Here is a 57,671-nt window from a genome sequence, read left to right as displayed (position 1 = left end):
TCGACACGGGGCTGGTCCATCTCGACCGGCCCTTCGAGTACCTGGTGCCCGAGGAGCTCGCCGAGGCCGCCCAACCGGGCGTGCGGGTCAAGGTGCGCTTCGCCGGTCGCGACCGTCCCGGTTACGTCGTCGAGCGGTCCGACGCCGCCGAGCACACCGGCCGTCTGGCCCCCATCCGCACGGTCGTCTCCGACGAGCCGGTGCTCACGCCCCCGGTCCTGGAGCTGGCCCGACGCCTGGCGGCCCACCAGGCGGGCACGACCGGGGACGTCCTGCGCCTGGCGATCCCGCCCCGCCACGCCCGCGCCGAGAAGGCACTGCCCCGGGAGGATCCTGCGGCCGGGGAGGAGCCACGGCCGGTGCCGGAGACCACGACGCCGCAGGTGTGGGCGGACTACCGGGCCGGCGCCGCCTGGTGGTCACGGGTGGCCGCGGGGGAGTCGCCCGGGGCCGCGTGGGTGGCCGCGCCCTCCCGGCCGGCCCCGTCGGACTGGCCGGTGGCCCTTGCCCAGGCCGCGCGTGCGGCACTGGCCTCGGGCAGGGGCGCGGTCATCGTCGTCCCCGACCAGCGGGACGTGGTCCGTGTGGACGAGGCGCTGACCGAGGCACTCGGACCGGACCGGCACGTGCGGCTGACCGCAGACCAGGGCCCGCAGGCGCGCTACACCGCGTGGCTGAAGGTCCTGCGCGGGCACGTGCGCGTCGTCGTCGGCACCCGGGCCGCCGCCTACGCACCGGTGCGCGATCTCGGGCTCGTCGCGTGGTGGGACGACGGGGACGACCTCCACGTCGAGCCGCGCGCCCCGTACGCCCACGTGCGCCAGGTGCTCCTCACGCGTGCGGACGTCGAGGACGCGGCCGTACTCGTCGCCGGCCTGACGATGTCGACCGACGTGGCCGCCCTCGTCGACACCGGCCGGGTCCACCTCGTCGGGGGCTCCACCTCGCGTCGTGACGCCCCGCGGGTGCTCGTCGCCGGGGAGGGCCTGGACGAGGAGCGGGACGGCCCGGGAGCGCGGGCGCACATCCCGTCATCGGCCCACCGCGCCGCCTCGGCGGCCCTCTCGCAGGGGCCGGTGCTCCTCCAGGTGCCTCGCCGGGGCTACCTCCCGGCGATGGCGTGCGCCTCGTGCCGTGCGCCGGCCCGGTGCCCCGAGTGTCGTGGTCCGCTGGCGCTGCCGTCGCCGGACCGACCACCGGAGTGCGGCTGGTGCGGTCGCGCGCCCCGCGGCTTCGTCTGCCCCCACTGCGACGGCGACCGGTTGCGTGCCGGCGTCATCGGGGCCCGTCGCACCGCCGAGGAGATCGGCCGGTCCTTCCCGGGGACCAGGGTCATCACCTCCGGTGGGGGCGAGGTGCACGCCGGCGTCGGGGCCGAGGCGGCGATCGTCGTCGCCACACCCGGGGCCGAGCCGGTGGCCGAAGGGGCTACGCGGCGGTCCTCCTGCTCGATGCCTGGGCGAGCCTGGACCGGCCGGACCTCCGGGCGGCCGAGGAGGCGGTGCGCCGGTGGTTCGCCGCTGCCGGGTTGTGCCGGTCGTGGGCCGACGGGGGAGTGGTCGTGCTGTGCGGCGCCCCGAGCCACGTGACCATCCCCCGGTCGAGGCGCTCGTGCGGTGGGACCCGCAGTGGTTCGCGGCCCGCGAGCTGGCCGAGCGCACGGAGCTCTCGCTGCCACCGACCACCTGGACCGCCGAGGTCGTCGCGCACCGCAAGCGGGTCGAGCCCGTGGAGCACGCGGTGCGGGCGGTGGCGCACGAGGCGCAGGTCCTCGGGCCCCTGCCGGTCGCCGGCGCCGAGGACCGACGACGGCTGGTCATCAAGGCACCCTTCGGCGACGGCCCCCTCGTCGCCGCCGCGCTGAAGGACCTCCGGGCGGGGGAGAGCGCCCACAAGGCGGAGACGCTCACGTCGGTGAAGGTCGGTCACCTCGGGGCGTTGTGACGCCCCGGGCCGCGTGACGGCGTGGGCCGCGGCCGTGCCCGGCCGTGCGGCGCCCTAGAATCGCCCCCGTGCGACTGATCTTTGCCGGGACCCCGCAGGTCGCCGTCCCCTCCCTCCGGGCCCTGTCCGACTCCGACCACGAGGTGGTCGCCGTGGTCACCCGACCCGACGCCCGGGTGGGTCGCGGGCGTCGCCTCGAGCCCTCGCCCGTGAAGACCGTGGCGCAGGAGCTGGGCCTGCCCGTCCTGACGCCCTCCAGCCCCCGGGACCCGGACTTCGTGGCCGAGCTGACCGCCCTGGCGCCGGACTGCTGCCCGGTCGTCGCCTACGGCGCACTCCTTCCCCGGGAGGTCCTGGACATCCCGACGCACGGGTGGGTCAACCTCCACTTCTCGCTGCTCCCGGCCTGGCGCGGCGCCGCCCCGGTCCAACGGGCGATCATCGCCGGCGACGAGATCACGGGCGCGAGCACCTTCCTGATCGAGGCGGGTCTGGACACCGGTCCGGTCCTCGGGACGATGACCGAGCGGATCCGTCCCGACGACACCGCCGGGTCGCTCCTCGACCGGCTCGCCGACGCCGGCGCCCCACTCCTGCTGGCGACGATGGACGGCGTGGCCACGGGCGACCTCGAGCCGCGGGCCCAGCCGACGGAGGGTGTCAGCCACGCCGCGAAGCTGACCGTCGAGGACGCGCGGGTCGACCTGGCCCACCCCGCGATGGCTGTGGACCGGCACATCCGTGGGTGCACGCCCGCACCCGGCGCGTGGACGACCTTCCGTGGCGAGCGGCTCAAGCTCGGCCCGGTGACGATCACCGACGAGAGTCTGCCGGCGGGCCGGATCGAGGCGCGCAAGCGCGAGGTGCTCGTCGGGACGGCCGACCGCGCCGTCCGGCTGGGCGAGGTCGTCCCCCTGGGCAAGAAGCCGATGCCCGCTGCGGACTGGGCACGGGGCGTGCGGGTGGCCACCGACGAACGACTGGGCGAGGAGCAGGCATGAGCACCGACGGACAGCGGAAGGGCCCCCGCCAGAAGTCGCGGACCGCGCCCGCGCAGCGCTCGCGTCGGGGAGCCCGGCCCGCAGCACCGCCCACGCCGTCCTCCGCGCCGTCGGCGACGGTGCCTACGCCAACCTCGAGCTGCCGAGGGCGCTGCGGCGCGCGCGGCTGGACGACCGGGACGCCGCCTTCGCCACCGAGCTGACGTACGGGACCCTGCGGATGCAGGGCTTCTACGACGCGATCATCGTCGAGGCCACCGGACGCCCGACGAGCCGGCTCGACGGAGGGGTCCTCGACGTGCTCCGGATGGGGGTCCACCAGGTGCTTGCCATGCGGGTGCCGGACCACGCCGCCGCGGACCAGGCCGTCGGGCTCGCCCGCTCCGTCGCCGGCCCGGGGGCAGCGGGTCTGGTCAACGCGGTCATGCGCCGCGTCTCCGAGAGCACTGCGGAGGAGTGGCGTCAGCGGGTCGTGCCCGCCGAGCCGCTCGCCGAGCGCCTGGCGATCGAGCACTCGCACCCGGTGTGGATCGTCAAGGCCCTGCGCCAGGCGCTCATCGGCCACGGTGCGGCCACCCCGCAGACGGCTGACGAGGCCGTCGCGGAGCTGCTGGCCGCGCACAACGTCCCCGCGCCCGTCTCGCTCGTCGCCCGCCCGGGTCTCGCCGAGGTCGACGACCTCCTCGCCGCGGGGGCCCACCCCGGGCGGTGGTCCCCCTTCGCCGCCGAGCTCGACGGGGGAGACCCCGGCTCCATCGAGGCGGTCCGCGACGGACGTGCCGCGGTGCAGGACGAAGGGAGCCAGCTGCTCGCCCTCGCGCTCGCGGCCGTCCCGCTCGCCGATCGCGACGGGGACGCGCCCGAGCAGTGGCTGGACCTGTGCGCCGGTCCCGGCGGCAAGGCCGGGCTGCTCGCGGCCAGGGCGCTCGAGCAGGGGGCCGACCTCGTGGCCAACGAGATCAGTGACCACCGCACCGAGCTGGTGCGCCAGACCCTGCGCCCGGCACTGGAGGCGGCCGAGGCCGCCGGTCGCCGACTCGAGGTCCGCACCGGCGACGGTCGTGAGCTCGGTGCCGACGAGCCGGAGCGGTACGACCGCGTGCTCGTCGACGCACCGTGCACCGGCCTGGGGGCCCTGCGTCGTCGTCCGGAGGCGCGCTGGCGGCGCAAGCCGAGCGATCTCGTCGGCCTCGGTCCGCTGCAGCGCGAGCTGCTCGTCTCCGCGATCGAGGCCACCCGACCTGGCGGTGTCATCGCCTACGCGACGTGCAGCCCGCACCTGTCCGAGACCACCTTCGTCGTGCGCGACGTGCTCAAGAAGCGCGACGACGTGGAGCAGATCGATGCCCGCGAGCTGCTCGACCAGGTCGCGACCGGCGACCTCACCGACCTCGGGGACGGCCCTCACGCCCAGATGTGGCCCCACATCCACGGCACGGACGGGATGTTCCTCGCCCTGCTGCGCAAGAAGCCCTGACCCCGGCCACCCTCGACCAAGGACACCCCCGTGCAGATCTCCCCGAGCATCCTGTCCGCCGACTTCGCCAACCTCGAGTCCGAGCTGGCGGCGATCAGCAACGCCGACTGGGCGCACGTGGACGTCATGGACGCCCACTTCGTGCCCAACCTCACCCTCGGCCTGCCGATCGTCGAGTCGCTGCTGCGGGTCAGCCCGATCCCCATCGACTGCCACCTGATGATCGACGACCCCGACCGGTGGGCCCCGCCCTACGCCGAGGCCGGGGCGAAGTCGGTCACCTTCCACATCGAGGCCGCGGCGGACCCGGTGACCCTGGCCCGCGACATCCGCGCGCAGGGCGCCCGGGCGTCCATGGCGCTCAAGCCGGACACCCCCTTCGCCGCCTACGAGGAGCTGCTCCCCGAGCTGGACATGGTGCTCGTCATGACGGTCGAGCCCGGCTTCGGCGGGCAGTCGTTCATGTCCGACCAGATGCCCAAGGTGGAGCAGGTGCGTCGGGCCGTGCGCAAGCACGGCGGCGACATCTGGGTGCAGGTCGACGGCGGGGTCTCGGCACGGACGATCGAGCAGTGCGCCGAGGCCGGGGCCGACGTCTTCGTCGCCGGGTCGGCCGTCTACGGGGCGGACGACGCCGCCGCCGCGGTCGAGGAGCTGCGGGAGCTCGCGCAGCGCCACGCCCACTGACGCCACGGCATGTCCGTCCTCGACTGGATCTACTCCGCGGGCGTCGACATCGCCGGCCACCGGCTCTCCCTCATGGAGGTCATCGGGATCGGCTTCGGGCTCGCCTCCGCGGTCGGTGGCATGCTGCGCAAGGTGTGGGCCTGGCCGGTCGGGATCGTCGGCAACGCGATCCTCTTCCTCGTCTACATCGGGGTGACCGTGGGTGTCGACGACAAGGCGCCCCTCTTCGGGCAGTCGGCCCGCCAGGTCTTCTTCATCGCCACCTCGCTCTACGGCTGGTGGCGCTGGCGCCGGGCCAGACGCTCGCGCCGCACTCGCGACGCGCACGCGATCACCCCGCGGTGGGCGAAGGGGGCCGAGCGCCTCGGTCTGCTCGTCACCGCGGCCCTCGGGGTCGTCGTCGTGCAGCAGGTCCTCGCGGCGCTCGGAGCGGGCTGGCCCGCGCCGCGCTGGTACTACTGGGCCGACGCCTGGATCTTCATGGGTTCGCTGCTCGCGACGTACGCGATGGCGCGTGGCTGGAACGAGTTCTGGCTGGTCTGGATCGGTGTCGACCTCGTGGGCGTGCCCCTGCTGTGGCACAGCGGGTACCTGCCGACGGCCGTGCTCTACGCCGTCTACGCGGTCTTCGTCGTCTACGGCTTCGTCGTCTGGCTGCGCGCGAGCCGCATCGAGCGTCCGGACGGTGAACCCGTGGAGTCGGCACCGGCCGGCGCCAACTAGGCTGGCCCGTTGTGAAGACCTTCGAGACCCTCTTCGCCGAGCTCACCCGGAAGGCCGCCGAGCGGCCCGAGGGCTCGGGCACCGTCGCCCAGCTCGACGCCGGCACCCACGCGATCGGCAAGAAGATCGTCGAGGAGGCCGCCGAGGTGTGGATGGCCGCGGAGTACGAGAGCAAGGAGGAGCTGGCCGAGGAGATCAGCCAGCTCCTCTACCACCTGCAGGTGCTGATGATCGACGGTGGCCTGACCCCCGACGACGTCTACACCCACCTCTGAGAGGACCGACGTGCGCATCGCCGTGCCCAACAAGGGCTCCCTGTCCGAACCCGCCGTGGAGATGCTCCGCGAGGCGGGCTACCGGGTCCGTCGCGACAGCAAGGAGCTGGTCGTCGCCGACCCCGACAACGACGTCGAGTTCTTCTACCTGCGTCCCCGTGACGTCGCCCTCTACGTCGGCAAGGGGCAGGTCGATGCCGGGATCACCGGACGGGATCTGCTCCTCGACTCCGGCTCCGCGGCGACCGAGGTCATGGGCCTGGGGTTCGCCGGGTCGACCTTCCGTTTCGCCGGCCGTCCCGGTGAGGCCAGCACCGCGGCCGACCTCGACGGTCGCCGGGTGGCCACCTCCTACGCAGGCCTCGTGCGCGACCACCTCGCGGCGAAGGGGGTCTCCACCGAGGTCGTCCGCCTCGACGGAGCGGTCGAGACCGCGATCACCCTCGGCGTCGCCGACGCCATCGCCGACGTCGTCGAGACCGGCACCACCCTGCGGCAGCAGGGACTGGAGGTCTTCGGCGAGCCGATCCTGCGCAGCGAGGCCGTGCTCATCCGGCGGTCCGACGCCAGCGAGGCCGGGATCGACGTCCTGCACCGGCGCATCAAGGGCGTCGTCACGGCACGGGAGTACGTGCTGCTCGACTACGACTGCCCGGCCGACCTCGTCTCCCGGGCGGTGGAGCTCACTCCCGGGCTGGAGTCGCCGACGGTCAGCACCCTGCACGACGAGACGTGGTGCGCCGTGCGCTCGATGGTCCCGCGCGGTCAGACCAACCGGATCATGGACGAGCTGTACGACCTCGGGGCACGGGCGATCCTCGTCACGGAGATCTCCGCGTGCCGCCTGTGACGGAGATGGACCGTTCGTCCGCGCCCACGTTCCGCCCCGTCCGGGGACGGATCGTGCCCATCGTCATCGGGGTCGCGATCCTCGTCGGGGCCGTCGTCTTCGCCGTCGTCCTGCCCGAGCGCTTCGGAGTGATGGACCGAGTCACCTGTGCGGGGATCGGTGTGGCGACCGCTGCCTTCATGCACCGCTACGCGACGATCCACGCTCGACCGGACGCGGACGGGCTGTGGGTGCGCAACCTCGGGCCCGGGGAGCACGTGCCGTGGGAGGACATCGTCGCGGTGCGCTTCTCGCAGGGCATGCCGTGGGTGCGGCTCGACCTCGCCGACGGCACGGACCTGGCCGTCATGGCCATCCAGCGGGCCGACGGTCCGCGCTCGCTCGAGGCCGCGCAGCAGCTGGCCGACCTCGTGGGGCGCTGAGCACCCCCCTTCGAGGCGCCCACGCGGAACGTGGGACCCGCTTCGTCGCACCTCAGGACGACGCCTTCGCCCGGCTACGAAGCCGTGTCGAAGAGGAGATGGGCGCGCTCGCGGGTGCGGTCCCGCCCGAAGAGTGCCGCCTCCTGCCGCGCCCACATGTCCCAGTGCCGCTCGAAGACCTCGCCGTCGCGCTCGATCGCGCGCGCCCGCCGCACGGGCGCCGGACCGTCGAGCCAGACGCGGGTGCCGACCAGTGGCGAGGCCGCGCCCACGGTGCTGCCGCAGCCCTCGACCACCAGGCGTCCACCCACGGCCAGCTCCCGACGGGGGCCGGGCGCGTGGGCGGCCCAGTCCCACGTGGGCACGACCGCACCCCGTCCCTCGGACACCGGGGCGAGGACGTGCTCCACGAGGATGCCCACCGCGTCGGCCAGGCCGTGCCAGCCCGGGTAGATCTCGTCCATCGAGACCAACGGGGCCGCCCACCGCGCGGCGACCTGCCGGCCGAGCGAGGTCTTGCCCGATCCGCTGCGCCCGTCGATGCCGATGACGCGCACGGCCCCGCAGGACGGGGGCGCGTCGGAGGCGTGGGCGAGGATCTGGGTCACGGGCTGCATCGGGGCGAAGCGTAGCCCGCGCCGACGCTGGGTAGGCTGCCAGCGTGTCCCTCGCCGTACGTGTCATCCCCTGCCTCGACGTCGACGCCGGACGGGTCGTCAAGGGCGTCAACTTCGAGAACCTCCGCGACGCCGGTGACCCGGTCGAGCTCGCCCGTCGGTACGGACGGGAGGGTGCGGACGAGCTGACCTTCCTCGACGTCACCGCCAGCAGCGGCGACCGGTCGACCACCTATGACGTCGTCACCCGCACCGCCGAGGAGGTCTTCATCCCGTTGACCGTCGGCGGCGGTGTGCGCACCGTCGAGGACGTGGACCGCCTCCTGCGCTGCGGCGCGGACAAGGTGGGCGTCAACACCGCTGCGATCGCCCGCCCCGAGCTGATCAGCGAGGTCGCCGACCGGTTCGGCGCCCAGGTGCTGGTCCTCTCCGCCGACGTGCGTCGCCGCCGTGTCGCGGACGGCTCCCTCGGGGAGGGGTTCGAGGTGACGACCCACGGTGGTCGCCGCGGCACGGGGATCGATGCGGTCGAGTGGTGTGCCCGGGCCGCCGGGCTCGGGGCCGGCGAGATCCTCCTGAACTCGATGGACGCGGACGGCACGAAGGCCGGCTTCGACCTCGAGCTGATCGCCGCGGTCCGACCCGAAGTGAGCGTCCCGGTGGTCGCCAGTGGGGGAGCCGGGGCCGCGGAGCACTTCCCGCCGGCGGTGGACGCCGGAGCCGATGCCGTGCTCGCGGCGAGCATCTTCCACTTCGGCGAGGTGACGATCGGGGCCGTCAAGGACGCCCTGGCCGCCGCCGGCCACCCCGTGCGGCGCGGTGCCGCCGGTGACGGCGAGGGCGGCTCCTAGAGGCCGTAGTCGGTCGTCCGGACCGTCTCGACGGCCTCCGGCGGGCCGATCAGCTCGACCTCGGCGACGTCGCGCCGGCCGAAGCCGAACAGCAGGATCTCGCCCGGACGCCCGTGGATCTGGACCACCGGCCCGTCACCGGAGCCGATCCGCGTGCGGCGCCTGGCGGTGACGAGCTCGACCCGGACCCCGGGCGTGCGGCGGAAGAGCATCGTGCCGATGACCGCGAGCTGGTGGCCGAGGGCCGCGACGTGCTCCGCGGTCAACGAGCGCCGGGGGGCGCCCAGGCCCGCCCGCAGGACGTCCTCGTGGTGGACGAAGAACTCCACGAGGTTGACCTTCTCGTCCACCGCGCCGATCCGCGTCGGGTGCCAGGCCGGCGGGCCCTGGCGCAGTCGCTCGACGAGAGTCCGGTGGTCGTGCCGGGTCCGCAGGCCGGCCATCGCCTTCTCGGCCCGCCCCGCCAGGGCGGGGACGTAGATGCCCGCGGAGGCGTCGGGGCGGCCCTCACGCACGAGGAGGTGGGCGAGCAGGTCTCCGCTGGTCCAGTCACCGCAGAGTGTGGGCGCATCGGGCCCGACCTCGAGGAAGGTGTCGCACAGGGCGGCTCGCTCGATGCTGGCATGGCGGATCATCGGTACTCCGGGGTCGGGAGACGGGTCGTATGACGTCGAAGGGTAGCCCCGCCGTCTGGGCGGCCGGCGCCGGCACGGCGCCCGTGGCCGATTCGAGACCCGGCGAGCATCGCGTGGGCGGCTCGGCGGCGGCCGGCGCCGGAGTGCAGAATGGCAGGCGTGTCCACCCCTCCCTCGCCCCTGCCCGCAGAGGTCGCGGCGCGCCTGGCCCGTGACCCCGCCGGACTCGTCGCGGCCATCATCCAGCAGCACGACACCGGAGAGGTGCTGATGCTCGGATGGATGGACGACGAGGCGCTGCACCGCACCCTGACGTCCGGCCGGGTGACCTTCTGGTCCCGCAGCCGCCGGGAGTACTGGCGCAAGGGCGACACCTCGGGCCACACCCAGCACGTCCGGTCGGTCGCCCTCGACTGCGACGGTGACGCTCTCCTCGTCCGCGTCGACCAGGTCGGCGCTGCCTGTCACACGGGCCGGCGCACCTGCTTCGACGCCGGCGACCTCGGGGCGGTCCCGGGGGAGCAGCCGTGAGCGCGCCCCGCACCGAGATCCCCGACCTCGCCCCGGGCCGGACCTGGCCCGACCTCGACGCCTTCACCGTCCTCGCCCGTGACCGACGGGTGGTGCCGGTCGTGCGCCGCCTCATCGCCGACGGCGAGACACCGGTCGGCGTCTACCGCAAGCTCGGTGGCGGCGCGCCGGGGACCTTCCTGCTCGAGTCGGCCGAGCACGGTGGGGTGTGGTCCCGCTGGTCGATCGTCGGTGCGCAGAGCCGCGCGACGCTCACCGAGCAGGACGGTCGGGCCCACTGGATCGGTGAGCCGCCCGTCGGGGTCCCGACCGACGGGGACCCGACCGCTGCCCTCCGCGCCACCCTCGAGGCCCTCTCCACCGAGCCCGTCGACGGCCTGCCCCCCTTCACCAGCGGGATGGTCGGCGCGGTCTCCTACGACGCGGTCCGCCGGTGGGAGAAGGTCCCCAGCAAGCTGCCCGACGTCCTCGGGGTCCCGGAGCTCGGTCTGGTGCTGGCCACGGACGTGGCCGTGCTCGACCACAGCGACGGCTCGCTGCTGCTCGTGGCCAACGCGATCAACTACGACGACACCGACGAGCGCGTCGAGGAGGCCTGGCAGGACGCTGTCGCCCGCATCGACGCGATGGCCGAGCGCCTCGCGGAGCCGGCGGAGAGCACCGTCGCGACGGTCGACCACGAGGTGGCGGCGCGTGCCCGCACCGAGGTCGAGAGCGATGTCAGCGTCGAGCGCTTCGAGGAGATCGTCGAGGAGGCCAAGGAGGACATCCGGGCCGGTGAGGTCTTCCAGGTGGTCCTCTCGCAGCGCTTCTCCACCCCGTGCCCCGTCGACGGGCTCGAGGTCTACCGGGCGCTGCGGCGCTCCAACCCGAGCCCGTACATGTACTTCGTGCGGCTGCCGCACCCGGACGGGTCCACCTATGACGTCGTCGGCTCATCGCCGGAGGCGCTGGTGAAGGTGACCGGACGACGGGCGATCACCCATCCGATCGCCGGGACCCGCCCCCGTGGGAAGACCCCCGAGCAGGACCTCCAGCTCGAGGAGGACCTCATCGGCGACCCCAAGGAGCGCTCCGAGCACGTCATGCTCGTCGACCTGGGTCGCAACGACCTGCAGAAGGTGTGCGCCGCGGGCACCGTCGACTGCGTCGAGTTCATGAACCTGCGCCGCTACAGCCACGTGATCCACCTCGAGTCCACCCTCGTCGGCGAGATGGCGAAGGGGGTGGGGGCCTTCGACGTCCTCGTCGCCACCTTCCCCGCCGGGACCCTGTCCGGGGCGCCGAAGCCCCGGGCGCTCCAGCTGATCGAGAAGTACGAGCGCAGTCGACGGGGCGTCTACGGCGGAGTCGTCGGCTACCTCGACTTCCACGGTGACATGGACATGGCGATCGCCATCCGCACCGCCCTGGTCAAGGACGGCGTCGCGCACGTGCAGGCCGGTGCCGGGATCGTCGCGGACTCCGTCCCGGCGCTGGAGCAGGAGGAGACGGTGCACAAGGCCGGCTCGGCCCTGGCGGCGGTCGCCGGTGCCCGTGCGATGCGTCCGGTCCGCAGGTCGACCCGATGAGCACGCTGACGCGCAAGCCGGTCGTGGTGCTGCTCGCGATCGCCGCCGGGATCATCATGCTGGCGGCCGGGCGGGCCGTCTGGATCACCGGGACCGTCGACGGCATCGCCGGCCCCGCGCAGGCCACGGCGGTCGGGACCGCCGCCGCTCCGGGGCTGGCCGGGCTGGCGCTGGTCGCGATGGCGGCTGCCGTCGCCGCGGCGACCTCCGGTCGGATCGCCCGGTGGGTCAGCGTCCTCGCCATGGTCGGGGTCGGGGCCGGGGTCATCGCCCTGTCGGTGCGTGCCGTGCTCAGCGCGCCCGACGTGCTCGGGACCGTCGCGGCCGAGGGCTCGGGCACCACGGGCACCCTCGAGGCGACCGGGTCGGCCAACGCCTGGCCGTGGGTCGCCGTCGCCGGCGCGGTGCTGCTCCTCGTCGCGGCGGGCGGCACCGTCGCCGGCGGTCGCCGGTGGGGCGCACTCGGCGGGCGGTACGAGCGCTCGACCGGTGACGGCGCCACGGAGGTCGGCGGCGCACGCGGCGAGCGCGTCGACTCCGACTGGGACCGGGTCACGCGCGGGGACGACCCGAGCGTCGACTAGCCTTGGGGCATGCCCACTGTCCTCGACCAGATCATCGACGGTGTCCGTGAGGACCTGGCCGGGCGCGAGGCCCGAGTCCCTCTCGAGCAGCTCCGGCGACAGTGCGACGGCATGCCGGCGCCACGTGACGCGGCAGCCCTGCTGCGTCGCCCGGGGCTGTGCGTGATCGCCGAGGTGAAGCGCAAGAGCCCGAGCAAGGGCGACCTGTCGCAGATCACCGACCCGGCAGCCCTCGCGCGTGCCTACACCGAGGGCGGTGCCGCCGCCATCTCCGTGCTCACCGAGGAGCGTCGTTTCTCCGGCTCCCTCGACGACCTCACCGCTGTCCGCGAGGCGGTCGACGTACCCGTGCTGCGCAAGGACTTCATGGTCGGCGAGTACCAGATCTGGGAGGCCCGGGCCCGGGGCGCCGACATCGTCCTGCTCATCGTCGCGGCCCTGGACGACGAGCAGCTGGCCTCGTTGATGGCCCTGGCCGGGCGGCTCGGCATGACCTGCCTGGTCGAGGTCCACGACGAGGCGGAGGCGACTCGGGCGGTCGACCTCGGGGCCACCGTGATCGGGATCAACAACCGCAACCTCAAGACCCTCGAGGTCGACACCGACACCTTCGCCCGACTGGCGCCGCTCGTCCCCGAGTCGTGCGTGCGCGTCGCCGAGTCCGGAGTGCAGGGCCCCGAGGAGGCGCGGCTCTTCGCTCGCGCCGGAGCCGATGCCATCCTCGTCGGCGAGGCACTCGTCATCGGGGGAGACCCGGCGGCCGGGGTGCGCGCCATGATCGATGCGGGAGCGACGCGATGACCGACGAGCAGCAGCCCACCACCGACGGCCCGGGGCCGAGCGCGCAGGAGGTGCCGGGGCGCTTCGGTGCCTTCGGGGGCCGCTACGTGCCGGAGGCACTCATCCCGGCACTCGAGGAGCTGGACGAGGCGCGCCGGAAGGCCATGGTCGATCCCGACTTCGTCGACGAGCTCGCCCGGCTGCACCGCACGTACACCGGCCGACCGAGCATCATCACCGAGGTGCCCCGGTTCGCGGAGCACGCCGGGGGTGCACGGGTCATCCTCAAGCGCGAGGACCTCAACCACACCGGCAGCCACAAGATCAACAACGTCCTCGGCCAGGCCCTGCTGACCAGGCGCATGGGCAAGCGGCGGGTCATCGCCGAGACGGGTGCCGGTCAGCACGGTGTCGCGACCGCGACGGCCGCGGCGCTGATGGGTCTGGAGTGCACGGTCTACATGGGTCGTGTCGACACCGAGCGCCAGGCGCTCAACGTCGCCCGCATGCGTGTCCTCGGGGCCACCGTCGTGCCGGTCGAGCACGGCAGGGCGACGCTCAAGGACGCGATCAACGAGGCCATGCGCGACTGGGTGACCAATGTCGAGCACACCCACTACGTCTTGGGTACGGTCACCGGGCCCCACCCCTTCCCGGAGATGGTCCGTGACTTCCACAAGATCATCGGCGAGGAGGCCCGTGAGCAGGTCCTCGAGCTGGCCGGGCGTCTCCCGGACGCCGTCATCGCGTGCGTCGGCGGTGGGTCCAACGCCATGGGCATCTTCCACCGCTTCGTCAGCGACGAGGCGGTGCGCCTCATCGGGGTCGAGGCCGGCGGCGAGGGCATCGAGTCCCGCCGGCACGCTGCGCGCTTCGCGACCGCCGAGCCCGGCGTGCTCCACGGGGCGATGAGCTACCTCATGCAGGACGAGGAGGGGCAGACCCTGGAGACGCACTCGGTCTCCGCCGGTCTGGACTACCCCAGCGTCGGTCCGGAGCACTCCTACCTGCGCGACTCCGGCCGGGCGGAGTACCGCCATGCCACGGACGAGCAGGTGATGCACGCCTTCGAGCTGCTCTGTCGCACCGAGGGCATCATCCCGGCGCTCGAGTCGGCGCACGCCCTGTCGGCGACGCTGGAGGTCGGCCGCGAGCTCGGTCCCGACGCCCTGCTGCTCGTCAACCTCTCCGGCCGTGGGGACAAGGACATGCACACCGTCGCCGAGTGGTTCGGTCTCGTCGACGGCGACGCAGGAGGGGAGGCATGAGCGCGCCCGCAGGTCTGGCCGACGTCTTCACCCGGTGCCGGGAGGAGGGCCGAGCCGCCCTCATCGGCTATCTGCCGGTGGGCTACCCGAGCGTCGAGGGGTCGATCGACGCGGTGCGCACCCTGGCCGAGGCCGGCGCCGACATCATCGAGGTCGGCATGCCCTACAGCGACCCCGTCATGGACGGTCCCGTCATCCAGCGTGCCGCCACCGAGGCCCTGGCGAAGGGGGTCCACGTCGACGACGTCTTCCGGGCCGTCTCGGCGGCCCGGGAGGCCGGAGCCGTGCCGGTGGTCATGTCCTACTGGAACCTCGTGCTGCGTCGGGGGGTCGACCGCTATGCCGCCGACCTCGCGGCCGCCGGGGGTGCGGGCATCATCACCCCGGACCTCATCCCGGAGGAGGCGGGGGAGTGGCGCGCGGCCAGCGAGCGGCACGGGCTCGACCGCATCTTCCTCGTCGCACCGAGCTCGACCACCGAGCGCATCGCCGTGGTCACCGAGGCCACGAGCGGGTTCGTCTACACCGCCTCCACGATGGGCGTCACCGGCGCCCGGGGCAGCGTCGGGGGGACGGCGGCCGAGCTCGTCGCGCGCGTGCGCTCGACCACGGACCTGCCGCTGTGCGTCGGCCTCGGGGTCAGCACCGGCGCCCAGGCCGCGGAGGTGGCCGCCTTCGCCGACGGGGTCATCGTCGGGTCCGCCCTCGTGAGCACCATGCTCGACCGCGAGCCCGAGGAGGGGCTGGCCGCTCTGCGCGACCTCACCCGAGAGCTGGCGGAAGGCGTGCGGGGACGGGTATGACCCGAGCGCACGTCCTGGACCTCGTGGGGCTGGTGGTCCGACTCCTCCTCGGCGGCGTCCTCCTCGTCGCCGGTGCACTGAAGGTCGGCAACCCCCTCGGGTCCGCCCGCGCGGTGCAGGGATACGACGTCATGCCGTTCGAGGTGGCCGAGTACATCGGGTACGCGCTGCCCTGGGTCGAGGTCGTCATCGGGCTGCTCCTCGTCCTCGGCCTCTTCACCCGGACCAGTGCCCTCCTGGGGGCGCTGCTCATGGCGGCCTTCGTCATCGGCATCACCCAGGCCTGGGTCCGTGGCCTGACCATCGACTGCGGTTGCTTTGGCGGCGGTGGCCAGGTGGACGCCAGCGAGACGAAGTACGGGCAGGAGATCGCCCGCGACCTCGGTCTCGCCCTCTGCGGTGTGTGGCTGCTCGTCCGAGCCCGCACCGCCTACAGTCTCGACCGATTCCTCTTCGGGGACGCGAAGGAGCGCACGTGAGCAACCAGGACCGCAAGGCCAAGGCGCAGGCCGCCGCCGGGAGCACGGGCAGGGGTGCCAGTGCCGTGATCATCGGCGGCGTCGTCGTCATCGTGGCGATCGTCCTCGTCGTCGGCGCCGTCGTCGTGGGCGCCGTCCGCGACGGCGGTGGTGTGAGCGAGCTGCCGCAGGGTGTCGCCGCGGGTGAGCCCCTCGAGCCCTACGCCGACGCGAACCCACCGGAGGACGCCCCTGTCGTCGACGTCTACGAGGACTTCCGCTGCCCGGCGTGCAAGGTCTACGAGGAGTACCTCGGTGGGACCGTGACCGAGCTGGCCCAGGACGGCAGGATCCGGCTGCGCATCCACCTCAAGACGGTCATCGACAGCATGACGGGTGGCGAGTCGTCGGCCGTCGCGGGCTCGAGTGCCGTGTGCGCCCTGGACCAGGGCGCGTGGACCGAGTACCACGAGGCACTCTTCGCACTGCAGCCCCAGAGCGAGGACCGCAGCGGCTTCGCGGAGGAGACCTACACGCAGGCCGCCGAGCAGGCCGGGCTCAGCGGAGAGGCCCTCGACGAGTGGCAGCAGTGCACCGACGACGGGACCTACGTGGACTACGTCCAGAGTGTCGACGACGCGACCACCGAGGAGGGCATCCGGGCGACACCGACCGTCGTGGTCGACGGGACGCAGTTCAACTGGGGCAGCGTGATCGACCAGCAGAGCGGTGAGGTCGACACCGAGACCCTCAGGGAGGTCCTCACCAGCGGCGACGTGCCCGAGGGCATGGTGGCGACCCAGTGACGCGGCCGGGTGCGCTCCCTTCGCCCACCACGGCCGCGCTCGAGCTCGGCCCGCTGACCATCCACGCGTACGCCCTGTGCATCCTCGCCGGAATCGCGGTGGCGATCTGGATGGGGGACCGGCGCCTGCGCGACCGCGGTGCGGAGCAGGGGGTCGTTCTCGACGTGGCCGTGTGGGCCGTCCCCTTCGGCATCATCGGTGGTCGGCTCTACCACGTCATCACCACGCCCCAGCCGTACTTCGGGGAGGGCGGCACCCCGCTCGACGCGCTGAAGATCTGGCAGGGCGGGCTCGGCATCTGGGGCGCGGTCGCCCTCGGCGCCGTCGGCGCCTGGATCGGGCTGCGCTCGACCGGCGTCCGCTTCCTCGACTTCACCGACGCCGTCGCTCCGGGCGTGCTCATCGCCCAGGGGATCGGCCGCTGGGGCAACTGGTTCAACAACGAGATCTACGGCGAGCCGACCGACCTGCCGTGGGGCCTGGAGGTCCACCGTTTCGACGCGGCCGCGGGTCGAGCGGTGGTCGACGCCGCGGGGGACCCGATCGTGCTCGGCACCTTCCATCCGACCTTCCTCTACGAGTCGCTCTTCCTCTTCGCGCTGGCGATCGTCCTGCTCGTCGTCGACCGTCGTGCCGTCCTCGCTCGCGGGCAGGTCTTCGCCCTCTACGTCGCCGGGTACCCCGCAGGTCGGCTCTTCATCGAGATGATGCGCACCGACGAGGCGAACACCATCCTCGGACTCCGTGTGAATATCTGGGTCAGTGTGATCGTCTTCACGCTCGGGGTGGCGATGTTCCGGATTTTCGGGAAGCGTGAGCGCCCTCGCGTGTGAAATCTCACTAGGTGGGATTCTCCCTCTCAAAGAGCAAGACAAGACGCTGGTACTCTTCTCCGCACCGCGGCCACTGCTGTCTGCGGATCCCATCAGCAGGCATCCGCACCCTCGTTCCAGAGCGACGGAGCCTGCCCGCCCCGACTTCACCCGAGGACGGTGACCCGACGTGACCTCTGTGTCCTTCTCCCCCTACGAGCGCTGGTCGGCCCTGCCGCCCGACGCGGGTCTCTACCGTCGCGACACCGAGCGCGACGCCTGCGGCGTCGCCATGGTGGCCACCATGCGCGGCAGCGCCGGCCACGACATCGTCGACCACGCACTGCTGGCCCTGACCAACCTCGAGCACCGCGGCGCGACCGGTGCCGACCCGCTCGTCGGTGACGGCGCGGGCATCCTCACCCAGGTCCCGGACCGGTTCCTGCGCGAGGTCGTCGACTTCGACCTGCCCGAGCCCGGGCACTACGCGGTCGGCACGGCGTACGTGCCCACGGATGCCGCCGAGCGCGAGGCGCTGGTCCGCCGGATCGAGGCCGTCGTCACCGAGGAGGGCCTGCAGGTCCTCGGCTGGCGGCAGGTCCCGGTCAACCGGGAGATCGTCGGCCAGATGGCCCGCGACTGCATGCCGGACTTCCACCAGCTCTTCGTCGCCGCACCCGGCGGTGAGGTCTCCGGGCTCACCCTGGAGCGACTCGCCTTCGTCGCCCGCAAGCGTGCCGAGCGGGAGACGGGTGTCTACTTCGCCTCGCTGTCCGCACGGACGCTGGTCTACAAGGGGATGCTGACGACCGCGCAGCTCGAGCCCTTCTACCCGGACCTGTCGGACGAGCGGTTCGAGAGCGAGCTGGGCCTGGTCCACTCGCGCTTCTCGACCAACACCTTCCCGAGCTGGCCGCTCAGCCACCCCTTCCGCTTCATCGCCCACAACGGTGAGATCAACACCGTCAAGGGAAACCGCAACTGGATGCGGGCCCGCGAGTCCCTCCTGAGCAGCGACATCATCCCCGGCGACCTGCAGCGGATCATGCCGACCTGTGCGCCGGAGGCGTCCGACTCGGCCTCCTTCGACGAGGTCCTGGAGCTGCTCCACCTCGGTGGCCGCTCGCTCCCGCACGCGGTCCTGATGATGATCCCGGAGGCGTGGGAGAACCACGCGACCATGGACCCCGCGCTGCGGGACTTCTACGAGTTCCACTCCATGTTCATGGAGCCCTGGGACGGTCCTGCCTGCGTGACCTTCACCGACGGCCGCTTGGTCGGGGCGGTCCTGGACCGCAACGGTCTGCGGCCCGGGCGGTACGAGGTCACCGACGACGGTCTCGTCGTCCTCGCCTCCGAGGTCGGCGTCCTCGACCTCGACCCGGAGCACGTGGTCGCCAAGGGCCGCCTGCAGCCCGGCCGGATGTTCCTCGTGGACACCGCGGAAGGTCGCATCGTCGAGGACGAGGAGATCAAGGGTCAGCTCGCGGCCGAGCACCCGTACGGCGAGTGGCTCGACGACGGCCGCATCATGCTCGGCGACCTGCCCCCGCGGGAGCACATCACCCACACCCCGGCGTCCGTGGCGCGACGCCAGCAGACCTTCGGGTACACCCAGGAGGAGCTGCAGATCCTGCTGACGCCGATGGCGGCCAAAGGCGTGGAGGCGCTCGGGTCCATGGGGACCGACACCCCCGTCGCGGTCCTGTCGGAGAAGCCGCGCCTGCTCTTCGACTACTTCACCCAGATGTTCGCCCAGGTGACCAATCCGCCGCTGGACTCGATCCGGGAGGAGCTGGTCACCGCGCTCGGGACCGCCATCGGGCCGGAGGGCAACGTCCTGGGGGCCGACCCGCAGCACGCCCGCCAGGTCGTGCTCCCCTTCCCGGTCATCGACAACGACGAGCTGGCGAAGATCGTGCACTTCGACCACGAGGGTGCGGGAACGGCAACCCACGTCGTGCGTGGCCTCTACGACGTCACCGGGGGCGAGCAGGCACTGCGGGCCCGGCTCGACACGATCTGCGCCGAGGTCTCCGAGGCCATCGCCGAGGGCGCGCGCTTCATCGTGCTCTCCGACCGCGACTCCGGCCGTGACCGGGCGCCGATCCCCTCGCTGCTGCTCACCTCGGCCGTGCACCACCACCTGATCCGGGAGCGCACCCGCACCCAGGTCGGCCTCATCCTCGAGGCCGGCGACGTCCGTGAGGTCCACCACGTCGCGCTGCTCATCGGGTACGGCGCCGCCGCGGTCAACCCGTACCTGGCCATGGAGTCGGTCGAGGACATGGTCCGCCGGGGGATCATCACCGAGGTCGACGAGGAGACCGCGGTCGCCAACCTCATCAGGGCGCTGGGCAAGGGTGTGCTGAAGGTGATGTCCAAGATGGGCATCTCCACGGTGGCCTCGTACCGCGGCGCACAGGTCTTCGAGGCCCTCGGTCTGGGGCAGGAGCTCGTCGACGAGTACTTCACCGGGACGGTCAGCCAGCTCGGGGGTGTCGGGCTCGGCGTCCTCGCCGAGGAGGTCGCCGCTCGACACGCGACCGCGTACCCGACGGAGGGCGTACGGCTGCCGCACCGCAAGCTCGAGGTGGGCGGCGAGTACAAGTGGCGCCGCGAGGGCGAGCCGCACCTGTTTGACCCGGACACCGTCTTCCGTCTCCAGCACTCCACGCGGGCGCGTCGCTACGACATCTTCAAGCAGTACACCTCCCGGGTGAACGAGCAGTCCGAACGGCTGATGACGCTGCGTGGGCTCTTCTCGCTCGCCGACGGCCAGGAGCGGGCCCCGATCAGCATCGACGAGGTCGAGCCGGCCAGCGCGATCATCAAGCGCTTCTCCACCGGCGCCATGAGCTACGGCTCGATCAGCAAGGAGGCGCACGAGACGCTCGCCGTCGCGATGAACCGGATCGGCGGGCGCTCCAACACGGGGGAGGGCGGCGAGGATCTCGACCGGCTGATGGACCCCGAGCGCCGCAGCTCGATCAAGCAGGTGGCCTCCGGCCGGTTCGGGGTCACCTCGACCTACCTCACCCACAGCGACGACATCCAGATCAAGATGGCCCAGGGCGCCAAGCCGGGCGAAGGGGGTCAGCTGCCCGGGTCGAAGGTGTACCCGTGGGTGGCGCGCACGAGGCACTCGACGGCCGGAGTCGGCCTGATCAGCCCGCCCCCGCACCACGACATCTACTCGATCGAGGACCTGGCCCAGCTGATCCACGACCTGAAGAACGCGAACCCGCAGGCGCGGGTGCACGTGAAGCTCGTCAGCGAGATCGGCGTGGGCACGGTGGCCGCCGGTGTCAGCAAGGCGCACGCGGACGTCGTGCTCATCTCCGGGCACGACGGCGGAACCGGGGCCTCTCCGCTGACCTCGCTCAAGCACGCCGGCGGACCGTGGGAGCTCGGGCTGGCCGCCACGCAGCAGACGCTGGTGCTCAACGGTCTCCGCGACCGCATCTCCGTCCAGGTGGACGGCCAGATCAAGACCGGTCGGGATGTCCTCATCGGCGCCCTGCTGGGTGCGGAGGAGTTCGGCTTCGCCACCGCACCCCTCGTGGTCAGCGGGTGCGTCCTCATGCGGGTGTGCCACCTGGACACCTGTCCGGTGGGGATCGCCACGCAGAACCCGGAGCTGCGCTCGCGCTACTCGGGTCAGCCCGAGTTCGTCGAGACCTTCTTCGAGTACATCGCGGAGGAGGTGCGGGAGCTGCTCGCCGAGCTCGGTTTCCGCACCCTGGACGAGGCCGTCGGTCGGGTCGACCTGCTCGACACGCGCAGGGCCGTGGACCACTGGAAGGCCTCGGGGCTCGACCTGGCGCCGATCTTCGCCCAGGTCAGCTCCTTCGACGGGTCCGGGGTGCGGGTGACGCGTGCCCAGGAGCATGGTCTCGAGGACGCCCTGGACCACCGGCTCATCGAGCTGGCCGCTCCGGCGCTCGACGAGGGGACCCCGGTGAGGGCCGACGTGCCGGTCCGCAACGTCAACCGCACGCTGGGCACCATGCTCGGTCACGAGGTGACCAAGCGGAACCCCGAGGGCCTGCCCGACGGGACGATCGACCTGACCCTCACCGGGTCGGCCGGTCAGAGCCTGGGCGCCTTCCTGCCGGCCGGCATCACCCTGCGGATGGTCGGCGACGCCAACGACTACGTCGGCAAGGGCCTCTCGGGTGGCCGCATCGTCGTCCGGCCCCCGGAGGGCGCGCGGTTCGTGGCCGAGGAGAACGTCATCGCCGGCAACGTCATCGGCTACGGGGCGACGTCCGGTCAGCTCTTCCTGCGAGGCATCGTCGGCGAGCGCTTCTGCGTGCGCAACTCCGGTGCCGTCGCGGTCGTCGAGGGCGTCGGCGACCACGGCTGCGAGTACATGACCGGTGGCACCGTCCTCGTGCTGGGGCCCACCGGGCGCAACTTCGCGGCCGGCATGTCCGGGGGCAATGCCTTCGTCCTCGACCTCGACGAGTCGCTCGTCAACCGGGAGCTCGTCGACGTCACCCCCCTTCGTCCCTCGGACCGGGAGGTGGTCCTCGAGCTGCTCACCCAGCACCTCGAGCACACCGGGTCGGCCGTGGCGGAGGCCCTGCTGGACGACCCGGAGGCCGGTCTCGACCGGATCTCGCTCGTCCTGCCCCGCAACTACCAGCGCGTCCTCGACGTGCGGGCCGACGCCGAGGCGGAGGGCCTCGACGCCGACGGCGCGCTCGTCTGGGACCGGATCATGGAGGTTTCCCGTGGCTGACCCGCACGGCTTTCTCACCACGCGCGAGCGCGAGCTGCCGGCTCGGCGACCCGTCGACGTCCGCATCAAGGACTGGAAGGAGGTCTACGAGGAGCAGCAGGCCGGCGAGCTGCAGCGCCAGGCCGGGCGCTGCATGGACTGCGGCATCCCGTTCTGCCACTCGGGCTGCCCGCTGGGCAACCTCATCCCGGAGTGGAACGACCTCGCGTGGCGGGGTCACTGGCACGACGCCATCGAGCGTCTGCACGCGACGAACAACTTCCCGGAGTTCACCGGCCGGCTGTGCCCGGCGCCGTGCGAGACCGCCTGCGTGCTCGGCATCAACCAGCCGGCCGTGACGATCAAGCAGGTCGAGGTGACGACCATCGAGGAGGCCTTCGGCCGCGGTGACGTCCCGCCGCAGATCCCGGACCGCCTCACCGGCAAGACCGTGGCCGTGGTCGGCTCCGGTCCGGCCGGTCTGGCCGCCGCGCAGCAGCTCACCCGCGCCGGTCACACGGTCGCCGTGTACGAGCGGGCGGACGCCCCCGGAGGGCTCCTGCGCTACGGGATCCCGGAGTTCAAGATGGAGAAGCGGATCGTCGACCGCCGGATCCAGCAGATGAAGGCCGAGGGCACCCGCTTCCGCTCCGGTATCGATGTGGGCGGCGAGCTGACCGGTCAGCAGCTGCGTGACCGCTACGACGCCGTCGTGCTCGCCACCGGCTCGACCGTCCCGAGGGACCTGCCCGTCCCCGGTCGTGATCTCGACGGGGTCGTCCAGGCGATGGACTTCCTGCCCCCGGCCAACCGGGTGGCCCTCGGCGAGGAGGTCGAGGGGCAGGTCACGGCGGAGGACAAGGACGTCATCATCATCGGCGGTGGCGACACCGGCGCCGACTGCCTCGGTACCTCGATCCGGCAGGGTGCCCGTTCGGTCACCAGCCTGGAGATCATGCCCCAGCCGGGTCCGGAGCGGCCGGCCGACCAGCCCTGGCCGACCTACCCGATGATCTTCCGGGTCGCCTCGGCCCACGAGGAAGGAGGCGATCGGGTCTACGCGGTGTCGACGACGGAGATCCTCGACGACGGCGAGGGCCGGGTCGACGGCCTGCGCCTGACCGAGGTCACGCGCACCGCGGCCGGCTTCGAGCCGGTGCCCGGGACCGAGCGGGTCCTGCCCGCGCAGCTGGTGCTCCTCGCCATGGGCTTCGTCGGCCCGGAGCCGGACGGCATCGTCGCCCAGCTGGGCCTGTCGACCGACGAGCGCTCGAACATCGTGCGGGGTCGCGACTACCAGACCGATGTCCCGGGTGTCTTCGTCGCCGGGGACGCCGGCCGGGGGCAGTCGCTCATCGTCTGGGCCATCGCCGAGGGTCGTGCCGCGGCACACGGCGTGGACACCTTCCTCATGGGCAGCTCCCAGCTGCCCCGCCCGGTCAACCCGACGGATCGGCCGCTCACGGCCTGACCCGGTCCCGGGACGAAGGGGGTGCGCCGCCGGGCGCGCCCCCTTCGTCCATCCACGGGTTGCCCGGCGTCGACATAGGGTGGAGACATGCGACGCGCCAAGATCGTCTCCACCCTCGGCCCTTCGACCTCCACCCCCGAGAGCATCCACGAGCTCGTGGCTGCCGGCGTCGACGTGGCGCGGTTCAACCTCTCCCACGGTGACTACCCCGTCCACGAGGCCAACTACCGCAGCGTGCGCGCCGCGAGTGACGCCGTCGGTCGCGCCGTCGGAGTGCTCGTCGACCTGCAGGGCCCCAAGATCCGCATCGGCAGGTTCGCCGACGGGCCGATCCGGCTCGACGAGGGGGACCACTTCACGATCACCACCCGTGACGTCGAGGGTGACCAGGAGGTCGTCGGCACGACCCACTCGGGCCTGGCCGACGACGTCAGCGTCGGCGACCGGATCCTCGTCGACGACGGCAAGATCATGCTGACCGTCGAGGAGGTCGACGCGACCGACGTGCGCTGCGTCGTCGTGTACGGCGGACCGCTCTCGGACAACAAGGGCATCAACCTCCCCGGCGCCGCCGTCAGCGCACCCGCCCTGTCCGAGAAGGACGAGCAGGACCTGCGCTGGGCGCTGGGCCTGCGCGCCGACTACATCGCCCTCAGCTTCGTGCGCTCGCCGCGGGACATCGACCGCGTGCACGAGATCATGGACGAGGTCGGGGTGCGGCTGCCGGTCATCGCCAAGATCGAGAAGCCCCAGGCCGTGGAGGCCCTCGAGGAGATCATCGATGCCTTCGACGGCATCATGGTCGCCCGCGGCGACCTCGGTGTGGAGATGCCCCTCGAGCAGGTGCCGCTCGTCCAGAAGCGGGCCGTCGAGCTGTGCCGCCAGCGGGCCAAGCCGGTGATCGTGGCCACGCAGGTGCTGGAGTCGATGATCGACAACTCCCGCCCGACCCGGGCCGAGGCCTCGGACGCGGCCAATGCCGTCCTCGACGGCGCCGACGCGCTGATGCTGTCGGGGGAGACGGCCGTCGGCAAGTTCCCCGTCGAGGTGGTCCGGACGATGTCCCGGATCATCGCCGCCACCGAGGAGGAGGGGCACGGCCGCATGCGTGACCTGATGGCCCCGCCCATCTCCCAGGGTGGTGTCGTCACGGCTGCGGCGGCGGAGGTGGGGCAGGCCCTCGGGGTGAAGTACCTCATCGCCTTCACCCAGCTCGGCGGGAGTGCCCGTCGTCTCGCCCAGGTGCGCTCCGGCCTGCCGATGCTCGCCTTCTCGCCGGTGCAGGACACCCGGTCCCAGCTGTCCCTGGTCTGGGGGATCCAGACCTTCCTCACCACGCCGGTGACGCACACCGACCAGTACGCCCTCCAGGTCGACGAGCACCTCCTCGGTCTGGGCTGGTGCGACGAGGGCGACCTCGTCGTCATCGTCGCCGGATCGCCCCCCGGCGTGCCCGGCTCGACCAATGCCCTGCGGGTGCACCGCATCGGCGACGCGCGGAACAAGACCGCGGTCGCCTACGAGGAGGAGGCCACCTCCGTGGAGGGTGCACTGCCCGGTGGCATGGGCTGACACCAGTACCGCCGCGTCGGGTCGGTATGCTGGCGGCGCACTCCGGCCGGGGTGGTGGAATGGCAGACACGGAGCACTCAAAATGCTCTGCCCGCAAGGGCGTGCGGGTTCGAGTCCCGCCCCCGGCACCCAGGACTCTCCCCGACGACGAAGGATGGACCATGACGGCTGAGACGGAGGCCCAGCAGGGCCAGCGGGTGCTGCTCGCCGAGGACGAGGCGCTGATCCGCCTCGACCTGGCCGAGATGCTCACCGAGGCCGGGTACGAGGTCGTCGGGCAGGCGAGCAACGGTGAGGAGGCCGTCTCCCTGGCCGAGTCGCTGCAGCCCGACCTGATCATCATGGACATCAAGATGCCGGTCATGGACGGGCTCACCGCGGCCGAGACGATCGGGGAGCAGCGGATCTGCCCGGTGATCATGCTCACGGCCTTCTCGCAGAAGGAGCTCGTCGAGCGTGCCCGGGACGCGGGTGTCATGGCCTACATCGTCAAGCCCTTCACCGTCTCCGACGTCACCCCGGCCGTCGAGGTGGCGCTCTCGCGCTGGGCCGAGCTGAAGGCCCTCGAGTCGGAGGTCGCGGACCTCGGTGAGCGCCTCGAGACCCGCAAGGCCGTGGAGAAGGCCAAGGGCGTGCTGATGAAGAAGCTGAAGATCACCGAGGCCGAGGCCTTCCGGTGGATCCAGAAGACGGCGATGGACCGGCGACTGGGCATGCGCGAGGTCGCCGACGCCGTGGTCGCCGGCATGGACAAGTCCTGACCCGGTCGTTGCGCGGCGTCCTCAGCCGAGCACGATGACGAGGTGCGTCAGCAGCGGCGCCACGACCAGCGCCGGGAGCATGTCTCCCACCGGGATCTGACGGATCCGCAGCAGCCGCAGGGCGATCCCGACGAGGATCAGTCCTCCCGTCGCCGTGAGGGCCGCGATGTGTGCCTCCGGCAGGACTGCGCCGAGCGCGACACCGGCCAGGGTGAGCGACCCCTGGACCACGGCCACGCTCACCGCCGACATGAGCACGCCCAGACCGAAGGTCGAGGCGAAGGCCAGGGCGGCGAAACCGTCCAGCGCTGACTTCAGCGCCAGCTTGTCGATCCCCCGACCGAGGCCGTCGTCGAGGCTGCCGAGGATCGTCAGGGGCCCGACGCAGAAGAGCAGGCTCGCGGTCAACCACCCCTCGATGAAGCGCTCACGTGCGCCGTGGTCGGTGCGTCCTCGGCCCAGGTAGCCCTGGACCCGACCGGCGAGCGTCTCCAGACGACGCTCGATGCCCACGAGGGACCCGAGGATGCTGCCGATGAGCAGCGAGCCGAGGACGACGAGCACCGGTGCGCTCGAGCCGACCGCTGCGCTCAGGGTCGGGGAGAGGACCTCCATGACCGACAGCGCGGCCATGAGGAGGGTCACCAGCCCGAGGCAGTCGGTGACCACGTCCCGGGTCGCCTGCGGGAGCCGTCCCCCGACGGCCATGCCCGCCAGGGCGCCGATGACGACCGTGATGACGTTCAGGACGGTGCCCGCACCGATGAAGTCCACTCAGCCGCCCTTCGTCGTGGTCACTGGCCCGGCCCGGCGGCCGACCCGGGCTCACGGTAGACCGAGATGGCCCCGTCGCGGTGCGCCAGGTCGACCGTGGAGATCCTCCGCGCCGTCCCGGGGATGCTCTCGTGGAACTCGGGCTCGGTGCTGTCGATGACGAAGAGCTCCTCCGAGCCCTCGGGGGCCGTCCCGGTCCAGAGGTACTCGGCGTCCTCCTCGAACGGCCAGGAGCTGAGGTAGTGCGGCTCCCACCCCGCCCGGTGCGCCTCCCAGGCGATCGCCGGGGCCGCGCCGAGCGTCGGGACGAACCCGTAGCCCCTGATGCGTACGGCACGTCCCTCGCCGGGGCCCAGCGCGGACACGGTCCCGCGGGCGACCGTGCTCATCGAGCGGGACTCGGACCAGTCGGGCTGCACGGTGAGCACGGCCGCCGCCAGACCACCGACGACGAGCCCGCCGGCCAGGGGCATCGCGATCCTCCCCGGCAGTCGGGGAGTCGCGCCCTCGAGGTAGGCCAGGCCCCGCCAGACCAGAGCGGCCCAGGTGAAGGCCGCGACCGGCAGCCAAGTGATGACCCAGTAGGGGGCGGCCGGCCACTCCGGCAACCGGGAGGCGGTCGCGATCATGCCGAGGTTGGCCGCGAGGGCGACACGCGCGGGCCATGCGCTGCTCGCCCGGCCCCGGGGGACACGCCACCCGGTGCTGATCGCCGCGAGCAGGAGCAGGACCACGATCCCGAGCGCCGTGCCCGTCGGGGTGCCGGTGGTCAGCAGGTCCTGCGAGTAGTGCCGGAATCCTCCGGGGACCGGCGCCAGCAGGCTCAGGTGCTCGATCCCGGCGACCACACCGATCGGGTCCCCGGACCCGGAGGTGGCCCAGCGCACGAGCTGGCGCAGGTTGTTCGGCTGGTGGACGAGCAGCTCGAGCAGGCTCGGCAGCCACACGAGCAGGCCCAGACCGATGGCCCACCCCCGGGACCGGCGGTGGGCGCGCGTGGCCCGGGCCCGAGGTCGCCCCCGGGCCGCACGTGCCGCGGGCCGGGGCTGGTCCCGGGGCGGCCGCACGGCCACGACGACCGCGGTCAGGGTGAGCACGCCGGCCAGCGGCAGGAAGGCGAGGTTGCTCTGCGCCAGGAGCGAGACCGCGACGACGAAGGGGGGCAGCGCCCGGTGGTCGCCACGGATGAGGGCCCACAGGAGCAGGAGTGCGAGGTAGGTCGGCAGGAGTGGCGCATACGGGTTGAGCGGCCGGAACATCGCCTCCGCCCCGATGGCCCACTGCGCCAGGAGCAGGCCGCCGGTGAACACCGCGACCCCGAGGGTGCCCCCGAGGCGGCGGGCCCACACCACGGTGAGCACCGACGCCACGGCGGCGATGAGCGCGCCGCCGATCGCGATACCGGCCGCGGCGCCGCCGGTCAGGGCGAGGGGGAGCGCGAGCAGGTAGAACTGCAGCGGCCCGAGGTGGTGCGTCGAGAGGCTGACGTCCACGCCGTTGCCGGCGGTGCTGCGCATCCCGGTCAGCGGGAGGTGACCGTCGAGCACCCCGGCGCTGCGCAGGGCGATGGTCGCGTCGTCGCCGTTGGGTGCCCAGTCGTGGGAGATCGCCGTGGCCACCGCGACGAGCGGCGCGAGCACCACCGCGAGGACGGCGGCGGCGACGAAGCGGTCGGCGGGGCTCCAGTCGCGGGGGTCGAGGGCGTGCGGGAGGGCTCCGCGTGGCACTCAGGTGCCGGGCGGCTGCTCGCGCAGCAGGCACGTGAGCCTGCAGGTGCACGTGCGGCGACCGCTGTCGTCGGTGATCGTGATCTCGTAGCAGGTGAGCGTGCCGCCGAGCGTGACCGGGACGGCCGTGGCCGTCACCCAGCCGGACCGAGCGGCGCGGTGGTGGCTGGCATTGATGTCGAGACCGACCGCGATCTTGCCGGTGAGTGCCCCGTGCATCGCCGATCCGATCGACCCGACCGTCTCCGCGAGGACGACGCTCGCACCTCCGTGGAGCAGTCCGTACGGCTGGGTGTTCCCCTCGACGGGCATGCGGGCCACCACGCGCTCCGGAGCCGCCTCGAGGATCTCGATGCCCATGCGCTCGCCGAGGCTGCCCCGGCGGGCGTTGAGCGCCTCGAGGGAGTAGGTCGCCCCGGTGGGTCCGGTGGTCTCGGTCATCGATGTCTCCTACATCTGTTGTGGTCTGGGGCCAGCCTGCCATGACGCCCGGGGGCCGGGCGACCGGGCCACCGCCACCCGGGGCGCGGCAGCGGCCGTCGTCCCCGTCGTAGGCTGGCGAGCGTGAGTCGACTACTGCTGCTGGATGGACACTCCCTCGCCTACCGCGCCTTCTTCGCCCTGCCTGCGGAGAACTTCTCGACGAGCACGGGCCAGCACACCAACGGCGTGTACGGCTTCGTCGCGATGCTGATCAACGTGCTGCGGGACGAGAACCCCACGCACGTCGCGGTGGCCTTCGACGTCTCGCGCGCGACCTTCCGCAGCGACGAGTACTCGGAGTACAAGGCCGGGCGCAACGCCACCCCGGATGCCTTCGCCGGTCAGATCCCGCTGCTGCGGGAGGTCCTCGACGCGTTGAACATCAGCCACGTGCAGCTCGAGGGCTACGAGGCGGACGACATCATCGCCACCCTCGCCACGCAGGGCCGCGAGGCCGGGATGGACGTGCTCATCTGCTCCGGTGACCGCGACACCCTGCAGCTCATCGACGAGCACACCACCGTCCTCTACCCGAGGAAGGGCGTCTCCGACCTCGCCCGGATGACGCCGGCCGCCGTGACGGAGAAGTACGGCGTCGGGCCCGAGCGGTACAGCGACCTCGCCGCGCTCGTCGGCGAGTCGAGCGACAACCTCCCGGGCGTCCCCGGGGTGGGTCCCAAGACCGCCGCGAAGTGGCTGGGTGCCCACGGCGACCTGCAGGGCATCGTCGCTGCCGTCGACCAGATCGGCGGCAAGGCCGGGCAGTCGCTGCGCGACAACCTCGACCAGGTCCTGCGCAACCGGCGACTCAACGCGCTGGTGCGCGACACCCCGATCCCCATCGGCATCGCCGACGTCGAGCGGAGGGAGTGGGACCGGGAGAAGGTCCACACCCTCTTCGACAGCCTCGAGTTCCGCGTCCTGCGCGACCGGCTCTTCTCCACCTTCGACACGGCCGAGACCGAGGTCAGCGGAGGCATCGAGGTCGACGGCACGGTGCTCGCCGAGGGTGAGGTGGCCGGGTGGCTCGCCGAGCACGGCTCGAACCGGCTGGGGGTCGAGGTCGTCGGCGAGTGGGGCCGGGGTAGCGGCGAGGTCACCGGTCTCGGGCTCGCGACGGTCGACGGGACCGCGGCATTCGTCAGCGTCCCGGGCCTCGACGCGGCCGACGAGAAGGCACTGCGGGACTGGATCACCGACGTCGAGCGACCCAAGGTCCTGCACGACGCGAAGGGCCCGATGCTCGCCCTCGCGGCCACCGGCCTGCCACTGTCCGGACTCGTCGTCGACACGGCCATCGCGGCCTACCTCGTGCGACCCGACCAGCGCTCCTACGACCTGGCCGACCTCGCGGTCCGCCACCTCGGTCGGGATCTCTCCGGCGGCGAGGAGGAGCCGCAGGACCAGGGGATGCTCGACTTCTCGGCCGACGACACGGAGGCCGGCCGGGGCGCGATGGTCCGCGCGGCGGCCGCCGTGGAGCTCGCCGAGGTGCTCGAGGTGCAGGTCGAGGAGACGGGCGGCACGCGGCTCATGCGCGACGTCGAGCTGCCCGTCGTGGGGGTCCTCGCCCGGATGGAGGCGGCAGGGATCGCCGTCGACCGCGCGGCCCTGGACGGGCTCGAGTTGGACTTCGCCGGCAAGGTCGCTGCGGCCCAGGCCGACGCATGGGCGGCCATCGGGGACGAGCAGATCAACCTCGGCTCGCCGAAGCAGCTGCAGGCGGTGCTCTTCGACACCCTGGGTCTGCCGAAGACCCGGAAGACCAAGACGGGGTACACCACGGACGCGGACGCGCTGGCGGACCTCTACGCGAAGACGGAGCACCCCTTCCTGGAGGCCCTGCTGCGCCACCGCGACGCCACCCGTCTGCGCGTCACCGTCGAGGGACTGATCAAGTCCATCGCCGACGACGGGCGGATCCACACGACCTACCAGCAGACGATCGCCGCCACGGGACGACTGTCCTCGACCGACCCCAACCTGCAGAACATCCCGATCCGCACCGAGGAGGGGCGACGCATCCGCGAGGTCTTCGTCGTCGGGCCCGGCTACGAGACCCTGATGTCGGCCGACTACAGCCAGATCGAGATGCGCGTGATGGCGCACCTGTCCGGCGACGAGGGCCTCATCGAGGCCTTCCGCACGGGCGAGGACCTGCACCGCTTCGTCGGCGCGCGCGTCTTCTCCGTCGCGCCGGAGGAGGTGACACCGCAGATGCGCAGCAAGGTCAAGGCGATGTCCTACGGGCTGGCCTACGGCCTGAGTGCCTTCGGGTTGTCGAAGCAGCTGGGCATCTCCACGGGGGAGGCGTCCGGGCTCATGGAGGAGTACTTCGAGCGCTTCGGCGGGGTGCGTGACTACCTCGAGGAGATCGTCGACCGTGCCCGCGCCACCGGGTGGACCGAGACGATGCTCGGCCGCCGTCGGTACCTGCCCGACCTGGGCAGCGACAACCGGCAGCGCCGTCAGATGGCGGAGCGGATGGCGCTCAACGCCCCCATCCAGGGCTCCGCGGCCGACATCATGAAGGTGGCGATGCTGCGGGTCGACGAGGGTCTGAGCCGCTCGGCACTCGACTCCCGGGTGCTGCTGCAGGTGCACGACGAGCTCGTCATCGAGGTGGCGCCGGGCGAGGCCGAGCAGGTCGAGGCGTTGGTCCGCGCCGAGATGGGCGCTGCTGTCGAGATGGACGTCCCGCTCGACGTGTCCATCGGGCTCGGCGACACCTGGCACAGCGCCGCCCACTGAGCGGAGGCCGACCCGGATCAGGCGCAGGGGCGGACCGTGTCGGTGAGGTGCGTGTGCGGGGCCACCTGCTGGCCGCTGCCGAGGGCGGTGTCCACGACCCGGGAGCCGGCGCCGACGCGGGCGTGGCGTCCGACCACCGAGCGGACCACCTCGGCGCCCTCGTCGACCCGCGCACCCGCGAGCACGACGGCCGACTCCAACCGTGCTCCCGGGCCGATGCGCGCGCCCGGGTGGACGACGGTCCCTGTCGAGAGCCGGGCGTCCGGTGCGACGTCGGCCCCCGGCAGGGCGAGGAACTCACCGCGGGGCGTCGGTGCCGCGCCGGGCCACGGGGCGAGCAGGAGGTCGCGCGTGGCCTCGACGAGCGCGGCGGGCGAGCCGACGTCGAGGAAGTAGGCGTCCTCGCGGTGGGCGAGCAGGGCGCCCCGCTCGGCGAGCCCGGGGAAGACGTCCCGTTCGAGTGAGGCGACACCGGTGCCGGGGACGGCGTCGAGCAGCAGCCCGGGGCGCACGACGTAGGTACCGGCGTTGACCGTGAGCGAAGGGGGAGTGGCCGACTTCTCGACGAAGGCGGTGATGCGCCCGTCGTCGGCCACGAGGACGCTGCCGTACGACCGGGCGTCGGGGACCGTGCGCACGTGGACCGAGGCGACCACGGTGGGGGGAGCCGTCCGCAGGAGGTCCACCTGCGCGGCCAGGTCGTGCCCGGTGAGCAGGTCCCCGTTGAGGACGATGACCGCATCGGCACCGGGCAGCGCCCGGAGTGCCTTACGCAGACCTCCTCCGGTGCCCAGAGGGCTGTCCTCGACGACCGTGGTGAGGTCCACCCCCTTCGCCCGGAGTGCGGTGACGAGCTCCTCGAAGTCGGCGTGGCGGTACCCGGTGGACAGGACGATCCGCTGGGCACCGGCGCGGGTGAGGGCCGCGACCTGGTGCTCCACGAGCGTCCAGGGACCGACGGGCAGCAGCGGCTTGGGGCAGTCCTGCGTGAGCGGGTGCATCCGTCGGCCCAGGCCGCCGGCGAGGACCACGGCGTCGGTGCGGCTCACGGGAGATCCTGCCCCCGGGAGATCCGCTGCAGGCGCGGGGCGAGCCACCTCCAGAACACCGGGCCCGACTCGCCCGTGAAGTGGATCGCGTCCTGGTACAGCGCCACGTCGTTGATCGTCCCGTGGTACTCGTCGCCCGGGCACAGGAGGGAGTACTGGTCCAGGACGGGCACGTCGTGCTCCTCCGCCCAGGCCGAGACCGTCGCGTTGAGGGTCGTGACGTACTCGGTGTCGTTGACGCGGCGGATCTCCTCGCTGTGGAACGTCGGCATCTCGTGGCAGGCCAGGTTCATCAGCGCGAACTCGCTGTCGCCGGCGGCCGATCGGGCACGAGCCAGGCCCTGCTCGATGAGGCGCACCCACGCCGGTGAGCCGAACTCGATGACCCGGCCCTCGACGACGCGGTCGGTGACCATCGTCTGGGGGACGAAGTAGAGGACGACATCAGGCTGGTCCGCGGCCAGCTCAGTGGCCCAGCTGTCCCGCCACTCCTGGCATCCCTGTGCCTCCGACAGGATCTGGCCATCGGCGAAACGGCTGGCCTCGAGGGGGTCGCAGCCGGTGTGGGCGAGGCTGTTCAGGCGCAGGTCCGGGTGCTTCGAGGCCCGAAAGCTGTTGATGAGGCTCAACGGCACCGAGTTGCCGATGAAGGTGACCGCGGTCATCTCGCCGCCGGGACGGTAGACCGGCTGGGGGATGGTCAGCTCGCCGGCTGGCGCGGTCGTCGTCGCGACCGTGCGCGCGGCCGCCGGCATCGTGACCGCACCGACGACCAGGGCGGGGACCGCCGCCCAGGCCACGACCGCGCTCGCGCGGGGCAGTCGGGGGACCAGGGCCCTGATGCCACCCCGACGGACCGGACGCTCGACGTACCGGTAGGACACCCAGGTCAGGAGTGCGGTGAGTCCCGCCTGCAGCGCGACCCGGGGGGCGGCCGGTGTGGGCAGGACCTGGTCGTTGAGGAAGATGATGATGGGCCAGTGCCACAGGTACAGGCCGTAGGAGACCATGCCGATCCGGCGCAGCGGCTCCCACGAGAGCACTCTCTGGGCCAGCGAGGGCGTGGGGCTCGTCGCGGCGACGAGGACCACGCAGACGGTCAGGGAGAGCGGCACGGCCACGCCCTCGAAGATGGCGTCCTGGGCGGGACCGGCCCACCAGAAGGTCGACAGCACCACGAGCAGCGCCGGGAGGGCGAGTCGACGGCACCACGTGTCGAGGGTGCGCACCTTCTCGCGGTCGACCGCTCCGGGGCCCCCGCTGATCAGGGCGGCGACGGCGGCGCCCACGAGCAGCTGGTGGGCGCGGGTGTCCGTGCCGTAGTAGACGCGGCTGGGGTCCAGCCCCGGATGGTGCAGGTGCGCCATGAGCACCGCGGAGGCCGCGCTGGCGACCACGAGGGCCGCGACGAGGGTGGCCCGCCGGCGGATGAGCGCGAGCAGTCCGATGAGGACCACGGGGTAGGCGAGGTAGAACTGCTCCTCGACCGCCAGCGACCAGGCGTGCCGCAGCGGCGAGGGCGAGGCCACCTGGCCGAAGTACGCCTCGTCGCCGAGGACGAATCGCCAGTTCGCGACGTACCCGAGGGTGGCCAGGACGTCGCCCGCGACGTTGCCGGTGCGTCCGGCGACGGTGAGGAAGGTCGCCCCGACGAGGACGGCCGCGAGCACGAGGAAGAGGGCGGGGAGGAGCCGTCGGGCGCGGGCGAACCAGAAGCCGAGGAGGTCGATGCGGCCCCGCTCCCGCCGGTGCTCGGCCAGGAGCAGCGCCGTGATGAGGAAACCGGAGATGACGAAGAACACGTCCACGCCGAACCAGCCCCCGGGCATGCTCGCCGGGAGGAGGTGGAAGCAGATGACGGAGACGACGGCGAACGCCCGCAGACCGTCGATGGCGGGGCGGTAGGGCAGGGACGTGTGCTGGCGGGCTGAGACTGTCGCGGTCATGACCTGATTCCGAAGGGGGCGCCCCATTATTACCCGACCGGCGGGTAATGTTCGCGGCATGACCGACCACACCGAGGCGACGTCCACCACACGCCAGATCGCCCCCCTCGCGATCATCCTCGGGATCCCGTTGATCTTCGCCGCGGTGTTCTTCTACACCACTCCCGTCGTCCTGGAGACCGGGGGACAGCAGGGCATCTTCAAGTGCGGGTCCCCGAGCTCACCGAACACCGACGCGAAGAACGTCTGCAACGACCCCGAGACGATCGCCCGCAACAAGGCGATCTACTCCGGTCTCTCCGGGGCCTCCCTCGTCGGGCTGGGCGCGGTGTGGCTGCTGCGTGGCCAGCGCGATGACGACGACTGGGACGATGACGACGACGACCGCCCGCGCCGCCGGCGCCACGACGAGATCGACCTGCGCGCCGACGCGCGCGAGCGTGACACCGACCTGCGGAACCGCGACGACGACCTCGCCCCCGAGGACAGCCGCTCGGCCCGTCGGCGGGCGGGCGGGCGCCGCTCCGTGCTGCGGGACGACGACTTCGCCGATCCGGGGCCCCGGCGCCGTGCGGACGACGACTGGTCCTCGGACGGCTGGCGCTGATGCGGGTCGAGGAGTTCCTCGCGGAGGTCGAGCGGGCGTTCGACGGCGACCCGAGGACGGGCTCGCCGCGGGACCCGCGCTTCGCGGGGATCGCGGACTCGGTGGCCGGCTACACCTCGGCCAACGAGCTCGCGGTGCTCAATGCCGCCGCCCGGGTGATGCCCTCCGACGAGTGCTACCTGGAGGTCGGCAGCTACAAGGGCCGCTCCATGTGCGCCGCGGTGCAGGACGTGGACGACAAGGCGTTCTACGTCGTGGAGAACTACCTCGAGTTCGGGATGCAGGGCCGTCAGGCCCGTGCCGAGCTCGAGCGCAACCTGGCCACCTACGCCGACCACGCAGACGTGCGGCTGATCGAGGGCAACTGCTTCTCGCTGTTGCGTCGCCCCGGCATCATCGACCGGCCGGTCGGGGTCTACTTCTACGACGGGGAGCACACCGGGCTCTCGCACTACCTCGCGCTGGGGATCATCGAGCCGTGGCTGGCGGACGAGGCGATCGTCCTCGTCGACGACGCGAGCTACCCGATGGTCAGCGGGGCCCACGAGGAGTTCATCGCCCGGCACCCGCAGTGGCGCGTCGAGCGTCGCTGGGACGCCGAGATCAATGGTGACCCCCGGTGGGCCAACGGTCTGCACGCCCTCAGCTTCCACCGTGACGAGGCGACGGCCCGGGGGCGCGACGAGCCCTGGGACGTGCGGTGGCGACGACTGGCCTATCTCGCCTCCCTCGGCCCCGCGCAGAAGGCGGCGTGGAAGGCGATCCACCACTTCCCGGAGCTCATCCCGCTGGCCAAGAGGCTCTACCCCTCGAAGAAGGCCAGCTCCATCGACCGCGCCTGAACGTCGTTGTCGCGGGTCACTCCCGCGTCATGCCGAGGGCCTCGGCGGTCTCCGCCGAGTCCGGGGCGGGCGTCATCCCTCCCCTGGGCACCCGCAGGAGCCCGATGACGGCGACCACGCCGGCGGTGCCACCCACGGTCGCGAAGACCTCGTAGGGCGAGTCGTTGAACGCGAGGAGCACGAGGACGGTCTGGACGCCGGCGGCAAGCCAGACCACGACCGTCATGACGTGGTCGCCGCGGCTCATCCCGGCGAAGAGCCACACCTGGACGATGGCCCAGAGGGTGCCGGTGACGGCTGCCCACACCAGGAGGGGCTCGGCGTCGACGAAGGCCGGCCCGCCCGAGAGCGCGACGAGCGGCCCCGGCGCGAGGGTGCATCCGAGGGAGACCACGGACCCGATCAGCAGCACACCCAGGGCGGAACGGTGCAGGGTCGCGCGCACGTGGCCGCCTGTCCCGGCCTCGGCGAGGCGGGGCACGATCGCCAGGGCGACGAACTGCGTCCCCCAGAAGACCACCTTGCCGAAGAGGGCGGCGAGGGCGTAGGAGCCGCTGTCGTGGTCGGACAGGACCGTCCGGGCGAGCACCACGTCGAGGCTCGACAGGGCCATGAGCCCGGCGAGGGCGATGTTGCTGCGGACGAGGTCGGCGAGCAGCTCGAGGAGTCGGGGTGCGTCGGCCCCCGTGCCCAGGTCCCTGCGGACGAGCGCGAGGGCGACCCCGACCGTGAGCACGGCGGCGACGAGCGTCGCCGCGAAGACCTCGACGACGTCGTAGCTCCAGCCGACGGCGACGCCGGCGGCGGCGAGCCGGGTCCCGGCCGTCACGAGGTAGACGACCGACAGCCGCCCGTAGGCCTCCCGTCCGAGCAGCACCCCCTGCAGGGCGCCTGTGACGGTCATCGGCGGGAGCATCAGCGCTAGCCAGACGACCGACCAAGCGGTCTCGAGCCGGAGAACGTCGCGCAGCACGGGAGCGAGGGCGATCGTGCCCGCCGCGAGGACGAGGCCGACGACGAGCGAGCTCCCCAGACCGGTGACGTGCCGCTGCTGCTCGCGGTGCGTCCGGGTCTGCCGTCGGGCCACGATCACCTGGAAGGCGCCGGCCGGCATCGCGAGCAGCACGCCGTAGGTGTTCAGCGCCGAGTAGCCCCCGAAGTCCGCGGGGCCCAGGGTCGCCGAGACGAGGGCGACGAAGACGTAGCCCATGACATTGGCCAGCCCCATCGCGACGCCGAGCAACAGCCCGGCAGTCGGCAGCACCTGGCGAGTGCGCGACGTCAATGGCACTCCTGATGCGGTTCGCGACGAGGGGACGGATCTGATGTTACGCCCCGGTAGCGGTATCGGTCCCGTCGGTTAGGATCGCTCGACCGGCGCGCTGCAGGTGCGTCACACTCCAGAACCGGACGAGAGGAGACGTCAGCGTGCGCAGCCGGCTCCGGCTACCCCGCGCGGTCTCCGTGCGGGCGGTCTCCGTCATCCTCCTCGTGCTCCTGGCGGTCATCGTCTTCGCCAACAGCTGGGGTGTCTTCCAGACCGACATCAAACCAGAGGTCTACCTCAATCCCGGTGGGACGCTCCCGCGGTACCTCTCGGCCTGGACCTCCTCGCCCTATCTCGGGTCGCCGAACTTCAACGTCGGGCTGGTCCCGGTCCTCGCCACGACGGCGCTCCTGCGCGGCGTCGGTCTCGACCCCGAGATGGCCTTCAAGGTCTACCACCTCGTCCTCTGGGCGCTGGCCGCCTGGGGGGCCAACCGCCTCCTGCGCACCCTGGTGCCCGGGGCGGGCGTGTGGGCGGGCCTGCTCGCCGGTGTGGCCTACATCGCCAACCCCTACGCCGTTGCCGCCGGAAGCACGCTGGCGGTCGCCCTGCCGATGGCCCTGCTGCCGTGGTTGCTCCTCGCGGTGACGAAGTCGTTGCGCGACCCCTCGGGCTGGGTCTGGCCGGCGGCGGTGGGGCTGGTCTTCTTCGGCATGAGCGGGATGAACGTGGGCGTCGTCCCCGTCTACCAGCTCCTGCTGATCATCCCGGTGGCCCTCTACGTGCGCGCCGAGCAGGGCCTGGCATGGTCCCGGGTAGCGGTATCCCTCGGCAAGAGCGCCCTCTTCGTCATCGTCGTCTCCCTCTACTGGCTCATCCCGGGGGCTGCAGCCAGCGAGACGGGCAGCCGGATCGCGGCCGGGTCCGAGTCCCTCGACGGGATCGCCCGGACGAGCTCCTTCGTGGAGGTGCTTCGCGGCCTGGGGCTGTGGTCGTACTACGGCTCGGGGGACGCCGGACCCTGGCTACCGCAGTTCGCCCCGTACTTCGCGAGCGCCGTGATCATCCTGCTCACCATGCTCTGGCCGGCCCTGGCGCTGCTCTCGCTCAGGGTGGTGCCCACCCGGCTGGCGCGGTTGTCGGCGGTGGCCACCGGCATGGTCGCGGTGATCATGGTGGGGATCTACCCCGGGGGCAACGGCGGGTCCCCCTTCGCCGCGGTCCTGCGCTGGGCCCTCGAGGACGTCGGGCCGCTCGTCGCCTTCCGGACCACCAACAAGATCGGTGCCGGCCTCGCGCTGGCCTTCGCCCTGGTGATCGGGTGGGCCCTCACCCGCCTCGTGCCCGGCATGGTCCGCCGGCCCGGCGGTGCACCGATCCTCGGCACACTCGGTACGGCGACCGTGCTCGCCCTCGTCGCCCCCGCCGTGAGCGGCAATCTCTACGTCTCCGAGCTGGACGTGCCCGACTACTGGCAGGAGGCCGCTGACGCCGTCGACACGGGCGACCCCAACCACCGGGCGCTCCTGCTGCCCGGCCAGACGCGGTCCGACTACCGCTGGAGCCCCGAGCGGCCGGACGACCTGCCCAACTCCCTGCTCGAGCGTGACGCCGTCATCCCCGAGACGGTCCCGAACACCTCGCAGTGGGGAGGGAACTACCTCGCCGCGCTGAGCTCCACCCTGCAGTCGGGGACGTCCGGGAGCACGGACGTGTCCCCCTTCGCCCGCTACCTGGGGGTCGACCACGTCCTGCTGCGCCACGACGTGGAGTGGGAGGACTCCGGAGGTGCCCGCCCGGCCCACACCGCGCAGGCGCTGAGTGAGGACGAGGGCCTGCAGGGGCTGCGCAACTTCGGCCGGTCCGGGCAGAACATGTTCACCCGGTCGGTGCCGCCGCAGTCCCAGTCCGAGGCCCTCCTGCCGCCCCTGCAGCTGTACGGGGTCAAGGACTCCCGGGGGATGGTGCGGGCGACGCCCGCGACCGGCAGCGTCGTCGTCGCCGGTGACGCGTGGGCGATCCCACCGATGGCCCAGCAGGGGATCCTCGAGGGTTCGCCGGCGATGCGGTACGCGCAGGACCTCTCGACGAAGGAGCTCCGTCGTCTCCTCGAGCAGGATTCCCGGATGGTCCTCACGGACACCAACCAGCGTCGTGAGGCCATCACCAACCGGTTGACGGCGAACCAGGGAGCCGTGCTGCCACCGGAGGAGGAGCCGGTGATCACCCGGGCCCTCGGTGGGGCCGAGGACCAGAGCACGCTCGCCGCGAGTGGCGTGCTCGTCGAGGCGACCAGCGAGGGTGGTGCCTTCTTCGACCTCCCCCATGGCATGGCGGAGAACGCCGTCGACGGGGACCCGTCGACCTCGTGGCTCTTCGGCGACTTCCGACGCGCCGAGGGCGAGTCGCTCACCCTCCGGCTGCCGCAGGAGCGAACCCTGGACACGGTGACCATCGACACCACGGCGTTGGGTGACGCCTCGATCTCCGCCTTCGACGTCCGCGCCGGGGACGTCGCCCGGACCGTCGAGGTGGACGAGGAGGGCACCGCGACGGTCGACCTGGGAGGTGTGCGCACCGACGAGGTGGAGCTGACCGTCGCGGACCTCCAGGGCGAGGGCGTCAGCCTGGTGGGCGTGGCCGAGATCGACCTCGGCGACGACGACCTCGTCGCCGAGCGCGCGATCGAGACGCCGGACACCTTCTCGCGCCTCTACGGCGACCTGTCCGCCGACGAGCGACAGGCCTTCGGCGAGCTGCCGCTGGACGTGCTCTTCACCCGGGTCGACAACACCTCCGACCCCGGCGACGACACGGAGACGCAGCTGAGCCGCAACTTCACGCTGCCGGACGACCGGACCTTCGACGTCGCCGCCCGGGTGCGCGTCCGCGGTGACCTGGAGCTGGTGGCCGACCGCCTCTCCGGGAAGGACGACACCTACCGGGCCCGGTCCAGCAGGACCTACTTCGACTCGCTGGCCCGCCGTGCCTCCCAGGCTGCCGACCGGTCGACGGAGACCGCCTGGGTCCCGGGTGGGGACCTCACCGAGGCGTGGTGGCAGGTCACGGGGCCCCGGCGCGACATCTCCCGGGTGACCGTCACGCAGGAGCCCGGCCCCGGCGACGAGGACGACACCGCATGGGCGACCACCGCGACCGTGCTCGTCGACGGCGAGGAGGTCGCGACCGGGGATCTCGGCCCCGGCACGGACACGATCGAGCTGCCCCCCGGCACGAACGGCGAGAGCGTGCGCCTGCGGATCGACGAGGTGGACGAGTCGCGGGGAGACCGCCCGGCGAGCTTCGTGACCATCGACACCGGTGCCACGGTCACGGGAAGCGGGACCGAGCGACCGTGCGTCGCGGTCGCCACGCTCGACGGCGAGCCGGTACGCATGCGACCCGAGGACCCGGAGCAGATCGGTGGGACCGGGGGCTACGGCACGCCCTGGGTCGGGTGCGGCGAGCAGTCGCTCGTCTGGGGAGAGCACCGGTTGCGTCCCGTCGAGGACTTCCAGCTCGACGAGCTCAGCCTGCGCGACGTCGGAGGGAGCGAGGTCGCCGAGGAGGTGTCCTCGCCGGTCGTCGAGGTGGAGCGCGAGACCTTCACCTCGGCCATGACCGTCGACGTGGGCCGGGCGCAGGAGCCCTATTTCCTGTCCATCGGCCAGGGCTTCGACCCCCGGTGGAACGCCACCCTCGAGGACGGCACGGACCTGGGTGAGCCGGTCGTCGTCGACGGGTACGCCGTCGGCTGGTACGTCGACGACCTCGACGAGCACACCGTGCACATCGGGTACGGACCGCAGCGCCGGGCGAATGTCGCCCTGGTGCTCTCCGGCGTCGGCCTGCTCGTCGCCCTCGCGATAGTCTTCGCCCCGTTGGTGCGCCGCCGGGTGTCCAGCGTGCGCGCGGAGCGCGAGAGCGAGTGGAGCCGGGAGCCGGCCGCGCAGCCCGCGCCCTCGCGGGAGGACGACGCGTTCCTCACCGGCGACGTCCCCGGGGACGACCCGTTCTCACGTCCGGGGACGCCTCGCGCGGCGACGACCGGGGCGGAGTCGGGGCCCGACGTGCCGCGCCGTCCCGTCACCCGGGGCCTCGCCGAGGTGCTGAGGCGACGGCGCGGTGGTCGCCGCCTCGCGGCCGAGGTGGTGCTCGTGCTCGGGACGGCAGCGGTCACCGGTATCGGTGGTGGCCTGGCGGCGCTGGCGGTCGTGCTCCTCGCGCGGCGCACGGATCCGCGGCCCGGACTCCTCATCACGGTCGGCTCCGGGCTCGTCCTGCTCTCGGCCGTGGTCTTCGTCCTGTACGCCGCCGTCGTCACCGACACCTTGGGTACCGTCGATGCCGATGCGGTCAAGTCGGCACTCGTGCCCCACCACATCGCCGGTGCCGGACTCGTGCTCGCGGTCCTCGGTACCTTCATGCGCCACGACGAACCAGAGGAGCCCGACCCGTGACCGGACCAGTGGAGCAGCATCGCGCGGACTCCGTGACCGTCGTCGTGCCGACCCGCAACAACCTGCGGACCATCGAGGCGTGCCTGCGCTCGGTCACCGACCAGACGCACCCGCACGTCGAGCTGATCGTCGTGGACAACCACAGCAGCGACGGCACCCGCCCGGTCGCCGAGGGCATCGCCGACCGGGTCATCATCGCCGGTCCGGAACGATCGGCCCAGCGCAACACGGGGGTGCGGGCGGCGACGTCCGAATGGGTGCTGTGGCTCGACAGCGACATGATCCTGCCGCCGCGGACGATCGCCCTGGCGCTGGAGACGGCACACGCGACGGGCGCGACGGGGATCGCCCTGCCCGAGCGCACGATCGGCGACGGCTTCTGGACGGCCTGCCGTGCCCTGGAGCGTGAGTGCTACCTCGACGACCCGTGGCTGCACAACCCGAGGCTGGTCCGGCGTGACTACCTCCTCGGGGAGGGCGCCTTCCACCCGGACATGTCCGGGCCGGAGGACGCCGACCTGCGGATGAAGATGCGCGCGACCGGCGCCGGCATCGAGCTGGCGCCGATCATCATCGACCACGACGAGGGCCGGCTCACGATCGCCGACGTCATGCGCAAGCGGTACTACTACGGCCGCAGCATTCCCGCCTTCGCCCAGGAGCACGACGGTGCGGTGACGGCGCAGGGCCGGGCCGTCCTGAGGTCGTACGTGCGCAACCACCGCCGCCTGCTCAGGCGCCCCGGGCACGCCGCGGGGATGGTCCTGCTGCGGGCACTGGAGGCCGGCGGCTACGCCCTCGGTGCCCGCCGGGGCCGGCGTGACCGGGTCGCGCGGGCGGCACGATGAGCGTCGGGGACGACGAGCTCCGGCGCATGCTCTGGGTCTCGCTGCCCGACCAGCGGGCCCGGCGTGAGCTGTACTGGATGTCGCGCATGTCCGGCACGCAGGTGAGGGCCATGGCCCGCCAGGAGCCAGTGGGGGACGTCGACTGGATCCCCAGCACCTACCGGCGACCGATCAAGCGCTTCGTCGAGGCGGGGGCGCTCGCCTGGGTCAGGGGCCTGGACGAGCAGGACCCGGGGGACTACGACTGGGTGGCCTCGCTCGAGCTCTGCTCGCTCGTCACCGGCCAGGCGTCGGCATGGCGCCGCGCGGCACGCACCGCCGGCTCGCCCCGTCCGCTGCAGGCCGTGATCACGTGGGAGAACCTCCCCGACCAGCCCCTGTACCGGATCCCGCCCTACCGGCAGGCGCTGAACTCCTGCCGTGACGCCGACCTGCTCCTGTGCATGGTCGACGCGGCCAGGGACCACCTGCTGGCCAACGGCTTCGACGAGGAGCTGATCCGGGTCGTCAAACCCGGTGTCGACACGCAGCTGTTCCACCCGGCGCGGACGCCGACGGAGGAGCCGGTCGTCGTCTTCGCCTCGCCCCTGGCGGAGAACAAGGGCATCGACCGCGTCCTGGAGGCCATGAGGATCGTGCGTCGCTCGATCCCTGAGGCGCGGTTGCGGGTCGCCGGCAGGGGTCCGCTGGAGCACCTCGTGCGGGCCGAGGCGGACGACCCGCGCAGCGGGGTCGAGCTCATGGGGTCGCTCGACACCGGTTGTGTCGCCGAGCTGATGCGCTCCGCGGCCGTCTTCACGACGGCGCCACGTCCGACCTGGAAGTGGACCGAGCAGCTGGGCCTGGCCTACCTCGAGGCCCTCGCCAGCGGGCTGCCGATCGTCACGACCCGGTGCGGCACGAACGACGAGGCGGTCCACCCGCCGAACCATCTCGTGGAGGACTCGGCGGAGGCCCTGGCCGAGGGGCTCCTCCACCACCTGTCCGACCCGGCGCGCCGGGTCGCGGTCGGAGCGGCCAACCGACGCCACGCCGTGGCGCACCACGACCTGGCGACCCAGTGCGTGGCCATGGGGGAGGCCTTCAGCGAGGTCGAGGCACTGCACCGGTCCCGCTGATGGACACCGCGCGCGCCCGGGTGCGCCCGGGGACCATCGGGGGAGTGGTCGGCCTCGTGCTCGGCCTCCTCGTCCTCGGGCCCGCCCTCGCGCCGGGCTACACGCTGCACTACGACCTCGTCCTCGTCCCCGACCCACCGCTGTCGGCGCGCACCCTGGGCACCGACGGGAGCGTCCCCCGCGCGGTGCCGAACGACCTGCTCGTCGCGCTCGCCTCCGTGGCCCTGCCGGGATGGTTGGTGCAGAAGATCGTCCTCCTGGGCAGCTTCGTCCTCGGCGGTGCCGGGGCCGGCCGGCTGGCCACCACCGGCGCGGGGGCCGTCGCCGCGGCGACCTGGTGGTCGTGGAACCCCTGGGTGGGTGAACGCCTCGGCATCGGTCACTGGGGCTACCTCGTCGGCTTCGCCCTGCTCCCGTGGGTCCTGCTGGCCGCGGCCCGTCTGCGGTCCTCGGGGAAGGGGGTCGCTGCCCTCGTCGCGACCCTCACCGCATCCGCCCTCGCCGGCTCGACCCCGGGGATCCTCGCGACCCTCCTCGCGGCGGTCGTCGTGCTCACCCCGGGGGGACCCGGGCGGCCACGCCCGCGGCACCTCGCCATCGTCGTCGGCACGGCCCTGCTGGCCAATGCCTCCTGGTGGTACCCCTTCCTGCGGTCCGCCTCCCATGCGGCCGACCCCGACGGGGCGAGCGCCTTCGCCGCGGCGGCGGACACCCCCTTCGGCGCCCTCGGCTCCCTGGTCCTCGGCGGCGGCCTCTGGCACGAACGGACGTGGTTCGTCGAGCGCACGACCTGGCCGGTGGCCACGGGCGCGCTCCTCGCGGTCCTCGCCCTGCTCCTGCTCTGCCTCCGGGGCAGGCAGTGGTGGGCAGACCCCCTGTCCCGGGGGGCCACGGCTGCGGGTGCGCTGGGGTTGGTGCTGGCGGGGCTGGCGGTCCTGCCCGGCGGTGCCACCCTCATGGAGGCGGTGGTGACCTCCGTCCCCGGCGGGGGGATCCTGCGTGACGCACAGAAGTTCGCCGCGCTGTGGGTGCTCCTCGTCGCCGTCGCCTCCGCGCAGGTCGTCGACCGCATCCGGCTGCGCCGGCTGCCGGTGGTCCTGCTCGCCGTCGCCGTGGTCTGGCCGGTGGCCACCCTCCCGACGCTGGCGTGGGGCCACTCGGGGACCTGGGGCAGCGTCGGCTGGCCGCAGGAGGTCGAGACCGTCACCGCCGAGCTGTCGACCTCGGGCGAGGCGGTGGCGGTCTTCCCGTGGTCGACGTACCGGCGCTACGACTGGAACGAGGACCGGGTCGTCCTCGACCCCTGGAACCGGCTGCTGCCGCAGCGCGTCGTCTCCGACGACCGACTCGCCCTCCGCGGGGCGCCGACGGTCGCGGGGGAGGATCCGGCAGCGGCCGCAGTGACCGAGTCGCTGGCCACGGGAGGCGAGGTGACCGAGGTCCTGGAGCAGGAGGGCGTGCGGTGGGTCGTCATCCAGACGGACCAGCCGACCCCGCCCGGGTCGGTGCCGGACCTGCCCGGTCGACCGGTGCTCGTGGCCGGGGACCTCGAGGTCCACGACCTCGGGCCGGCCCCGGTCACGACGGCGCCCACCGACCCGGCGGCGGCCGCCGGCCTGGCCGGTACGCTGCTGGCCGTCCTCGTGTCCATCGCTCTGGGGGTGCGGTCCCGCCGCGTCGGGACGTGACACAGGACGCAACTGTCGCGCCGTAGTGACTCGTGGGTTTACCATGGGCAAAAGACATCCACTCCTGGAGGGCTCTGCAGTGAACACCGGCTCGAAGAAGATCGCCTACAACGTCGGCGGAACCGTTCTGGGCGCGCTCGTCGCGGCCCTGGCCATCTTTGGCATCGTCCAGTCCCAGAACAACGCATCCATCCCGCAGGAGAACCAGCAGGTCATCAACTACAACAGCTGACCCGCACGACGAAGGGGGCCGTCCGCCGGAGCGGACGGCCCCCTTCGCGTCGTCCTGACGGGGAGCGGGGGCTCCCACGTCAGGACGCGATGGCCTCCAGCTCCTCCTCGAGGGCGCCGTCGGCGGCCGCCTCTGGTGGACGGGTGGCGATGAGGGCGTCGAGGTCGATGACGTCGTCGCGGTACCGGTCGGCGTGGCCGATGACGGACGCGATCACCGACTCCAGACGTCGTCCGGTGCGGCCCCAGTCGAAGGAGCTGGCGTAGAGGCGGGCCGTGCGGCCCAGGGTGCGCCGGAGCACGGGGTCGTCGATGAGGTCGATCACGTGCTCCTCGAACTGCTCGACCGAGTCCGCCAGCAGACCGGTGCGGCCGTGCACGATCGACTCGCTCGGACCGCCGGCGAAGGAGTAGGCGACGGCCGGGGTGCCGTGCAGGCCGGCCTCGACGATCGTCAGGCCCCACCCCTCCTTGTGCGAGGGCATGACGACGGCCCACGCGCGCGCCAGCAGTTCGTGCTTGACCGGCTCGTCGACGAAACCGTGGAGGTGGACGCGGTCGGCCACACCACGCTCCTGGGCGTGCTTGGCGATCTCCGCCTCCCAGTAGCCGCCGCCGACGACGTGCAGCTCGAGGTCGGGATGGGTCGCCGCGCGCGAGGCGAGGATGTCGACGGCCTGCTCGACGTGCTTGTGCGGCACGAGGCGACCCAGGAAGAGGATCGAGGGGCTCTCGGTGCGCTCGAGGGCCGCGAAGCGGTCCAGGTCCTCCGGTCGGTCGTTGCCGGAGTAGACGAGGTCGACCCGGCCGGGGTCGACACCCAGGCCCGCGAGCTCGTCGCGGGTGGACTTCGAGACCGTGACGTACCGGTTCCTGCGGTAGACCCAGGGCGCGACCTTCGACTCCAGGAGCCACCCCAGGCGTGCCACGGACTCGTTGAACACGGCACCCCACTGCTCGCGGTGGACGTGGTGGACGATGTTGATGACCGGGGTCCTCGACACCAACGGCGACCAGAAGGGCACGCCGTTCTGCACGTCGAGCACGATGTCGTAGTCGCGGCCGTGGCGCAGCAGGTGCCACATCCCGTGCAGGTAGACGCTGAACTTGGAGCCGCGGCGGACGACCTGCACGTCGCCGTGCCGTGTGCGGGGGCTGGCACCGGGGTAGGACGCGGTGAAGATCGTCACCTGGTGGCCCTGCCGGGTGAGGACCTCGGAGGTCCGCTCGGTGAAGGTCTCGGCCCCGCCCGCTTCCGGGTTCTCGCGGTCGCGCCAGGACAGGTACAGCACCCGAAGGGGGGTCTTCGGCGAGGTCCTGCTCGTCGTCATCGTCTCTCCTTGCCGACGCCGGGAGATCCGGCGCCGACAGTAGGCTACTGCCGTGAGTTACCCAACGGTAGGCCAAACGTCCCGATCGCAGTGTGAGATGTGCGGCTCTGTCGTCCTCGGCGAGGCCTTCAGGGGTGGGTGCGTCCTCGACCGGTGCACCCGGTGCGGCCACCTCGCGCGCGATCTCCGGCGCTGTCCGGCCGACCACCGTGACCTCGCCTACGGGGGCGAGCCCACCCTCGACCGGATCCGTCTGGACCTGACCCACCGGGAGCTGGTGCGTGACGGCCTTCCCGCCCGTGTCCTCGAGATCGGGTACGGGTCGGGCGCCCTCCTGCGCCGCTTCCTCGACGACGGCGCCGAGGTCTCCGGCGTCGACCCGGACCAGCTGCTCGTCGACGTGGACCCGGTGGTGCGGGCCCGTGGCGACCTGCGCGTGGGCGGGATCGAGGACGCGTCGGCGCTGCCGGGCGAGCAGGACCTCGTCTACGGTGTCCACGTGCTCGAGCACGTGGAAAACCCCCACCGGGCCCTCGCGGTCTCCCACGACCTGCTGCGTGCGGGCGGGCGGGTGAGCTTCCTCACCCCAGCCGGTGACAGCACGGCCCTCGATCGCTACGGGGCGGCCTGGTGGATGCTCGAGGACCCGACGCACGTGCGGTTCTTCACGGCCGACTCGCTGGCGCGGGCGGCCGAGGCCGCGGGCTTCGTCGACATCGAGGTCCGTCGCCTCCTGCTCGACAGCCTCAGCGTCGACGCCGCGAGCGTGGCCCGGGCTCTGCGACCGCGCCCGCGACCCCATGGCGTGCTCGGCTCGAGGGCCGTGGTGGCCGCCGCGGTCGCGAGCCTGCCCCTCGTCCTCGCCCAGCGCCTCGTGCGGCCACGGACGCGGCCCACGCTGCAGCTGCTCGCCCGTCGGCCAGGGTGGTGAGGTGCCGATGACCAGCCCGCCTGCCGCGCACCGTGGGATCCGGCGTTCGGTGCGCCTCTTCGCGGCCTTCCTCGTCGAGCAGACGGACCCGCACCGCTTCTACTCGGAGCTGGCCGCGGACTCGATCGACCTCCTGCGGGAGCACACCGACCTGCGCGGGCGGACGGTGCTGGACGTCGGCGCGGGGCCGAGCGAGTTCGCGCAGGCCTTCCACGACGAGGGGGCGCGCTACCTCCCCCTCGACCACGACGCGACGGTCGCCTCCGTGAGGGAGCAGGGTGTGGTTGGGGACGCCCGGCAGCTGCCGCTGGCCGACGGCTCGGTCGACGTCGTCTTCTCGAGCAACATGTGGGAGCACGTCCCGGACCCCGAGGCCGTGGCCGACGAGCTGTTGCGCGTCACCCGGCCCGGCGGGATCGTCTTCCTCTCCTACACCAACTGGCTCTCGCCCTGGGGTGGGCACGAGACCTCGCCCTGGCACTGGCTCGGGGGCCAGCGAGCCATGCGCCGCTACGAGCGCAAGCACGGGCACCCGCCGAAGAACCGGGTCGGTGAGACCCTCCACCGAGTGTCGGTGCGCCAGGGCCTGGAGTGGTCACGGTCGGCGGACGCCGACGTCCTCGCGGCCCGCCCGCGCTACCTGCCCGACTGGTGCGCGCCGATCGTGCGGTTGCCCGGCATCCGCGAGGTCGTCACGTGGAACCTCCTGCTCGTCCTCCGGCGGCGATGACCGCGGCAGGGGACACCGGGTCGACGACGGACGACGCGGGACCGGTCGAGGAGGTCCGGCGGCGGGTGCAGCGACTCGCGGCGACGGTGCTCGTGGGCGTCCTGCCGTGGCTCATCGCCCCCGGCCGCCTCCAGCCCGACACCAAGACCGACCTCGTGCTCGCGCCCGCCCGGTACCTCCGGCGCGCCCTGTGGGCGTGGAACGACCACACCGGCATCGGCGAGCTGCAGAACCAGGCCTACGGCTACCTCTGGCCGATGGGCACCGTCTTCCTCGCCGGCGACGCGGTCGGGCTGTCGGGCTGGGTCACCCAGAGGCTCTGGTGGACCCTGCTCCTCGTCGTCGCCTTCGTGGGTGCGGAGAGGCTCGCCCGCCGCGTGGTCGGTCTGCCGACGGTGCCCGCACTGGTCACCGGCGCCGTCTTCGCCCTGTCGCCGCGGGTGCTCACGGTCCTGGCCGAGATCTCCGTCGAGGTGTGGCCGTACGCGCTGGCGCCCTGGCTGGTGCTCGCCGCCGACCGGATGGTCGGCCCCGGCAGCGGACCGGCGGCCCGCCGTGGCGGCGCCGCGGCCACCGGGCTCCTCACGGCCTGCCTCGGTGGGGTCAACGCCACGGTCTCCCTCGTCGCCCTCGTGCCGGCTGCGGCATGGATCGTCCTCGCGCCGGCCGGCCGCCAGCGGGGGCGGGCCCTGTCGTGGTGGCTGGTCGCGGCCGCCTTGGGCGCCCTGTGGTGGCTCGGGCCGCTCGTCGTCCTCGGGCGCTACTCCTATCCCTTCCTCGACCACATCGAGGTCGCCGCCACGACGACGGCCGTGGCCTCGGTGACCAACGTGCTGCGGGGGACCGAGCACTGGATCGCCTTCATCCTCACCGCCGGGGACCACCCGACGTGGCAGAGCGGGTGGGTCCTGGCGCAGTCGGTCACCGCGATCATCGCGACGACGGTGCTCGCGGGGCTCGGGCTCGCCGGCCTCCTGCGGCGGCGGTCCGAGCCGCTCACGACCGAGGACGAAGGGGGGTCCGCCCACCACACGCGGTGGGCCGTCGTGCTGGTCCTCCTGGGCGCGGTCACCATGACGATGGGCCGGACGGGCGCCGCCTCGGGGATCCTCGCCGAGCCGGTCCAGGACCTGCTGGACGGGACGCTCGCCCCCTTCCGCAACGTCCACAAGGCCGACCTGCTCGTGCGGCTGCCGGTCGCCGTCGGCGTCGGTCTGCTGAGCCACTGGGCGACCCGGGTCGACCGGGGTGCGGGACCCGTCGTCCGCCGGGTCGTCGTGGTCACCACGGTCCTCGCACTCGTCGGGGCGCTGTCGCCGGTGTGGCAGGGGCGGGTCGGCGACGCCTGGGCGCCGGACACCATCCCCGCGGCCTGGTCGCAGACGGCCGCGCGGGTCGATGCCCTGGCCGAGGAGGACGGTGGAACGACCCTGGTCCTGCCCGGCGCGCGGACGGCCGACTTCACCTGGGGTCGCGTCACCGACGAGCCGCTGCGGGCCCTTGCGTCCTCGCCGGTCCTCGTCCGGGCCGCCGCACCGCTGGGGCATCCGGGGGCCACCCGCGTGCTCGACCATGTGGACGCGCTCACGGCCACCGGGCGCAGCCAGCCGCAGCTGGCCGCGGGCCTGCGCCGGATGGGGATCTCGCGCGTCGTCGTTCGCGGTGGGCTGCGGTCGGACCTCGCGACCGTGGACCCGCGACAGGTCGCCGCCACCCTCGAGGCGTCCCCGGGGCTGAGGCGGACCTGGTCCCACGGGGAGGGCAGTGAGGAGATCAGCATCTGGCGTCTCGAGGAGCCGGCGTCCCCGGCGACCGCCGTCCCGACCGACGCCGTGGTCACTGCGGCGGCATCGCCCGAGGGGTGGTTCTCCCTCGTCGCGGCGGGGCTCCTCGACCCCGAGTCGGTGATGCGCCGGCCCACCGCGGACCGGCCGGCCGAGGTGCGCACCGACACCCTTCGGTGGCAGGCGCTCAACTCCGGCCGCCCGCCGGCCAGTGGCAGCGGCCCGACCCTGGCCGCCGGGGACGCCCGGCCCGCGCTCGTGGGCAGCCGGGCACTCACCGGCCCGGCGACGGACGAGGAGGACGCGACCCGGGGGTGGACGACCCGTTTCTGGACCGGCCTGTCCGGGATCGTCACCAGCTCCAGTGCGGCGTCCCCCTTCGCCCCTGCCCGGCGGAGCGCGGGGGAGGGCGCACCTGCGCTCGTCGACGGGGACCCGGAGACCGCATGGGTCAGCGGTGACGGCGCCGCGACGCAGCAGATCACCCTCCACCTCGACGAGTCCGCCTCCCCGGACGAGGTGCTCGTCCACGAGGCGTGGGGCGGCGACCTCGCACGTCTCGTCGCGGTGTCCGTCGACGGCGAGGAGGGGACCCGCCCGGAGGGCTCGATGACCTGGCGCGTCCCCCTCGACGGCACCGAGCGCGACGAGGTGACGATCGACCTGCGCACGCAGCCGGAGGGTGACGGTGACGACGCCCGCCCGGTGGGCGTCCGCGAGGTCGAGCTCGGCGGAGGGCCGGACCTCGGCACGGGTCTCGAGCTGCCCCCGGGCACCGGTCCGGTCCTGCTCACCCGGGACCCGAGGGCCGGTGCCGACCTCACCGCTGGGGAGGACCCGAGCACCCTCGTGCGTCGCGTCGGGGACCTCCCGAGGGCGCGGATCTCGGCCACCGTGCGCATCCGACCCGGTCCGGCCGGGCAGGACCTGGTCGCCGCGCCGTGGCGGTTGCACGGCAGCACCCTCCCGGACGGCTTCGCCTCGTCGTCGGACCTCGAGCACTGGCCCGTCGCCGCCCTCGACGGCGACCCGGACACCCGGTGGACCCCCGCGTCCGGGGTGACCGACCCCGTCCTGGCCATCGATCTCGGGTCCGAGCAGGAGGTCGGGACCATCCGCCTCGACCGGGACGTCGGTCGGGTCACCGTGGCGACCGACTCCGAGCGCCACGTACTGCCGGGCGGGACCACCCTGACGATCCCGCGGCAGCGGACACGGCACCTCGCCCTGACCTTCTCCCGACCACCCGGGCTGGCCGCGTGGTCGGCACCGGAGGTGAGCGTGCCGGGGACCGACGGGCCGCAGGAACAGGTCCGGCTGGACTGCTCCCTGGCGGGCGCCGTCGGTCGCGAGGACGGTCGCATCGGTCTCTCCCTGAGCGCACCACGGCAGTCCCTCATCGCCGGCGAGGCCGTCCCCGCCACGGCGTGCGGTGACCTGCCGGCCGGCGACGGGACGGTCACGGCCGTCGCCGTCCCCGGACTCGTGGCCGAGAGGGTCGCGCTGGTCCCCCGGGACTGGACGACCCCCGAGGTGACCGGGGCGCGGACCGTTGACAGTGACCGCGGGCACGCCGGCAGTTGGACCCTCGACGTCGGGCCGGGGGAGCGCTCTCTGCTCGTGCTCAGCCAGGGCGCGAACGAGGGCTGGCGGGCCACCGCGGACGGCGAGCGCCTGCGGGCGACCACCGTCGACGGGTGGCGCCAGGCGTTCGTCCTGCCCGAGGGGTCCGCGACGACGGTCGACGTCGAGTTCACGCCGAACGGCACCCACCGGCTCGCGCTGGCCCTCGGTGCCCTCGCGGCCGTGCTCCTCCTGCTGTGGGGAGTCGTGGAGCTGGTCCTGCACCGGCGCAGGCGGTCCGTCCCCGCCCTCCCGCAGGCCACCCTGACGACCCCGACCGCGCGACCGGCGGTCGCCGGACGTGGTCCGATCGTGGTCGGTCTCCTGGCCGCGGCGGCCGTCGGGATCGTCGTGGCCGGTCCGCTCGGTCTGCTCACGGCCGTGCTGGGGGCGCTCGTACCCGTGCGCTTCCGGGCGGTCGCGGTGGCGCTGGTGCTCGCCGGGGCCGGGGTGGGCCTGTCCGTCCTCGGTGTCGCAGAGCGTCAGTCGACCGGGGCCTGGGTGGCGCAGGCCCTGGGGGCCTTCACCCTCGGGGTGCTGGCTGCGGCGCTGGTGCGTGCCGGCGTCGGTGGGCCCGGGCCAGCACCGGGCGCTCCAGCAGGCTCCACGAGAGGTGCGCCAGACCCAGACTGACCACGGTGGTCAGCACCAGGGTGAGGACGAAGGGGGCGGCGAAGAGCTGCAGGTCGAGGACCGCGAAGCTGACCTGGAGCACGAGGACGTGCCAGAGGAAGACGGCGTAGGAGGTGTCGCCCAGCCACCGGGCCGGTCCGGCGAGCGGTGAGTCGGTGAGCAGCTCCGTCAGTCCGCGGGTGGTCGCGACGAGGAGCAGGCACCCGGCGACGAGCCCGTAGAGGGCCTCGGCCGCGACCGACTCGGCGCCACTCGCCGGCTCGAGGCCCCGGGGTCCGGCCACGTCCGTCGACGCGACCAGCCAGAGCACGCCGGCGAGGACGAGCAGGGTCCCGGGACTCGTTCGCAGGAACTCCACGGAGGGGCGCCGGGTGACCGGGTGGCCCGCCTGCTCGGCCTCGATGACGACCGTGACGGCGGTCCCGAGGGCGAACCACGCGGCGTGCCCGGCCGCCGAGGTGCCGAGGACGCCTGCGGGGTCGGGGTTCGGCAGCAGGCCGGTGAGGCCCTGGCCGAGCAGTCCGACGACGGCGACGACCCCGCAGGCCGCGAGCAGCCGGCGGGCGGTCGCCGTGGGGGTGGCCGCCCTCGTCGGCCGGGCCAGCAGGAGGGCGGCGAGGGGGAGGAGGAGGTAGAACGTGACCTCGGTCGTCAGGCTCCACGTCTGGGTGAAGGACTGGAAGGTGCGACCCGTCCAGCCCTGCCCGATGACGAGGTGGACGAGCACCGTCGGGACGTCGAGCACGTCCGCCGCCGCCCCACCGAGCACGGCGGCCGCGGCGACGACACCGGCGAGCGCGAGCAGGTAGGCCGGCATGATCCGCGCCGCTCGACGGACGAGGTAGGTGCCGAGCGACCACCGGGCCGGTCGGCCGAGCGCCCGCCGGACGAAGGGGGCGGACAGCAGGAAGGCCGACAGCGCGAAGAAGACCGCGACCCCGAGCTCACCGCGGGCGGCGAGCCCACCGACGACGCCCTCGCTGCTCTTCCCGGTCCAGAAGGCGACGTGGGACAGCAGCACGAGCCAGGCCGCGACCGCGCGGAGCAGGTCGAGGCCGAGCATGCGTGGCCGGGCGTGCGGATGCGTGTCGATGTCGTCACCTACTATTCGGTATCACTCGATTGTGCTCCATGAGAGGGAGATCCATGACCGTGCGCCCGGTACTGCGTGCCCGTGCGCCCCTTCGGGTCAGCTTCGCCGGAGGTGGCTCCGACGTGGCGCCGTTCCCGGAGCGCGAAGGGGGAGCGGTCCTCAGCGCCACGATCGGCAGCTACGCCTACGCGACGCTGCGGCCGCGCGACGACGGGCACATCACCGTCGAGTCGCACGACTACGGCACCTCCATCGGCTACGACGTGGGCGCGCCGCTCGAGCTCGACGGCGAGCTGGACCTGCCCAAGGCGGCGATCGCGAGGATCATGGCGCTCGAGGGGGCGATGGCCTCGGACGGCTTCGACCTCTTCCTGCACACCAACGCCCCGCCCGGGTCGGGTCTGGGCAGCTCGAGTGCCGTGATGGTGGCCGTCATCGACCTCGTCGGCCGTCACTGCGGACTCGACCTGGGACCGTACGAGATCGCCGAGCTCGCCTACCGCCTCGAGCGCGAGGACCTCGCGATCCCCGGTGGCTCCCAGGACCAGTACGCCGCCGCCTTCGGCGGCTTCAACTTCATGGAGTTCCGCACCGACGGCCAGGTCGTCGTCAACCCCCTGCGCGTGCGTCCCGACACCGTGCACGAGCTGGAGCACAACATGCTCCTCGCGTACACCGGACGCACCCGGGTCAGCGACCACATCATCGAGGACCAGGTCGCGCGCTACGAGACCGGGAACGTCGACGCCGTGGCCGGTCTGCGGGCCCAGCGCGACCTCGCCGACGCCATGCGCGTCGCCCTGCTGAGGGGACGGGTCGACGAGGTCGGTCACCTGCTCGGCGAGGCGTGGCGCGAGAAGCAGCGCATGTCCTCGCGCATCACCACCCCGCTCATCACGCAGGCCGTCGACCGGGCCATGCACAGCGGTGCGCTCGGGGGCAAGGTCACGGGAGCCGGGGGCGGTGGCCACCTGATCTTCATCTGCGAGTTCGAGCGGCGCCACGTCGTCGCCGACGCCCTGATCGACCTGGGCCTGTCGGTCTCGGAGTTCACCTTCACCAAGCACGGCGTCACCACGTGGAAGGGCAGGCAATGACCACCGACGACACCACGGCGAGCGACGACGTCCCGGCGCGACTGGACGCCGGGATCGCGGCGTGGGGTGAGCTGGCGACCCGGGTCGCCGCCCCCGAGCTGCGCGAGCCCGCGCTCGAGGCCGGCCGTGCGGTGCTGGCGGCCCTGCGCTCCGGGCGGACGCTCCTCGTCGCCGGCAACGGCGGCAGTGCCGCGATCTCCAGCCACGTCGCCGCGGAGTTCCTCGGCAAGTGCGTCGCCGACCGTCACCCGCTGCCGGCCATCAGCCTGGCCGAGTCACACTCCTCGCTGACCGCGATCGGCAACGACTACGGTTTCGACCAAGTCTTCTTGCGGGGGGTGCAGGCCTTCGGCCGACCCGGGGACGTCCTCCTCGCGATGTCCACCTCGGGCAGCAGTCCCAACATCGTCGCCGCGCTCGCGGAGGCGCGCTCACGCGGTCTCGTCACGATCCTCATGACCGGGGCGAAGGGGGCCGGCCTGGCCGAGCACGCCGACCACCTCCTCGTCGTGCCTTCGCAGGAGACACCGCGGATCCAAGAGGTCCACCTGCTCTGGGCGCACTCCTGGTGCGAGGCGGTCGACCACGCGATGCAGGAGCCGGGCTGATCCCGCAGCCGTGGTGGTTCGGTCCCGCGGTGATCGACCCGGCCGCGCCGGGAGCCCCCTTCGACCTCGTCCTGCTCGACCGGGACGGGACGCTCAACGTGCGCATCGAGGACGGGTACGTCACCCACCCGGACGAGCTGGTCCTGCTGCCGGGCGCCGCCCGTGCCGTCGGCCGGATCACGGCGTCCGGGTGCCGCACCGTCCTCGTGACCAACCAGCGGGGTGTCGCGCGCGGCCGGATGACCGCCGACGACCTCGAGTCCGTGCACGGGTCCCTCGCTGAGGGACTGGCCCGTGGGGGCGGCCGTCTCGACGCGATCGCGGTGTGCCCGCACGAGGAGGGGACGTGTGGCTGCCGCAAGCCGCGGGACGGCCTCTTCCGGGCGGCGCTCGCCCGAGCGCCCTGGGCGCGGGCGGACCGTTGCCTGATGATCGGTGACATGCCGACCGATCTCGCCCCGGCCGCAGGTCTCGGGATGCGGACGACCCGGGTCGGCGAGGACGCGGGGATCGCCGTTGTGGTCGACCGACTTCTGGGCTCGACGACGCCCGGTGACGAGCGCCCCGATGTCAACGGTGGCGAAGGACACGTCTTCTAGGGTGCGTCCCGCGTGAAGCGAGGCCGGAGAGGTGCTACCGTCCGGTAAGTTGTTCAGGCCAAGGAGGGTTACTCTCGTGCGCAAGTATCTGCTGCCGGCGATCATCATGGGCGTCGGCGCGTTCATCCTCACCATGGGACTGCTCTTCCGGTTCTATGCCTACCCGAACCTCGCGGTGGTCCCGACCAACCAGAACTCGACCTCGGTCGTCCAGGACCCCGACGCGACCTACTTCGACGCCGACAACGTCGAGCCGGGCTCGGGCGAGCTGACCACCACCGTGCGCATCATCGGTGACCCGGAGGCCTCCGAGGCCGCGTCCGAGGAGACCGGTCGCGACGTCGCGGTGTGGAACATGGGCCAGGTCAGCGACAACAACGGTGACAACATGCCGATGGCCGGCAGCACGTCCGTCGCCGTCTTCGACCGCCACACCGGCGAGGCGATCAACTGCTGCGGCGAGTCCGAGAACGGCGAGGAGGTCGAGCGCGAGGGACAGGTCGTGAAGTTCCCGTTCGACACCAAGCCCGTCGACACCTACCAGTGGTGGGACGCGACCGTGGGCAAGGCCTACCCCGTCACCTACGAGGGCGAGGACACGATCCAGGGGATGGACCTGTACAGGTTCACCAGCGAGGTCCCGCTCACCAAGTACACGACGATGGAGCTGCCGGGATCGCTGTTCGGCAAGGGCGCCTCCTCCCCGGCCGTCGAGGCCGACCGCTTCTACTCCAACGAGCGCACCTTCTGGGTGGACCCGGTGACGGGCGTCATCATCGACCGTGTCGAGGACCAGCACCAGGAGTTCCGCCACGATGGGGAGAGCGTCAACGCCCTGACGACCACCTCGAGCTTCACGCAGGAGACCGTCGACACCAACGTCGAGGACTACAAGTCCAGCTCCACGTTGCTGGCGCTGGTCCACACCACCCTGCCGATCGCCTTCACCGCCATCGGCCTGCTCCTGCTGCTCGGCGGCCTGGTCCTGTCGGTCATCATCGGCCGTGGCAAGCGCCGTGACACCGTGCCGGCCTACGCGGACGACCGTGGCGACCCGGTCTTCGGCGACGACGACACCACGCGTCTGCGCCGCGGCTGACGCACGACCGGCGGTGTCCCGCCGGGCGGCCTCATCCGCGCGGACGCGTGGCCACGAAGATGGCCGTCCCCGGGAAGCGCTGCCCGCGCAACGGCGACCAGCCGCCCCACACCGCGGTGTTGTCCGCCGGCCACTCCGGCTCCAGCACCGCGCGCAGCACCAGCCCGGCCTCGAGGATTTCGGCGATCCGGTGGCCCATCGTGCGGTGGTGCTCGACGTAGCCGGCCCGACCCCCTTCGTCCTCGACGTAGGGGGTCTCGTCGAAGTACGAGGCGGTGGCCGTCAGGCCCTCCGGCCCGGGCACGTCGGGGAAGGCCCAGCGGATCGGGTGCGAGGTGGAGAAGGCGAGCGTGCCACCGGGCCGCAGGACCCGGGCCAGCTCCACCATGAGCCCCGCGCTGTCCGCGACGAAGGGGGTCGCGCCGTAGGCGGAGAAGACGATGTCGAAGCTCGAGTCGGCCAGGCCCAGCCGGGTGGCGTCGGACTGCAGCAGCGTCGGCGCGGGCCCGGGGGAGCGGGCGTCGATGTGTCGTGCGGTGCGCAGCATCCCGCTCGACAGGTCGCTGGAGACCACGCGTGCGCCCTGCGCGGCGCACCAGCGGCCACCCTGGGCCGCGCCGCCACCGAACTCCAGGACGTCGGCGCCACGGAGGGCCTCGGGCGGACCGAGCACGCGCAGCTGCGACTCCGTCCACCCCTCGGGCCCCCACACCAGCTCCGCGTCGCC

General features: G+C 72.7%; 49 protein-coding genes and 1 tRNA gene (2 of these 50 running past the window's edge). 39 read left to right on the top strand and 11 right to left on the bottom strand.

Annotated features, from left to right (window positions below):
- The 9 genes from PVE36_RS08840 to PVE36_RS08800 all read left to right on the top strand — a co-directional run.
- On the top strand, positions 1-1,589 hold the 3' portion of the coding sequence (locus PVE36_RS08840; RefSeq protein WP_277451687.1) for a primosome assembly protein PriA. 34 nt of this gene lie to the left of the window's left edge; 1,589 of the gene's 1,623 nt are visible here — the last part of the coding sequence; its start codon lies beyond the left edge, outside the window; it ends in the stop codon at positions 1,587-1,589.
- Positions 1,567-1,944: a hypothetical protein gene (locus tag PVE36_RS08835; RefSeq protein ID WP_277451686.1), complete on the top strand. Its 378-nt coding sequence runs from the start codon at positions 1,567-1,569 to the stop codon at positions 1,942-1,944. Before PVE36_RS08840 ends, PVE36_RS08835 begins: the two co-directional genes overlap by 23 nt.
- Positions 1,945-2,012: 68 nt before the next feature.
- On the top strand, positions 2,013-2,945 hold the full coding sequence (fmt, locus tag PVE36_RS08830) for a methionyl-tRNA formyltransferase (protein ID WP_277451685.1): 933 nt from the start codon (positions 2,013-2,015) through the stop codon (positions 2,943-2,945).
- Positions 2,881-4,422: a transcription antitermination factor NusB gene (locus tag PVE36_RS08825; protein ID WP_346780644.1), complete on the top strand. Its 1,542-nt coding sequence runs from the start codon at positions 2,881-2,883 to the stop codon at positions 4,420-4,422. Before fmt ends, PVE36_RS08825 begins: the two co-directional genes overlap by 65 nt.
- A 30-nt stretch (positions 4,423-4,452) precedes the next feature.
- Positions 4,453-5,109 carry a ribulose-phosphate 3-epimerase gene (gene rpe / locus PVE36_RS08820; RefSeq protein WP_277451684.1) on the top strand — a complete coding sequence of 219 codons (657 nt, stop codon included), beginning with the start codon at positions 4,453-4,455 and terminating at the stop codon, positions 5,107-5,109.
- 9 nt (positions 5,110-5,118) lie between these two features.
- Positions 5,119-5,832, top strand: a complete 714-nt coding sequence (gene pnuC, locus PVE36_RS08815) for a nicotinamide riboside transporter PnuC (RefSeq protein WP_277451682.1) — start codon at positions 5,119-5,121, stop codon at positions 5,830-5,832.
- 11 nt (positions 5,833-5,843) lie between these two features.
- Complete coding sequence (locus PVE36_RS08810; RefSeq protein ID WP_277451680.1) at positions 5,844-6,107, top strand: phosphoribosyl-ATP diphosphatase; 264 nt, start codon at positions 5,844-5,846, stop codon at positions 6,105-6,107.
- A gap of 10 nt (positions 6,108-6,117) precedes the next feature.
- Complete coding sequence (hisG, locus tag PVE36_RS08805; RefSeq protein WP_277451679.1) at positions 6,118-6,957, top strand: ATP phosphoribosyltransferase; 840 nt, start codon at positions 6,118-6,120, stop codon at positions 6,955-6,957.
- A gap of 53 nt (positions 6,958-7,010) precedes the next feature.
- Positions 7,011-7,379, top strand: a complete 369-nt coding sequence (locus PVE36_RS08800) for a PH domain-containing protein (protein ID WP_277451677.1) — start codon at positions 7,011-7,013, stop codon at positions 7,377-7,379.
- Between the two features lie 74 nt (positions 7,380-7,453).
- Here the strand turns inward: PVE36_RS08800 and PVE36_RS08795 are convergent, their stop codons facing one another.
- Positions 7,454-7,996, bottom strand: coding sequence for a hypothetical protein (locus PVE36_RS08795; RefSeq protein WP_277451675.1), 543 nt, complete (start codon positions 7,994-7,996; stop codon positions 7,454-7,456).
- A gap of 44 nt (positions 7,997-8,040) precedes the next feature.
- Between PVE36_RS08795 and hisF the strand changes: the two genes are divergently transcribed.
- On the top strand, positions 8,041-8,847 hold the full coding sequence (hisF, locus tag PVE36_RS08790) for an imidazole glycerol phosphate synthase subunit HisF (RefSeq protein WP_277451674.1): 807 nt from the start codon (positions 8,041-8,043) through the stop codon (positions 8,845-8,847).
- Here hisF and PVE36_RS08785 read toward each other — a convergent pair.
- Positions 8,844-9,482 (bottom strand): TIGR03085 family metal-binding protein, encoded by a 639-nt coding sequence (locus PVE36_RS08785; RefSeq protein WP_277451672.1) that lies wholly within the window; start codon positions 9,480-9,482, stop codon positions 8,844-8,846. The genes hisF and PVE36_RS08785 overlap by 4 nt on opposite strands.
- Positions 9,483-9,641: 159 nt before the next feature.
- Here PVE36_RS08785 and hisI point away from each other — a divergent pair, with 159 nt between their 5' ends.
- From hisI to PVE36_RS08715, 14 genes are all read left to right on the top strand, one after another.
- Positions 9,642-10,013, top strand: coding sequence for a phosphoribosyl-AMP cyclohydrolase (gene hisI, locus PVE36_RS08780; RefSeq protein WP_346780574.1), 372 nt, complete (start codon positions 9,642-9,644; stop codon positions 10,011-10,013).
- Positions 10,010-11,584: an anthranilate synthase component I gene (locus PVE36_RS08775; RefSeq protein ID WP_277451669.1), complete on the top strand. Its 1,575-nt coding sequence runs from the start codon at positions 10,010-10,012 to the stop codon at positions 11,582-11,584. The genes hisI and PVE36_RS08775 overlap by 4 nt, the downstream gene beginning before the upstream one ends.
- On the top strand, positions 11,581-12,168 hold the full coding sequence (locus PVE36_RS08770) for a Trp biosynthesis-associated membrane protein (RefSeq protein WP_277451667.1): 588 nt from the start codon (positions 11,581-11,583) through the stop codon (positions 12,166-12,168). Before PVE36_RS08775 ends, PVE36_RS08770 begins: the two co-directional genes overlap by 4 nt.
- Before the next feature lie 9 nt (positions 12,169-12,177).
- Positions 12,178-12,969, top strand: a complete 792-nt coding sequence (gene trpC / locus PVE36_RS08765; RefSeq protein WP_277451665.1) for an indole-3-glycerol phosphate synthase TrpC — start codon at positions 12,178-12,180, stop codon at positions 12,967-12,969.
- A complete protein-coding gene (gene trpB / locus PVE36_RS08760; RefSeq protein ID WP_277451664.1) occupies positions 12,966-14,216 on the top strand; it encodes a tryptophan synthase subunit beta in 1,251 nt (416 codons plus the stop codon). Before trpC ends, trpB begins: the two co-directional genes overlap by 4 nt.
- Positions 14,213-15,019: a tryptophan synthase subunit alpha gene (gene trpA / locus PVE36_RS08755; protein WP_277451662.1), complete on the top strand. Its 807-nt coding sequence runs from the start codon at positions 14,213-14,215 to the stop codon at positions 15,017-15,019. The genes trpB and trpA overlap by 4 nt, the downstream gene beginning before the upstream one ends.
- Complete coding sequence (locus PVE36_RS08750) at positions 15,016-15,498, top strand: MauE/DoxX family redox-associated membrane protein (protein ID WP_277451661.1); 483 nt, start codon at positions 15,016-15,018, stop codon at positions 15,496-15,498. The genes trpA and PVE36_RS08750 overlap by 4 nt, the downstream gene beginning before the upstream one ends.
- Entirely contained in the window at positions 15,495-16,283 is a 789-nt protein-coding gene (locus PVE36_RS08745) for a thioredoxin domain-containing protein (RefSeq protein ID WP_277451660.1), read from the top strand. Before PVE36_RS08750 ends, PVE36_RS08745 begins: the two co-directional genes overlap by 4 nt.
- Positions 16,280-17,116, top strand: a complete 837-nt coding sequence (gene lgt, locus PVE36_RS08740; RefSeq protein ID WP_277451658.1) for a prolipoprotein diacylglyceryl transferase — start codon at positions 16,280-16,282, stop codon at positions 17,114-17,116. Before PVE36_RS08745 ends, lgt begins: the two co-directional genes overlap by 4 nt.
- Before the next feature lie 169 nt (positions 17,117-17,285).
- Positions 17,286-21,842, top strand: a complete 4,557-nt coding sequence (gene gltB / locus PVE36_RS08735; RefSeq protein WP_277451657.1) for a glutamate synthase large subunit — start codon at positions 17,286-17,288, stop codon at positions 21,840-21,842.
- The gene (locus PVE36_RS08730; RefSeq protein ID WP_277451654.1) at positions 21,835-23,292 is read left to right on the top strand and encodes a glutamate synthase subunit beta; all 1,458 of its coding nucleotides are present in this window, start codon (positions 21,835-21,837) and stop codon (positions 23,290-23,292) included. The genes gltB and PVE36_RS08730 overlap by 8 nt, the downstream gene beginning before the upstream one ends.
- A gap of 87 nt (positions 23,293-23,379) precedes the next feature.
- Entirely contained in the window at positions 23,380-24,864 is a 1,485-nt protein-coding gene (pyk, locus tag PVE36_RS08725; protein WP_277451653.1) for a pyruvate kinase, read from the top strand.
- Positions 24,865-24,909: 45 nt separating this feature from the next.
- Positions 24,910-24,992: transfer RNA gene (locus PVE36_RS08720), tRNA-Leu, on the top strand.
- Positions 24,993-25,025: 33 nt separating this feature from the next.
- On the top strand, positions 25,026-25,625 hold the full coding sequence (locus PVE36_RS08715; protein ID WP_277451651.1) for a response regulator: 600 nt from the start codon (positions 25,026-25,028) through the stop codon (positions 25,623-25,625).
- Positions 25,626-25,646: 21 nt separating this feature from the next.
- On the opposite strand, the gene PVE36_RS08710 is transcribed toward PVE36_RS08715, so the two are convergent.
- From PVE36_RS08710 to PVE36_RS08700, 3 genes are read right to left on the bottom strand one after another with little or no spacing between them, the layout of a single operon-like run.
- Entirely contained in the window at positions 25,647-26,399 is a 753-nt protein-coding gene (locus PVE36_RS08710) for a DUF554 domain-containing protein (RefSeq protein WP_277451650.1), read from the bottom strand.
- Positions 26,400-26,419: 20 nt separating this feature from the next.
- Positions 26,420-28,126 (bottom strand): hypothetical protein, encoded by a 1,707-nt coding sequence (locus PVE36_RS08705; protein WP_277451648.1) that lies wholly within the window; start codon positions 28,124-28,126, stop codon positions 26,420-26,422.
- Complete coding sequence (locus PVE36_RS08700) at positions 28,127-28,567, bottom strand: hotdog fold thioesterase (protein WP_277451647.1); 441 nt, start codon at positions 28,565-28,567, stop codon at positions 28,127-28,129. It abuts the gene before it with no gap.
- A gap of 123 nt (positions 28,568-28,690) precedes the next feature.
- Here PVE36_RS08700 and polA point away from each other — a divergent pair, with 123 nt between their 5' ends.
- Complete coding sequence (gene polA / locus PVE36_RS08695) at positions 28,691-31,360, top strand: DNA polymerase I (RefSeq protein ID WP_277451645.1); 2,670 nt, start codon at positions 28,691-28,693, stop codon at positions 31,358-31,360.
- A gap of 17 nt (positions 31,361-31,377) precedes the next feature.
- On the opposite strand, the gene PVE36_RS08690 is transcribed toward polA, so the two are convergent.
- Positions 31,378-32,409 carry an NDP-sugar synthase gene (locus tag PVE36_RS08690; RefSeq protein WP_277451643.1) on the bottom strand — a complete coding sequence of 344 codons (1,032 nt, stop codon included), beginning with the start codon at positions 32,407-32,409 and terminating at the stop codon, positions 31,378-31,380.
- Positions 32,406-34,355 (bottom strand): acyltransferase, encoded by a 1,950-nt coding sequence (locus tag PVE36_RS08685; protein ID WP_277451642.1) that lies wholly within the window; start codon positions 34,353-34,355, stop codon positions 32,406-32,408. Before PVE36_RS08685 ends, PVE36_RS08690 begins: the two co-directional genes overlap by 4 nt.
- A 58-nt stretch (positions 34,356-34,413) precedes the next feature.
- Between PVE36_RS08685 and PVE36_RS08680 the strand changes: the two genes are divergently transcribed.
- Both PVE36_RS08680 and PVE36_RS08675 read left to right on the top strand, forming a co-directional pair.
- Complete coding sequence (locus PVE36_RS08680; protein WP_277451639.1) at positions 34,414-34,962, top strand: hypothetical protein; 549 nt, start codon at positions 34,414-34,416, stop codon at positions 34,960-34,962.
- Positions 34,962-35,804: a class I SAM-dependent methyltransferase gene (locus PVE36_RS08675; RefSeq protein ID WP_277451636.1), complete on the top strand. Its 843-nt coding sequence runs from the start codon at positions 34,962-34,964 to the stop codon at positions 35,802-35,804. The genes PVE36_RS08680 and PVE36_RS08675 overlap by 1 nt, the downstream gene beginning before the upstream one ends.
- Positions 35,805-35,820: 16 nt before the next feature.
- On the opposite strand, the gene PVE36_RS08670 is transcribed toward PVE36_RS08675, so the two are convergent.
- Positions 35,821-37,089, bottom strand: coding sequence for an oligosaccharide flippase family protein (locus tag PVE36_RS08670; protein ID WP_277451635.1), 1,269 nt, complete (start codon positions 37,087-37,089; stop codon positions 35,821-35,823).
- 143 nt (positions 37,090-37,232) lie between these two features.
- On the opposite strand from PVE36_RS08670, the gene PVE36_RS08665 reads away from it, so the two are divergent.
- Genes PVE36_RS08665 through PVE36_RS08645 form a run of 5 tightly spaced genes read left to right on the top strand, consistent with a single transcriptional unit; the run spans position 37,233 to position 45,417 of the window.
- The gene (locus PVE36_RS08665; protein WP_277451634.1) at positions 37,233-41,531 is read left to right on the top strand and encodes an alpha-(1->3)-arabinofuranosyltransferase family protein; all 4,299 of its coding nucleotides are present in this window, start codon (positions 37,233-37,235) and stop codon (positions 41,529-41,531) included.
- A complete protein-coding gene (locus tag PVE36_RS08660; protein ID WP_277451633.1) occupies positions 41,528-42,379 on the top strand; it encodes a glycosyltransferase family A protein in 852 nt (283 codons plus the stop codon). Before PVE36_RS08665 ends, PVE36_RS08660 begins: the two co-directional genes overlap by 4 nt.
- Positions 42,376-43,497, top strand: a complete 1,122-nt coding sequence (locus PVE36_RS08655; protein ID WP_277451632.1) for a glycosyltransferase family 4 protein — start codon at positions 42,376-42,378, stop codon at positions 43,495-43,497. Before PVE36_RS08660 ends, PVE36_RS08655 begins: the two co-directional genes overlap by 4 nt.
- A complete protein-coding gene (locus tag PVE36_RS08650) occupies positions 43,497-45,185 on the top strand; it encodes a hypothetical protein (protein ID WP_277451631.1) in 1,689 nt (562 codons plus the stop codon). Before PVE36_RS08655 ends, PVE36_RS08650 begins: the two co-directional genes overlap by 1 nt.
- A 43-nt stretch (positions 45,186-45,228) precedes the next feature.
- Positions 45,229-45,417, top strand: coding sequence for a hypothetical protein (locus PVE36_RS08645; protein ID WP_277451629.1), 189 nt, complete (start codon positions 45,229-45,231; stop codon positions 45,415-45,417).
- A 79-nt stretch (positions 45,418-45,496) separates the two neighbouring features.
- On the opposite strand, the gene PVE36_RS08640 is transcribed toward PVE36_RS08645, so the two are convergent.
- The gene (locus PVE36_RS08640; protein ID WP_277451627.1) at positions 45,497-46,747 is read right to left on the bottom strand and encodes a glycosyltransferase family 4 protein; all 1,251 of its coding nucleotides are present in this window, start codon (positions 46,745-46,747) and stop codon (positions 45,497-45,499) included.
- Positions 46,748-46,844: 97 nt separating this feature from the next.
- Between PVE36_RS08640 and PVE36_RS08635 the strand changes: the two genes are divergently transcribed.
- From PVE36_RS08635 to PVE36_RS08625, 3 genes are read left to right on the top strand one after another with little or no spacing between them, the layout of a single operon-like run.
- Positions 46,845-47,678 (top strand): class I SAM-dependent methyltransferase, encoded by an 834-nt coding sequence (locus tag PVE36_RS08635; protein ID WP_277451625.1) that lies wholly within the window; start codon positions 46,845-46,847, stop codon positions 47,676-47,678.
- Positions 47,679-47,685: 7 nt separating this feature from the next.
- On the top strand, positions 47,686-48,408 hold the full coding sequence (locus PVE36_RS08630; protein ID WP_277451624.1) for a class I SAM-dependent methyltransferase: 723 nt from the start codon (positions 47,686-47,688) through the stop codon (positions 48,406-48,408).
- Positions 48,375-52,448: an alpha-(1->3)-arabinofuranosyltransferase family protein gene (locus PVE36_RS08625; protein WP_277451622.1), complete on the top strand. Its 4,074-nt coding sequence runs from the start codon at positions 48,375-48,377 to the stop codon at positions 52,446-52,448. Before PVE36_RS08630 ends, PVE36_RS08625 begins: the two co-directional genes overlap by 34 nt.
- On the opposite strand, the gene PVE36_RS08620 is transcribed toward PVE36_RS08625, so the two are convergent.
- Positions 52,339-53,511: an acyltransferase gene (locus tag PVE36_RS08620; RefSeq protein WP_277451619.1), complete on the bottom strand. Its 1,173-nt coding sequence runs from the start codon at positions 53,509-53,511 to the stop codon at positions 52,339-52,341. The two genes, PVE36_RS08625 and PVE36_RS08620, sit on opposite strands and share 110 nt — an antisense overlap.
- 83 nt (positions 53,512-53,594) lie before the next feature.
- Between PVE36_RS08620 and PVE36_RS08615 the strand changes: the two genes are divergently transcribed.
- From PVE36_RS08615 to PVE36_RS08600, 4 genes are all read left to right on the top strand, one after another.
- The gene (locus PVE36_RS08615; RefSeq protein WP_277451617.1) at positions 53,595-54,638 is read left to right on the top strand and encodes a GHMP kinase; all 1,044 of its coding nucleotides are present in this window, start codon (positions 53,595-53,597) and stop codon (positions 54,636-54,638) included.
- Positions 54,635-55,246, top strand: coding sequence for an SIS domain-containing protein (locus PVE36_RS08610; RefSeq protein ID WP_277451616.1), 612 nt, complete (start codon positions 54,635-54,637; stop codon positions 55,244-55,246). Before PVE36_RS08615 ends, PVE36_RS08610 begins: the two co-directional genes overlap by 4 nt.
- A gap of 29 nt (positions 55,247-55,275) precedes the next feature.
- Positions 55,276-55,845: an HAD-IIIA family hydrolase gene (locus PVE36_RS08605; RefSeq protein WP_277451615.1), complete on the top strand. Its 570-nt coding sequence runs from the start codon at positions 55,276-55,278 to the stop codon at positions 55,843-55,845.
- Between the two features lie 76 nt (positions 55,846-55,921).
- Positions 55,922-56,944, top strand: coding sequence for a DUF3068 domain-containing protein (locus PVE36_RS08600; RefSeq protein ID WP_277451612.1), 1,023 nt, complete (start codon positions 55,922-55,924; stop codon positions 56,942-56,944).
- A gap of 31 nt (positions 56,945-56,975) precedes the next feature.
- On the opposite strand, the gene PVE36_RS08595 is transcribed toward PVE36_RS08600, so the two are convergent.
- Positions 56,976-57,671: the 3' portion of a class I SAM-dependent methyltransferase gene (locus tag PVE36_RS08595; protein WP_277451611.1), read on the bottom strand. Its footprint extends 135 nt past the window's final position; only the last 696 of its 831 coding nucleotides appear in the window; the start codon falls outside the window, past its right edge — the gene reads right to left on this strand; it ends in the stop codon at positions 56,976-56,978.

This window comes from Janibacter sp. DB-40 (assembly GCF_029510815.1).
Lineage (GTDB): Bacteria > Actinomycetota > Actinomycetes > Actinomycetales > Dermatophilaceae > Janibacter.
The sequence above is the reverse complement of the archived record's forward strand: the minus strand, read 5'-3'. Positions and strand labels throughout refer to the sequence as shown.

Excerpts from the sequence above, each read along its gene's own strand:
- pnuC (WP_277451682.1), top strand. The coding sequence starts at position 5,119 with ATGTCCGTCCTCGACTGGATCTACTCCGCGGGCGTCGACATCGCCGGC.
- PVE36_RS08795 (WP_277451675.1), bottom strand. The coding sequence starts at position 7,996 with ATGCAGCCCGTGACCCAGATCCTCGCCCACGCCTCCGACGCGCCCCCG.
- PVE36_RS08785 (WP_277451672.1), bottom strand. The coding sequence starts at position 9,482 with ATGATCCGCCATGCCAGCATCGAGCGAGCCGCCCTGTGCGACACCTTC.
- PVE36_RS08770 (WP_277451667.1), top strand. The coding sequence starts at position 11,581 with ATGAGCACGCTGACGCGCAAGCCGGTCGTGGTGCTGCTCGCGATCGCC.
- trpC (WP_277451665.1), top strand. The coding sequence starts at position 12,178 with ATGCCCACTGTCCTCGACCAGATCATCGACGGTGTCCGTGAGGACCTG.
- trpB (WP_277451664.1), top strand. The coding sequence starts at position 12,966 with ATGACCGACGAGCAGCAGCCCACCACCGACGGCCCGGGGCCGAGCGCG.
- trpA (WP_277451662.1), top strand. The coding sequence starts at position 14,213 with ATGAGCGCGCCCGCAGGTCTGGCCGACGTCTTCACCCGGTGCCGGGAG.
- PVE36_RS08750 (WP_277451661.1), top strand. The coding sequence starts at position 15,016 with ATGACCCGAGCGCACGTCCTGGACCTCGTGGGGCTGGTGGTCCGACTC.
- pyk (WP_277451653.1), top strand. The coding sequence starts at position 23,380 with ATGCGACGCGCCAAGATCGTCTCCACCCTCGGCCCTTCGACCTCCACC.
- PVE36_RS08715 (WP_277451651.1), top strand. The coding sequence starts at position 25,026 with ATGACGGCTGAGACGGAGGCCCAGCAGGGCCAGCGGGTGCTGCTCGCC.
- PVE36_RS08700 (WP_277451647.1), bottom strand. The coding sequence starts at position 28,567 with ATGACCGAGACCACCGGACCCACCGGGGCGACCTACTCCCTCGAGGCG.
- PVE36_RS08685 (WP_277451642.1), bottom strand. The coding sequence starts at position 34,355 with ATGACCGCGACAGTCTCAGCCCGCCAGCACACGTCCCTGCCCTACCGC.
- PVE36_RS08680 (WP_277451639.1), top strand. The coding sequence starts at position 34,414 with ATGACCGACCACACCGAGGCGACGTCCACCACACGCCAGATCGCCCCC.
- PVE36_RS08675 (WP_277451636.1), top strand. The coding sequence starts at position 34,962 with ATGCGGGTCGAGGAGTTCCTCGCGGAGGTCGAGCGGGCGTTCGACGGC.
- PVE36_RS08655 (WP_277451632.1), top strand. The coding sequence starts at position 42,376 with ATGAGCGTCGGGGACGACGAGCTCCGGCGCATGCTCTGGGTCTCGCTG.
- PVE36_RS08650 (WP_277451631.1), top strand. The coding sequence starts at position 43,497 with ATGGACACCGCGCGCGCCCGGGTGCGCCCGGGGACCATCGGGGGAGTG.
- PVE36_RS08645 (WP_277451629.1), top strand. The coding sequence starts at position 45,229 with ATGGGCAAAAGACATCCACTCCTGGAGGGCTCTGCAGTGAACACCGGC.
- PVE36_RS08640 (WP_277451627.1), bottom strand. The coding sequence starts at position 46,747 with ATGACGACGAGCAGGACCTCGCCGAAGACCCCCCTTCGGGTGCTGTAC.
- PVE36_RS08635 (WP_277451625.1), top strand. The coding sequence starts at position 46,845 with ATGTGCGGCTCTGTCGTCCTCGGCGAGGCCTTCAGGGGTGGGTGCGTC.
- PVE36_RS08630 (WP_277451624.1), top strand. The coding sequence starts at position 47,686 with ATGACCAGCCCGCCTGCCGCGCACCGTGGGATCCGGCGTTCGGTGCGC.
- PVE36_RS08620 (WP_277451619.1), bottom strand. The coding sequence starts at position 53,511 with ATGCTCGGCCTCGACCTGCTCCGCGCGGTCGCGGCCTGGCTCGTGCTG.
- PVE36_RS08615 (WP_277451617.1), top strand. The coding sequence starts at position 53,595 with ATGACCGTGCGCCCGGTACTGCGTGCCCGTGCGCCCCTTCGGGTCAGC.
- PVE36_RS08610 (WP_277451616.1), top strand. The coding sequence starts at position 54,635 with ATGACCACCGACGACACCACGGCGAGCGACGACGTCCCGGCGCGACTG.